This window comes from Sphaerisporangium sp. TRM90804 (assembly GCF_029846175.1).
GTDB lineage: Bacteria > Actinomycetota > Actinomycetes > Streptosporangiales > Streptosporangiaceae > Sphaerisporangium.
Map to the genome: position 1 here is coordinate 1 of NZ_JARWAC010000017.1, position 57,671 is coordinate 57,671.

The 57,671-nt window shown below is 72.2% G+C and carries 48 protein-coding genes, 1 tRNA gene and 1 pseudogene (1 of these 50 running past the window's edge); 36 read left to right on the top strand and 14 right to left on the bottom strand.

Going from position 1 to position 57,671, the window contains the following annotated elements:
- The first annotated feature begins 206 nt into the window (after positions 1–206).
- From PYR91_RS22040 to PYR91_RS22130, 19 genes are all read left to right on the top strand, one after another.
- Complete coding sequence (locus tag PYR91_RS22040; RefSeq protein ID WP_279782355.1) at positions 207–1,526, top strand: bifunctional folylpolyglutamate synthase/dihydrofolate synthase; 1,320 nt, start codon at positions 207–209, stop codon at positions 1,524–1,526.
- A gap of 91 nt (positions 1,527–1,617) precedes the next feature.
- On the top strand, positions 1,618–1,953 hold the full coding sequence (locus PYR91_RS22045) for a DUF4233 domain-containing protein (RefSeq protein WP_279782356.1): 336 nt from the start codon (positions 1,618–1,620) through the stop codon (positions 1,951–1,953).
- A 17-nt stretch (positions 1,954–1,970) separates the two neighbouring features.
- The gene (locus tag PYR91_RS22050; protein ID WP_279782358.1) at positions 1,971–3,815 is read left to right on the top strand and encodes a hypothetical protein; all 1,845 of its coding nucleotides are present in this window, start codon (positions 1,971–1,973) and stop codon (positions 3,813–3,815) included.
- A gap of 70 nt (positions 3,816–3,885) precedes the next feature.
- A complete protein-coding gene (gene ndk, locus PYR91_RS22055) occupies positions 3,886–4,296 on the top strand; it encodes a nucleoside-diphosphate kinase (RefSeq protein WP_279782360.1) in 411 nt (136 codons plus the stop codon).
- A gap of 261 nt (positions 4,297–4,557) precedes the next feature.
- Positions 4,558–5,577: a rod shape-determining protein gene (locus PYR91_RS22060; protein WP_347943389.1), complete on the top strand. Its 1,020-nt coding sequence runs from the start codon at positions 4,558–4,560 to the stop codon at positions 5,575–5,577.
- A gap of 16 nt (positions 5,578–5,593) precedes the next feature.
- Entirely contained in the window at positions 5,594–6,757 is a 1,164-nt protein-coding gene (mreC, locus tag PYR91_RS22065) for a rod shape-determining protein MreC (protein ID WP_279782363.1), read from the top strand.
- A gap of 4 nt (positions 6,758–6,761) precedes the next feature.
- On the top strand, positions 6,762–7,292 hold the full coding sequence (gene mreD / locus PYR91_RS22070) for a rod shape-determining protein MreD (RefSeq protein ID WP_279782365.1): 531 nt from the start codon (positions 6,762–6,764) through the stop codon (positions 7,290–7,292).
- Positions 7,289–9,337 carry a penicillin-binding protein 2 gene (mrdA, locus tag PYR91_RS22075; RefSeq protein WP_279782366.1) on the top strand — a complete coding sequence of 683 codons (2,049 nt, stop codon included), beginning with the start codon at positions 7,289–7,291 and terminating at the stop codon, positions 9,335–9,337. Before mreD ends, mrdA begins: the two co-directional genes overlap by 4 nt.
- Positions 9,334–10,497, top strand: a complete 1,164-nt coding sequence (gene rodA / locus PYR91_RS22080) for a rod shape-determining protein RodA (protein ID WP_279782367.1) — start codon at positions 9,334–9,336, stop codon at positions 10,495–10,497. The genes mrdA and rodA overlap by 4 nt, the downstream gene beginning before the upstream one ends.
- Positions 10,498–10,588: 91 nt before the next feature.
- A complete protein-coding gene (locus PYR91_RS22085) occupies positions 10,589–12,511 on the top strand; it encodes a TIGR03960 family B12-binding radical SAM protein (RefSeq protein WP_279782368.1) in 1,923 nt (640 codons plus the stop codon).
- Between the two features lie 195 nt (positions 12,512–12,706).
- Positions 12,707–13,480: a TIGR03936 family radical SAM-associated protein gene (locus PYR91_RS22090; RefSeq protein WP_279782371.1), complete on the top strand. Its 774-nt coding sequence runs from the start codon at positions 12,707–12,709 to the stop codon at positions 13,478–13,480.
- A 102-nt stretch (positions 13,481–13,582) separates the two neighbouring features.
- The gene (locus tag PYR91_RS22095) at positions 13,583–16,486 is read left to right on the top strand and encodes an Rne/Rng family ribonuclease (RefSeq protein WP_279782372.1); all 2,904 of its coding nucleotides are present in this window, start codon (positions 13,583–13,585) and stop codon (positions 16,484–16,486) included.
- A 185-nt stretch (positions 16,487–16,671) separates the two neighbouring features.
- Entirely contained in the window at positions 16,672–16,986 is a 315-nt protein-coding gene (gene rplU, locus PYR91_RS22100) for a 50S ribosomal protein L21 (protein ID WP_279782374.1), read from the top strand.
- A 12-nt stretch (positions 16,987–16,998) separates the two neighbouring features.
- Positions 16,999–17,256, top strand: a complete 258-nt coding sequence (gene rpmA / locus PYR91_RS22105) for a 50S ribosomal protein L27 (protein WP_279782376.1) — start codon at positions 16,999–17,001, stop codon at positions 17,254–17,256.
- 193 nt (positions 17,257–17,449) lie between these two features.
- Entirely contained in the window at positions 17,450–18,799 is a 1,350-nt protein-coding gene (gene obgE, locus PYR91_RS22110) for a GTPase ObgE (protein ID WP_279782377.1), read from the top strand.
- A 61-nt stretch (positions 18,800–18,860) separates the two neighbouring features.
- Positions 18,861–20,015: a glutamate 5-kinase gene (gene proB, locus PYR91_RS22115; RefSeq protein WP_279782379.1), complete on the top strand. Its 1,155-nt coding sequence runs from the start codon at positions 18,861–18,863 to the stop codon at positions 20,013–20,015.
- Positions 20,008–21,312 carry a glutamate-5-semialdehyde dehydrogenase gene (locus tag PYR91_RS22120; RefSeq protein WP_279782381.1) on the top strand — a complete coding sequence of 435 codons (1,305 nt, stop codon included), beginning with the start codon at positions 20,008–20,010 and terminating at the stop codon, positions 21,310–21,312. Before proB ends, PYR91_RS22120 begins: the two co-directional genes overlap by 8 nt.
- Before the next feature lie 110 nt (positions 21,313–21,422).
- Positions 21,423–21,599, top strand: a complete 177-nt coding sequence (locus PYR91_RS22125; RefSeq protein WP_279782382.1) for a hypothetical protein — start codon at positions 21,423–21,425, stop codon at positions 21,597–21,599.
- A 156-nt stretch (positions 21,600–21,755) separates the two neighbouring features.
- Entirely contained in the window at positions 21,756–23,639 is a 1,884-nt protein-coding gene (locus PYR91_RS22130; RefSeq protein WP_279782383.1) for a serine/threonine-protein kinase, read from the top strand.
- 111 nt (positions 23,640–23,750) lie between these two features.
- Here PYR91_RS22130 and PYR91_RS22135 read toward each other — a convergent pair whose 3' ends face one another.
- Positions 23,751–24,770, bottom strand: a complete 1,020-nt coding sequence (locus PYR91_RS22135) for a M48 family metallopeptidase (RefSeq protein ID WP_279782385.1) — start codon at positions 24,768–24,770, stop codon at positions 23,751–23,753.
- A gap of 129 nt (positions 24,771–24,899) precedes the next feature.
- Between PYR91_RS22135 and nadD the strand changes: the two genes are divergently transcribed.
- Genes nadD through PYR91_RS22150 form a run of 3 tightly spaced genes read left to right on the top strand, consistent with a single transcriptional unit; the run spans position 24,900 to position 26,612 of the window.
- The gene (nadD, locus tag PYR91_RS22140; RefSeq protein WP_279782387.1) at positions 24,900–25,505 is read left to right on the top strand and encodes a nicotinate-nucleotide adenylyltransferase; all 606 of its coding nucleotides are present in this window, start codon (positions 24,900–24,902) and stop codon (positions 25,503–25,505) included.
- A gap of 50 nt (positions 25,506–25,555) precedes the next feature.
- A complete protein-coding gene (rsfS, locus tag PYR91_RS22145; RefSeq protein ID WP_279782389.1) occupies positions 25,556–25,963 on the top strand; it encodes a ribosome silencing factor in 408 nt (135 codons plus the stop codon).
- On the top strand, positions 25,956–26,612 hold the full coding sequence (locus PYR91_RS22150) for a histidine phosphatase family protein (RefSeq protein ID WP_279782391.1): 657 nt from the start codon (positions 25,956–25,958) through the stop codon (positions 26,610–26,612). The genes rsfS and PYR91_RS22150 overlap by 8 nt, the downstream gene beginning before the upstream one ends.
- Positions 26,613–27,037: 425 nt before the next feature.
- On the opposite strand, the gene PYR91_RS22155 is transcribed toward PYR91_RS22150, so the two are convergent.
- Positions 27,038–28,066, bottom strand: a complete 1,029-nt coding sequence (locus PYR91_RS22155; RefSeq protein ID WP_279782393.1) for a helix-turn-helix domain-containing protein — start codon at positions 28,064–28,066, stop codon at positions 27,038–27,040.
- Between the two features lie 187 nt (positions 28,067–28,253).
- On the opposite strand from PYR91_RS22155, the gene PYR91_RS22160 reads away from it, so the two are divergent.
- A complete protein-coding gene (locus PYR91_RS22160; RefSeq protein WP_279782395.1) occupies positions 28,254–29,753 on the top strand; it encodes a phenylacetate--CoA ligase family protein in 1,500 nt (499 codons plus the stop codon).
- Positions 29,754–29,895: 142 nt separating this feature from the next.
- Here PYR91_RS22160 and PYR91_RS22165 read toward each other — a convergent pair whose 3' ends face one another.
- Positions 29,896–30,417, bottom strand: a complete 522-nt coding sequence (locus PYR91_RS22165) for an AAA family ATPase (RefSeq protein WP_347943385.1) — start codon at positions 30,415–30,417, stop codon at positions 29,896–29,898.
- 271 nt (positions 30,418–30,688) lie between these two features.
- Between PYR91_RS22165 and PYR91_RS22170 the strand changes: the two genes are divergently transcribed.
- The 3 genes from PYR91_RS22170 (at position 30,689) to PYR91_RS22180 (ending at position 33,207) form a co-directional block, all read left to right on the top strand.
- Positions 30,689–30,925 (top strand): Scr1 family TA system antitoxin-like transcriptional regulator, encoded by a 237-nt coding sequence (locus tag PYR91_RS22170; protein WP_279782855.1) that lies wholly within the window; start codon positions 30,689–30,691, stop codon positions 30,923–30,925.
- Between the two features lie 395 nt (positions 30,926–31,320).
- Positions 31,321–32,973, top strand: coding sequence for an alkaline phosphatase D family protein (locus PYR91_RS22175; protein WP_347943386.1), 1,653 nt, complete (start codon positions 31,321–31,323; stop codon positions 32,971–32,973).
- A gap of 161 nt (positions 32,974–33,134) precedes the next feature.
- Positions 33,135–33,207: transfer RNA gene (locus tag PYR91_RS22180), tRNA-Ala, on the top strand.
- Between the two features lie 108 nt (positions 33,208–33,315).
- Here the strand turns inward: PYR91_RS22180 and PYR91_RS22185 are convergent.
- Positions 33,316–34,143, bottom strand: coding sequence for an SDR family NAD(P)-dependent oxidoreductase (locus PYR91_RS22185; RefSeq protein WP_279782399.1), 828 nt, complete (start codon positions 34,141–34,143; stop codon positions 33,316–33,318).
- A gap of 95 nt (positions 34,144–34,238) precedes the next feature.
- Between PYR91_RS22185 and PYR91_RS22190 the strand changes: the two genes are divergently transcribed.
- The 4 genes from PYR91_RS22190 (at position 34,239) to PYR91_RS22205 (ending at position 37,716) form a co-directional block, all read left to right on the top strand.
- Positions 34,239–34,799, top strand: a complete 561-nt coding sequence (locus tag PYR91_RS22190) for a helix-turn-helix domain containing protein (RefSeq protein WP_279782401.1) — start codon at positions 34,239–34,241, stop codon at positions 34,797–34,799.
- A gap of 81 nt (positions 34,800–34,880) precedes the next feature.
- Positions 34,881–35,465: a DUF1707 domain-containing protein gene (locus tag PYR91_RS22195; protein ID WP_279782403.1), complete on the top strand. Its 585-nt coding sequence runs from the start codon at positions 34,881–34,883 to the stop codon at positions 35,463–35,465.
- 2 nt (positions 35,466–35,467) lie between these two features.
- Complete coding sequence (locus PYR91_RS22200) at positions 35,468–36,751, top strand: D-arabinono-1,4-lactone oxidase (protein WP_279782405.1); 1,284 nt, start codon at positions 35,468–35,470, stop codon at positions 36,749–36,751.
- A gap of 56 nt (positions 36,752–36,807) precedes the next feature.
- A complete protein-coding gene (locus PYR91_RS22205) occupies positions 36,808–37,716 on the top strand; it encodes an SDR family oxidoreductase (protein WP_279782407.1) in 909 nt (302 codons plus the stop codon).
- Positions 37,717–37,992: 276 nt separating this feature from the next.
- Here PYR91_RS22205 and PYR91_RS22210 read toward each other — a convergent pair whose 3' ends face one another.
- The 7 genes and pseudogenes from PYR91_RS22210 to PYR91_RS22240 all read right to left on the bottom strand — a co-directional run bounded on the left by PYR91_RS22210 (position 37,993) and on the right by PYR91_RS22240 (position 47,282).
- Entirely contained in the window at positions 37,993–39,267 is a 1,275-nt protein-coding gene (locus PYR91_RS22210) for an enolase C-terminal domain-like protein (protein WP_279782409.1), read from the bottom strand.
- Positions 39,264–40,160 (bottom strand): NAD(P)-dependent oxidoreductase, encoded by an 897-nt coding sequence (locus PYR91_RS22215; protein ID WP_279782411.1) that lies wholly within the window; start codon positions 40,158–40,160, stop codon positions 39,264–39,266. Before PYR91_RS22215 ends, PYR91_RS22210 begins: the two co-directional genes overlap by 4 nt.
- A 168-nt stretch (positions 40,161–40,328) precedes the next feature.
- Complete coding sequence (gene fdhD / locus PYR91_RS22220) at positions 40,329–41,174, bottom strand: formate dehydrogenase accessory sulfurtransferase FdhD (RefSeq protein WP_279782413.1); 846 nt, start codon at positions 41,172–41,174, stop codon at positions 40,329–40,331.
- A 200-nt stretch (positions 41,175–41,374) separates the two neighbouring features.
- A pseudogene (locus PYR91_RS22225) lies at positions 41,375–42,220 on the bottom strand (2Fe-2S iron-sulfur cluster-binding protein); the annotation flags it as partial.
- Positions 42,217–44,310: an NAD(P)H-dependent oxidoreductase subunit E gene (locus PYR91_RS22230; RefSeq protein ID WP_279782414.1), complete on the bottom strand. Its 2,094-nt coding sequence runs from the start codon at positions 44,308–44,310 to the stop codon at positions 42,217–42,219. The pseudogene PYR91_RS22225 and the gene PYR91_RS22230, both read right to left, overlap by 4 nt.
- A gap of 6 nt (positions 44,311–44,316) precedes the next feature.
- Positions 44,317–46,245: a molybdopterin-dependent oxidoreductase gene (locus tag PYR91_RS22235; RefSeq protein WP_279782415.1), complete on the bottom strand. Its 1,929-nt coding sequence runs from the start codon at positions 46,243–46,245 to the stop codon at positions 44,317–44,319.
- Between the two features lie 47 nt (positions 46,246–46,292).
- Positions 46,293–47,282: a 2-dehydropantoate 2-reductase gene (locus PYR91_RS22240; RefSeq protein ID WP_279782416.1), complete on the bottom strand. Its 990-nt coding sequence runs from the start codon at positions 47,280–47,282 to the stop codon at positions 46,293–46,295.
- Positions 47,283–47,537: 255 nt separating this feature from the next.
- On the opposite strand from PYR91_RS22240, the gene PYR91_RS22245 reads away from it, so the two are divergent.
- The 6 genes from PYR91_RS22245 (at position 47,538) to PYR91_RS22270 (ending at position 55,715) form a co-directional block, all read left to right on the top strand.
- Entirely contained in the window at positions 47,538–49,238 is a 1,701-nt protein-coding gene (locus PYR91_RS22245) for a thiamine pyrophosphate-binding protein (RefSeq protein ID WP_279782417.1), read from the top strand.
- Positions 49,239–49,249: 11 nt separating this feature from the next.
- Positions 49,250–50,476 carry a formyl-CoA transferase gene (gene frc, locus PYR91_RS22250; protein WP_279782419.1) on the top strand — a complete coding sequence of 409 codons (1,227 nt, stop codon included), beginning with the start codon at positions 49,250–49,252 and terminating at the stop codon, positions 50,474–50,476.
- Positions 50,476–52,611: an acetate--CoA ligase family protein gene (locus PYR91_RS22255; RefSeq protein ID WP_279782420.1), complete on the top strand. Its 2,136-nt coding sequence runs from the start codon at positions 50,476–50,478 to the stop codon at positions 52,609–52,611. Before frc ends, PYR91_RS22255 begins: the two co-directional genes overlap by 1 nt.
- A gap of 166 nt (positions 52,612–52,777) precedes the next feature.
- Complete coding sequence (locus PYR91_RS22260; protein WP_279782421.1) at positions 52,778–54,181, top strand: Nramp family divalent metal transporter; 1,404 nt, start codon at positions 52,778–52,780, stop codon at positions 54,179–54,181.
- The gene (locus PYR91_RS22265) at positions 54,181–54,717 is read left to right on the top strand and encodes a hypothetical protein (protein ID WP_279782422.1); all 537 of its coding nucleotides are present in this window, start codon (positions 54,181–54,183) and stop codon (positions 54,715–54,717) included. The genes PYR91_RS22260 and PYR91_RS22265 overlap by 1 nt, the downstream gene beginning before the upstream one ends.
- A complete protein-coding gene (locus PYR91_RS22270) occupies positions 54,717–55,715 on the top strand; it encodes a TerC family protein (RefSeq protein WP_279782423.1) in 999 nt (332 codons plus the stop codon). Before PYR91_RS22265 ends, PYR91_RS22270 begins: the two co-directional genes overlap by 1 nt.
- A gap of 54 nt (positions 55,716–55,769) precedes the next feature.
- Here the strand turns inward: PYR91_RS22270 and PYR91_RS22275 are convergent, their stop codons facing one another.
- The 3 genes from PYR91_RS22275 to PYR91_RS22285 form a co-directional block, all read right to left on the bottom strand.
- The gene (locus tag PYR91_RS22275) at positions 55,770–55,940 is read right to left on the bottom strand and encodes a hypothetical protein (RefSeq protein ID WP_279782425.1); all 171 of its coding nucleotides are present in this window, start codon (positions 55,938–55,940) and stop codon (positions 55,770–55,772) included.
- A gap of 231 nt (positions 55,941–56,171) precedes the next feature.
- Positions 56,172–56,915, bottom strand: a complete 744-nt coding sequence (locus tag PYR91_RS22280) for a GntR family transcriptional regulator (protein ID WP_279782426.1) — start codon at positions 56,913–56,915, stop codon at positions 56,172–56,174.
- A 119-nt stretch (positions 56,916–57,034) separates the two neighbouring features.
- Positions 57,035–57,671, bottom strand: the 3' portion of a protein-coding gene (locus tag PYR91_RS22285; protein ID WP_279782427.1) for an MFS transporter. Its footprint extends 566 nt past the window's final position; only the last 637 of its 1,203 coding nucleotides appear in the window; its start codon lies beyond the right edge, outside the window; its stop codon occupies positions 57,035–57,037.

Sequence of the window (57,671 nt, forward strand, 5' to 3'; positions counted from 1 at the left end):
ACAAAATTTTGAATGACAGGTGACGCGAGGGAGCCGTCCACGGATTGTGGGTGGCTCCCTCGCGTTGTTCCTGTTCGCTGGTCGTGTGTTGAGGGCCGTCCACGGTGTGGGCGGCCCTTTTCGCGTTCGACAGCCGTTCGACCGGGTTGTCCACAGGAGGCTTGGGCGCGGCGTGGGCCGGGGTGCCTGGTCAGTAGGCTGCAGGTGTGGAATACCAGGCCGTCGAAGAAGCGATCTTGCATCGGGGTGTGGAGTGGGACATCGATCCCACGCTCGACCGCATCAACATCCTCATGGATCTGCTGGGTCAGCCCCAGAGGGCCTATCCGGTCGTGCACATCACCGGCACGAATGGCAAGACCAGCACCGCTCGCATGATCGACACGCTGCTGCGGGAGCGCAACCTCCGTGTCGGCCGCTTCACCAGCCCGCACCTCACGTCCATACGAGAGCGCATCACGCTTGACGGCGAGCCGCTCAGCGAGGAACGGTTCGTCGAGGTCTACGAGGACGTCCGGCCCTACCTGGAACTCGTCGACCAGCAGCAGGGGCGACTGTCGTTCTTCGAGACCCTCACCGCCATGGCGTACGCCGCGTTCGCCGACGCGCCGGTCGACGTCGCCGTGATCGAGGTCGGCATGGGCGGCACCTGGGACTCCACCAGCGTGGCTCAGGGCGCCGTGGCCGTCGTCACGCCCGTCTCGCTCGACCACGTCGACTACCTCGGCTCCGACGTCGAGGCCATCGCCCGCGAGAAGGCCGGCATCATCAAGCCGGGCTCGATGGCGATCCTGGCCCAGCAATCGGTGAGCGTCGCCGAGATCCTCATGCGCCGCGCCGCGGAGACCGGCTCGACGGTCGCCCGGGAAGGGCTGGAGTTCGGCGTCGCCGGCCGCGAGCTGGCCATGGGCGGCCAGATGCTCCGGCTGCAGGGCCTCAAGAGCGTCTACGAGGACGTCTTTCTTCCCCTCTACGGGCAGCACCAGGCGAGCAACGCCGCCTGCGCCCTGGCCGCCGTCGAGGCGTTCACCGGCGGCGGCGACCCTCTGGACGCCGATCTCGTGCGTGCCGCGTTCGCGGCGGTCGCCTCGCCGGGGCGCCTGGAGGTCGTGCGGCGCAGCCCCACCGTGCTGGTGGACGCGGCGCACAACCCCGGCGCCATGATGTCTCTGGTCGAGGCGGTGGAGGAGTCGTTCGGGTTCAACAGGGTCGTCGCGGTCGTCGCGATGGCGGCCGACAAGGACGTCGCCGGCGTTCTCGAGCTCCTGGAGCCCATCGCGGAGGAGATCGTCGTCACCCGCAACTCCTCACCGCGCTCCATGAGCCCCGATGAGCTGGGAGCGCTCGCCGAGGACATCTTCGGCAGCGAGCGCGTCCACCAGGCGCCCCGCGTCGACGACGCCATCGACCTCGCGATCGGCCTGGCCGAGGCCGCCGGCGAGTTCAGCGGCACCGGGGTGCTCATCACCGGCTCCGTCGTCACCGCCGGAGACGCCCGCACACTGCTGAAGGCCGACCGCCGATGACGGCCCCGGCCACCGCGGCCGGCTCGGCGGCCGCTCCGGGCACAGGAGGAGGAAGGGTGACCATGGAGATCGGTGACACGGGGGCGGCGCGGTGAACTTCGTCGTCACCCCGGGCATGCGGCGGCTCGGGTCCAGCGTGCTGGGCATGGAGGCCATCGTGCTGGCGCTGGTCACGCCCGTGGCGATCATGATCAATGAGGTGGAGCCCGCCGTGGCGGTGTCCGTCGGCGTCGGCCTGGCGCTGGCGTGTGTCGTCGTGGCGGGCCTGCTGAAGCGGCCCTTCGCCTACATCGCCGGGAGCGTGCTCCAGGTGCTGGCCATCGCCACCGGTTTCCTCGTGCCGATCATGTTCTTCCTCGGCGTGATCTTCGCCGCGCTGTGGATCACGGCAATCTTCGTCGCTCGCCGTGTCGAGGGCGTGACTTAACGCTAAGGTCGGCCACTATGGCCGTCCCCCCTGCTCCCGTTGCCGGGCCCGCGAGCCTCGACCGGGCTCGTCGTCTGCCGTTCGCGCTCGACCTCGTCGTCGGGCTGCTGACGATTCTCGCGCTGCCGCTGGCGGCCGTCACCGTTCCCAACACCATCTCCGTGGTGGGGGCCCTGCTGCCTCCGCACGTGGCGGGCGTCGGCATGCTGCGGGCGCACGGGCTGGCGCTTCCGGCCATGCTGTGCGCGGTCCCGTTCGCCGCCGCGGCGCTGCGCCGGGTACGGCCCGCGCCCATCCTGGTCGCCGGGCTCGCCCTGCTCGCCGCCGCCGACGTCGCGGGCGGCTTCGCCGACTCGGCGCTCGCGGTCGCGGCCCTGAGGGTCGCGCACGGCGTCGGCGCGGGGATGCTCCTGCCGGCCACGCTCGCGGCCGGGTGGGAACGTTCCGGCCCCGCGCGGCGAGTGCTGGTGACGGTCTGGGCCGGGGCGCTGTCCGTCAGCCTGCTGGCCGCCCAGGCTCTGGCGCTCTGGCCGCTCGACGAGGCGACCTCGTGGCGCGTCACGCTGCAGCCCTATCCACTGGTGACCGGGGTGGCGCTGGCGCTCGCCGCCGTCCACCTGCTTCTGTCCCGCACCGCCGAGGCGTCGCCCGCGATCCCCGGCGCGGCGTCCGGCGCGGCGTCCGCGGGGTCGCAGGCCGGGCCTGATGGCCCGTTCCACACCGACGGCCGGCCCGCCAGGCGCGGGGAGCTGGCGCTCACGGCCGGGCCGTCCGCCGGCATCGCCCTGCTCGCCCTCGGCACCACCCTGGACTGGCCGCCGGGGCTGATCGTCGTCGCCGCGGCCGTCGCGGTCGCGGTGCTGCTCGCAACCGCCTCGGCGGCCGGAGCCGGGCCGGGCGACCGGCTGCTCGCGTTCACGATGGTCGCCGTCGGCCTCGCGGTGCTGCCCACGGCCGCCCAGGTGACGTACGTCGAGCTGCGGGGCCTGGGAGGTCCCGGGCTGTCGGGCATGTGGGCGCCGTTCGCCCTCGCCGCCGTGACGGCGTTCGCCGCGGCGTGGGGCGCCGGGCGGGTGAGCCAGGCTCTCGCGCCCAAGACCGTCTACGTCGGCCTGGTCACGCTGGTAGCCGGGCTGTGCGCGGTCCGCCTGTTCCTCCCGGCGGCCACCGGCGCCCCGCTCCTGGCCCCGTTCGTGCTGCTCGCCGCCGGCGCGGCGATCGCGGTCACCTCCGCCCTGCGGTCCACCGGCCCGGGGGCGGCGCTCTTCGGGCTCTGCCTGTGCTTCCCCGCGGTGCTGAGCGGCTTCCTGCTGGGCACCGGCATCCAGGTCGGCGCCCTGCGTGCCGCCAGCTCGTCGGGCCTGGTCACCTCCCAGGCGATGGTCGACGGCTTCGTCAGCGCCCTGCACGTCACGGCGCTGCTCGCCGGGGCGGTCGTGGTGCTTGTGCTGCTCTTCGGCGCGGCGCTGCGGCGGCGCGCCCCGGGCCGGCGACGCGAGACGCCGGCCACCGCCTCGCACGCTCCGGACCCCGGGCAGGCCTCGGGCGTGCGGCCCGAGGTTCCGGCCCTGTCGACCGACGATCCCGCCGGTCCGCTTCCCGGCACGTCGGCGCCCGCAACCCGGCCGATGCCCGCCGCGCCGTCCACGGCGCCAATGCCGGCCCTGCCGGCCGCTTCTGGGTCCGGGCGCTCCAAGCCGCCCGGGCCGGCCGGGCCCGGCCCGGTGCCCGGGCCTCGTGAGGCCGGCGACGAGGACACCGCGAAGCGGCGCGACGGGGCGAGGGCTCCGGCCGTGCCGGCCCCCACCCCGTCGCCCGAGAGCACCGACCGGGAGGACGGCGGCGGCGCCGCCGCCCGGTAAGCTGCGCACACGCTTCCCCTCTCTTGCCGGACGTCCACGCGACCCGGCGACCACAACGAAGGAGATTTCCGTGTCCGAGCGCACGCTTGTCCTGATCAAGCCCGACGGTGTCCGCCGCGGCCTCATCGGTGACGTGATCGCCCGGGTCGAGCGCAAGGGCCTCAAGGTCGTCGCCATGGACCTCCGCACGCTCGACGCCGAGACCGCCAAGGCGCACTACGCCGAGCACTCGGAGAAGCCCTTCTTCGGCGAGCTGGTCGAGTTCATCACCTCCGGCCCTCTGGTGGCCATGGTCCTGGAGGGCCCGCGCGCCATCGAGGCCTTCCGCGCCCTCGCCGGCGCCACCGACCCCGTCAAGTCGGCCCCCGGCACGATCCGCGGCGACAACGCCCTGGAGATCGGCGAGAACATCGTGCACGGCTCCGACTCGACCGACTCCGCCGCGCGCGAGGTCAAGATCTTCTTTCCCGACCGTTTCTGAGCACTGAGCCCCATGTGAAGGCCCTGGCGCGGCACCCGCGCCGGGGCCTTTCGCGTGCACCGCGCCGCCGCGGCGGGCGGGGATGCCGGGAGGGTATAAGAGCAGGTGGGGCAGGGTCGGAGCCGGAGAAGTCCGACAACTTTTTCCCCAGGCGCGCGGCTCGTTGCCAGCAGGAGTGGGTACGTCACGTTACGATTCGAATGCGAATCGTAATCTCTCGCATCAACCTGAAGGAAGGTTTCCTTCCCCATGGGCAGCAAGCTGGCGTTCCTCGGCCGTGACATGGCCGTCGACCTGGGCACGGCCAACACTCTGGTCTACGTGCGCGGGCGCGGCATCGTGCTCAACGAGCCGTCGGTGGTGGCCATCAACACCACCACCGGCAAGATCGTTGCGGTGGGCATCGAGGCCAAGAGAATGATTGGCCGCACGCCCGGCAACATCGTGGCGATCCGCCCCCTGAAAGACGGGGTGATCGCCGACTTCGACGTGACCGAACGCATGTTGCGGTACTTCATCCAGCGCGTGCACAAGCGCAGTCACTTCGCCAAGCCCCGCATCATCGTCGCGGTCCCCAGTGGCATCACGGGCGTGGAGCAGCGCGCGGTGAAGGAGGCCGGCTACCAGGCGGGCGCCCGGAGGGTCTACATCATCGAGGAGCCCATGGCCGCGGCCATCGGCGCGAGGCTGCCCGTGCACGAGCCCACCGGCAACATGGTGGTCGACATCGGCGGCGGCACGACCGAGGTGGCGATCATATCGATGGGCGGCATCGTCACCAGCCAGTCGATCCGCGTCGGCGGCGACGAGCTCGACCAGGCGATCATCGCGTTCGCCAAGAAGGAGTACTCCCTGATGCTGGGGGAGCGCACCGCCGAGGAGATCAAGATCGCCATCGGGTCGGCCTGCCCGAACAGCGACGAGTGCCACGCCGAGATCCGAGGCCGCGACCTGGTCACCGGCCTGCCGAAGACCATCGTCGTGTCGGCCGACGAGATACGCAAGGCCACCGAGGAGCCCCTCAAGAGCATCATCGACGCCGTGAAGTCGACGCTCGACAAGTGCCCTCCCGAGCTGTCCGGCGACCTCATGGACCGCGGCCTGGCGCTCACCGGCGGCGGCGCCCTGCTCAAGGGCATGGACGACCGGCTCCGCGACGAGACCGGCATGCCGATCCACCTGGTCGAGAACGCCCTCGACTCCGTGGCGCTGGGCTCGGGCAAGTGCGTCGAGGAGTTCGAGGTCCTGCAGCAGGTGCTGGTGCCGGAACCGAGACATTGATGGGGCAGAAACACTGATGAGGGATACCCGCCGTGGGCGGTTGATCCTTGGCGTCCTGCTGGCCGCGGCACTCGTCCTGATCACCATCGACCACCGGCAGCGCGGCGACTCCCTGCTAGGGCCGCTCCACACCGCGGGGTCGTCGGTCTTCGGCGTCGCCGAGCGCGCCGGCACGGCCGTGGTGAGCCCCGTGGGCGACTTCTTCCACACCTTCGCGTCCGCTCCGGAGGCCAAGCGGCGCATCGAGGCGCTGCGGGCCGAGAACGCCCGGCTGAGGAGCGACCTCGCCGCCCGCACGCTCGACCGTCAGAGGTCCGCCGAGTTGTCGCGCACGCTCGGGCTGTCCGGCCTCGGCGGTTACCGCGTGGTCCCCGCCCAGGTGATCGCCAGGCGCGGCGCGCCCGGCTTCGAGGACGCCGTCGAGATCGACGCCGGCTCCGGCGACGGCGTGCGGTCGGAGATGACCGTGCTCAACGGCGACGGCCTGGTGGGCCGGGTGGTGCGCGCCGGCCCGTCCAGCTCGACCGTCGTGCTGCTCACCGATCCGGCCTCCTCGGCCGGAGGGCGGGTGGAGGGCACGAACGAGATCGGCGTGGTCACCGGCCTCGGCGTGCCGGCGCAGGGGCGCTTCGTGCGGTTCCGGCTGCTCGACTCGACGGTGAGCCTCGCGGTCGGCCGCCGCCTCGTCAGTTTCGGGTCGCAGAACGGCATGCCGTACGCGCCGGGCCTGCCGATCGGCGTCGTCCAGCGGGTCGAGGCCACGCCCGGCGAGCTCACCCGCGTCGCGTACGCCAAGCCGTTCGTCGACTTCACGGCCCTCGACGTCGTCGGCGTGGTCGTACGGGCCCCGCAGCGCGACCCCCGAGACTCGATGCTTCCCCCGCCGCCTCCGGCCGCGGCGCGCGCGCGTGCCACCGCCCCGCCCGCTCCGCGGGCCGGCTCCCCGTCCCCGTCCCCCGGTGCCGCGTCCGACTCCGGCTCGCCGCCGCCCCGCCGCGGGCAGGGGCGGGCGCCGCGCGATGACGAGCGGCCGGGCACCCCGCCGGTGCGGCCGGCCCCGGCGCGCGGCCGTGACGACGGCGACGAGCCGGCCGGGGCACGCGACGGCGGGCGGGCCAGGGACGGCACGGGGGACGACCGGGACGAAAGGAAGCGTGACCAGGCCGGCGAGAGGACATGAGGACGTGATCCGAGCGATGGTGGCGGTGCTGCTGGTCGGCCTGGTCATGATCGTGCAGGTCACCGTCGTGAACCGGCTGCCGCTCCCGGGCGGCGGCGGCCCCGACCTCGTGCTGCTCGTGGTCGTGCTCTTCGCGCTGGCGCGCGGGGCGGTGGGCGGGGCGGTGATCGGCTTCGTCATCGGCCTGGCTGCCGACCTGCTGCCGCCCTCCGCCCACGTGATGGGGCAGTACGCCCTGGTGTTCTGCCTGGTCGGCTACGCCGTGGGGCGCGCCCGTGAACGCGCGCCCGGCTCCTCGGCGATCGTGGTGATCGCCGCGATCATGCTCGCGCCGCTGCTGTCGGCCGGGGTGGGGGCCTTGATGGGCGACCCCCGGGTCGGCACGCGCGCGCTCGCGGCGCTGTGGCCGTCCCTGGTCATGTACAACCTGGCCGTGGCGGCGGCGGCGTTCTGGGCGGTGTCGCGGTTCTCCCGCGAGCGTCCCCGGCGCAAGGCCGTGCCGACCGGCGCCTACCCGGTCAGGAGGCGCGTGTGATCCGGGTCCGCGCCAGGCTGGTGGTGCTCCAGTTCGTCGTACTCACGATGCTCGCGGCGCTCACCGTGCGGCTGTGGCAGGTGCAGGTCGTGCGGGGCGGCCAGTTCGTCGCGGCGGCCACCGAGACACGCACCCGCGACGTCATCGTGCCCGCGGTGCGCGGCCCGATTCTCGACGCCGCCGGGCGGCCCCTGGTCCGCAACCGCACCGCGCTGGTCGTGTCGATCGACCGCGCCGCGCTGGAGCGCATGGACGACGGCGGCGCGGCCGTGCTGAGACGCCTGGCGACCGTGCTCGGCCGTCCGGTCAGGGAACTGCGCGAGCGCATCCGGGCCTGCGGGCCGATGGTCAGCCGTCCCTGCTGGCCCGGTTCCCTGTACTCGCCGATCCCGCTCGACGACAAGGTCAGCACGCGCGAGGCGCTGCAGATCCTGGAGCGTCAGGAGGACTTCCCCGGCGTGTCCGCCGAGGTGCAGCCCGTGCGCGACTACCCCCTGGGCACGGGCGCGTCCCAGACCCTCGGCTACCTGCAGCCGGTGACCGAGGAGGAGCTGCGGAAGCGGTCCTCGCTCAAGGCGAACTTCTCCGGCGTCGACCTGGTCGGCAGGGACGGCCTGGAGTACGTCTACGACGAGGCCCTGCGCGGCAAGTCCGGCCTGCGCCGGGTGCAGGTCGACCGCATGGGCAAGGTGCTCGGCGTGGAACGCCAGACCTCCCCGGTCCCCGGCGACGTCCTGGTCACCCACATGGACGTCAACGTGCAGAGGGTCGTCGACGAGGCGCTGGCCGCCGCGATGAAGAACGCGCCGAGGGCCGACGGCGCCGCCGCGGTCGTCCTGGACGTGAAGACCGGCGGGGTGATCGCGCTCGGCAGCATGCCCACCTACAACCCGGGCGTCTGGGCGGGCGGCATCGCCGAGGCCGAGTACCAGCGGCTGCTGTCGGAGAAGGCCGGGCTTCCGCTGGTCTCCCGGGCGACGCACGGCATGTACGCCCCCGGCTCGACCTTCAAGGTGTCGTCGATGGCGGCGATGGTCAGGGACGGCTACCCGCTGAAGGGCAAGTACGACTGCCCGGGCTCTTTCAACGTCGCCGGCACGACCTTCAACAACTTCCACGGCATCGGCATGGGCACCATCGACCTGCACACGGCGCTGGTGAGGTCGTGCGACACGGTCTTCTACCGGGCGGCCTACGAGATGTGGCTGCGCGACGGCGGCCTGCGGCCGGTAAAGCGCCCCAAGGAGCCGATGACCCGCACCGCGGAGGCGTTCGGGTTCGGCAGGAAGACCGGCATCGACCTGCCCGGCGAGGTGGCCGGGCGCATCCCCGGCCGGGCGGCGAAGAAGGCGATGTGGGCGGCGACCAAGCACACGAGTTGCCTCCGCTCCAAGACCGGCTACCCGGAGGTGGCCAAGAAGGACCCCGGCCGGGCCGCGTACCTGAAGAGGCTGGCGAACGAGAACTGCCTGGAGGGGTTCGAGTGGAAGGCCGCCGAGGCCGCCAACCTGTCCATCGGGCAGGGCGACGTGCTGGTCACCCCGCTGCAGCTCGCGGTGGCCTACGCGGCGCTCGTCGGCGACGGCACGCTGCGCAGCCCGCGGATCGCCAAGGCGGTCATCCGCCCCGACGGCACGCACGTGGAGGAGATCAAGTCGCCGGTGGTGGGCCGGCTCCCGGTGGACGACAGGACACGCGACTACATCCGGGCCGCGCTCAGCGAGGTCACCTCCGACGGCACGGCGGCCGGGGCGTTCAGCGGGTTCCCCATGGACGTGGTGAAGATCGGCGGCAAGACGGGCACCGCGGAGGTCTACGGCAAGGAGGACACCTCGTGGTTCGCGTCGTTCGCTCCGGTCGGCGACCCGAGGTTCGTGGTCGTGGTCACCGTGTCCCAGGGCGGCCAGGGCGGCATGACCGCCGCCCCCGCGGCGCGGGCCATCTACGAGGGCATATACGGCATCAAGGGCAAGGCGGCGCTGCCCGGCGGTGAGCCGGTCAAACGGCTGCCGAAGATCAGGCCGGACGGGACGGTGGTGGAGTGAACCAGGCGGTGGCACCGCGCGGCCGCTCGCTCGTCCGCAGGGCCATGGGCGCGCAGTCGGCGGTGTGGCGGGTGGACGGCATCCTGCTGGTCGCCGTCATGGCCCTGTCGGTCATCGGCGCGCTGCTGGTGTGGTCCTCGACGCGCACATGGGCGGCGGGCGCGCCGACCGGCATGGTCAAGAAGCACGTGCTCAACCTGATGATCGGCTGGGTGCTGTGCGGCGTCGCCGCGCTGGCCAACCAGCGCATGCTCCGCCTCTACGCGCCCGCCGTGTACGGGGCGGCGCTGCTGGGGCTGTTCCTGGTGATCACGCCGGTCGGGTCGACGATCAACGGGTCGCACTCGTGGATCCTGCTGGGCGGAGGCTTCGCGGTCCAGCCGTCCGAGCTGGCCAAACCGGCGCTGGTGCTCATGCTGGGCGCCCTGCTCGCCGAGCCCGCCACCGGCACCGAGGGCCCGCGCCCGCTCGACCTGCTGCTCGGGCTCACCGCCGCCGCCATCCCGATCGGCCTGGTCATGCTGCAACCCGACTTCGGCACCACGGTCGTGCTCCTGGTCATCACCGGCGCGGTGGTGGTCTTCGCGGGGCTGCGCAAACGCTGGATCGTCCTGCTGGCCGTGCTGACCTCGGCCACGGCGCTCGCGGTGTGGTTCCTCGGGCTGCTCAAGCCGTACCAGGTGGCGCGGTTCACCGCGTTCGTCGACCCCGCCACCGACCCGCGCGGCGCCGGTTACAACAGCACCCAGTCGCTGATCGCGATCGGTTCGGGGGAGCTGTTCGGCAAGGGGCTGTTCCACGGCGGCCAGACCAGCGGGCGGTTCGTGCCCGAGCAGCACACCGACTTCATCTTCACCGTCGTCGGCGAGGAGTTCGGGTTCCTCGGCTCGATCACCGTGGTGGCACTGCTGGGCCTGGTGCTCATCCGGGGGCTGCGCATCGCCAGGAACTGCGACGAGCGGTTCGGTTCGCTGGTGGTCGGCGGCATCGTCTGCTGGTTCGCCTTCCAGATCTTCGTGAACATCGGCATGACCATCGGCATCATGCCCATCACCGGGGTGCCGCTGCCGTTCGTCTCCTACGGCGGCACCGCCACGTTCGCCAACATGATCGCCATCGGGATCCTGCAAGCCGTCCACATTCGAGATCGGCAGTTCTAGCCGCGGCGCCCCTCCGCGTGCCGGGTCGATGGCCCCAGGTGGCCGGGGGCGCTGGCGCGAGCCGCGGCGGGCAGGAACTACCCTTGGTCGCATGTCTGTCGAATCGGTGTTCCCCCGCCTGGAACCGCTCCTGCACGCCGTGCAGAAGCCGATCCAGTACGTGGGGGGTGAGCTGAACTCGACCGTCAAGGAATGGGACGAGGCCACCGTCCGCTGGGCGTTGATGTACCCCGACGCCTATGAGGTCGGCCTGCCCAACCAGGGCGTGCAGATCCTGTACGAGATCCTCAACGAGCTGCCCGGCACCCTGGCCGAGCGCACCTACGCGGTGTGGCCCGACCTGGAGGCGCTGATGCGCGAGCACGGCGTGCCGCAGTTCACCGTCGACGGTCACCGGCCGGTGCGGGCGTTCGACGTGCTCGGCGTGTCCTTCTCCACCGAGCTGGGTTACACCAACCTGCTGACCGCGCTCGACCTGGCCGGCATCCCGCTGTACGCCGCCGACCGCGGCGACGACGACCCGATCGTGCTGGCGGGCGGCCACGCCGCCTTCAACCCCGAGCCGATCGCCGACTTCCTGGACGCCGCGGTGCTGGGCGACGGCGAGCAGATCGCCATCGCCATCTCCGAGGTCGTCCGCGAGTGGAAGGCCGAGGGCGCCCCCGGCGGGCGCGATGAGGTGCTGATGCGCCTCGCCTCCACCGGCGGCGTCTACGTCCCCAAGTTCTACGACGTCGAGTACCACCCCGACGGGCGCATCAAGCGTGTCGCGCCCAACCGCTCGGGTGTGCCGTGGCGGGTGTCCAAGCACACCGTCATGGATCTCGACGAGTGGCCCTACCCGAAGAAGCCGCTGGTCCCGCTCGCCGAGACCGTGCACGAGCGTTTCAGCGTCGAGATCTTCCGCGGCTGCACTCGCGGGTGCCGCTTCTGCCAGGCCGGCATGATCACCCGCCCGGTGCGCGAGCGGTCGGTCACCACGATCGGCGACATGGTCGAGGCGGGCATCAAGGAGTCGGGGTTCAACGAGGTCGGCCTGCTGTCGCTCTCCAGCGCCGACCACTCCGAGATCGCCGAGGTCACCAAGGGCCTGGCCGACCGTTACGAGGGCGGCAACGTCAGCCTGTCGCTGCCGTCCACCCGCGTGGACGCCTTCAACATCGACCTGGCCAACGAGCTGTCGCGCAACGGCCGTCGCTCGGGCCTCACGTTCGCGCCCGAGGGCGGCTCCGAGCGCCTGCGCAAGGTGATCAACAAGATGGTCACCGAGGAAGACCTCATCCGCACCGTCACCGCGGCGTACGGCCAGGGCTGGCGGCAGGTGAAGCTCTACTTCATGTGCGGCCTGCCCACCGAGACCGACGAGGACGTGCTGGGCATCGCCGACCTCGCCAAGAAGGTCATCAAGGCCGGCCGCGAGGCCACCGGCTCGCGCGACGTCCGCTGCACCGTCTCCATCGGCGGGTTCGTGCCCAAGCCGCACACCCCGTTCCAGTGGGCCTCCCAGTGCGATCACCAGACCGTGGACGCCCGGCTGAAGAAGCTCAGGGACGCCCTGCGCTCCGACAAGGAGTTCGGCAAGGCGATCGGCTACCGCTACCACGACGGGCAGCCGTCGATCGTGGAGGGCCTGCTGTCCCGGGGCGACCGGCGGGTCGGCGGGGTGATCAAGGCCGTGTGGGAGAGCGGCGGCCGTTTCGACGGGTGGAGCGAGCACTTCTCCTACCAGCGCTGGATGTCCTGCGCCGAGCAGGCGCTGTCCGGGCTGCCCGTGGACGTCGACTGGTACACCGTCCGCGAGCGCGACGAGGTCGAGGTCCTGCCGTGGGACCACCTCGACGCCGGCCTCGACCGCGAGTGGCTCTGGCAGGACTGGCAGGACGCCGTCTCCGGCGGCGAGGTCGAGGACTGCCGGTGGACCCCCTGCTACGACTGCGGCGTCTGCCCCACCATGGGCACCGAGATCCAGATCGGCCCGACCGGAAGGAAACTTCTGCCGTTGACGGTCGTCTGACCGCCCGGAAGGAAGCAAACACGTCCCGTAGCCGTTGACCTGACAGGCCACCGGGACGGCGGCCCCCGGCCGGCCCGCCCGCGACGGGCGGGCGGCATTGCGGCGGCCCCTATTCTGGGAAGACGACCGACGCTCGACACAGGAAGGATGACGTAACTGAAGAACCCTGTTCCTGATGGGCCCCCGCCCGCGCCAGTGGTGCAGCGCCTTCGGGTGCGGTACGCCAAGCGTGGCCGCCTGCGGTTCACCAGCCATCGAGACATCTCGCGCGCCGTCGAACGAGCGGTGCGCCGGGCCGGAATCCCGGTCGGCTTCAGCGCGGGATTCAGCCCCCATCCGAAGATCTCCTACGCCGGAGCCGCCCCCACCGGGGTGGCCAGCGAGGCGGAGTACCTCGAGATCGGCGTCGTGACGACGTACGACCCCGAGCGGCTACGCGCCGACCTCGACTCGTCGCTGCCCCCCGGTCTCGACGTGCTGGACGTCGTCGAGGCACGCGTCGGCAGCCTGGCGGACAGGCTGGAGTCCTCGGTCTGGGAGCTTCGCCTCCCCGGAGCCGAGCCCGCCGACGTGACGCCGGCGGTCGAGCGGTTCCTGGCCGAAGACCGTGTCGAGGTCGAACGCCTCACCAAGAAGGGCCTGCGCCGTTTCGACGCGCGGGAGGCCGTCGTCGCCCTGACGGTCCATGAATCAGCCGATGCGGCGGCGGGCCGGGAGCCCGGCCGGCCATGTGCGATACTGCGTATGGTCGTCCGGCACGTCACGCCTGCCGTTCGACCCGACGACGTGCTCACGGGTCTGCGTCGTGTGGCCGAGTTCGCGCCGCCGTCACCCCCCGAGGTGACCAGGCTGGCGCAGGGGCCGCTCGACGTACGCACCGGTGCAACCGCCGACCCGCTCGACCTGGACCGCGACGTTCGCGGCGGCGAGCCGGGACCGGCTGTGCGGCTCGTCGATGACCACAAATAGGACTTGGCGTCGGGCCCCGCGAGGCGGCCCGGCGTACAGCGAGATACGAGAGCTCTCGCGCGGCGCGGTGACGCGCCCGGGAGCTGACGGGAGAACGCCCGCATGCTCGACAACGAGCCCATCGTCGGGGCCGACGGCCCTGATGGGGATACAACAGCACAGCCGCCGACCCGGCCGGCCACGCGGCGACGAGCCGCCAGCCGCCCGGCGGGGCCCCCGCCGGAGGACGCCGGCTCCGCGCTCCTGACCTCTCGGCCCGCGCCCGAGGCGCCCGCCGCGCCCGGTGAGGCCGCGCCCGTCGTCGAGACCGGTGCGGTCGCCGAGCCGGTCGAGGCGGAGGCGCCGGTGAAGCGCGCACCGCGACGCCGGGCGGCCGCCAAGGACCCCGACGCGCCCGCGGCGCCGCGGCGCACCCGTGCGAAGAAGGCCGCCGTCCAGCCGGAGGAGGTCGTCGAAGTCGTCGAGGCCGAGGCGGCCCCGGTGAAGCGGCGCCGCACCAGGAAGGCCGCCGAGGCTCCGCCGGCCGTGGCGGCCGAAACGCCCGAGACCGCGGTGATCCCGGAGGCCGCCCAGGTGGCGGGCCTGGCCGAGGCGGCCGCCGCCGCCCACACGGCCGGAGCGTCTCACGCCGGGACGCCCGGGGGCGCCACGTCCTCCGGGGAACGCTCCAGCGCCGGCAGCCTCGTGGAGGCCGCGGTGGCCGACGCCGTGGCCGAGGTGCTGCCCGAAGAGGAGCCGCTGGACGACGAGCCCGCCGGTGAGGACATCGTGGAGGAGCCGCAGGCCCCCACCACCCTGTTCGCCGACCCGTTCGGCCTGTCGGCGACGACCGCCGAGCGCGTGACCGCGCCTCCCGCCGTCACCTTCCAGTCCCCGGCCGCGGTGTTCCAGCCGATCTTCCAGGCGCCCGAGCCGCGCGCCGTGGTCCCGCCGGCGCCGCCCGCGCCCGTGCGGCCCGTCGAGGACGAGGCGCCGCCCGAGGAGATCGAGGACGCCGCCGACGAGGCGTCCGCGGACGACGATGACGACCAGGACGACGCGAGCGGCCGTCGCCGCCGCCGTCGCCGCGGTGGCCGCGGACGCGGCAAGGGCCGCGAGCACGACGAGGCCGAGGGCTCCGAGGACGCCGACGACGAGGCCGCCGAGAGCGACCAGCCCGAGCAGGGGTCCCGCGACGACGAGGCCGAGCGCCGCTCCGACCGCCGCGCGGAGCCGCAGGCCGAGGAGGAAGAAGAAGAGGACGGCGGTTCGGGCTCGCGCCGCCGCCGCAGGCGCCGGCGCAGGGGCGGCGAGGACTCCGAGGTGATCGCGGACGACCCGCCGAACACCGTCGTGCGCATCCGCGCGCCGCGCGCCGGGCGTCCCACCTCGGTCGACGAGGTGCAGGGCTTCCGCGGCTCCACCCGCCTGGAGGCCAAGAAGCAGCGCCGCCGCGAGGGCCGCGAGCAGGGCCGGCGCCGTCCCCCGGTGATCACCGAGTCGGAGTTCCTGGCCCGCCGCGAGTCGGTCGAGCGGGTCATGGTGGTGCGCCGCCAGGGCGGCCGCACGCAGATCGCGGTCATGGAGGACGGCGTGCTCGTCGAGCACTACGTCGACCGCGAGGCCAGCCAGTCCTACGTCGGCAACGTCTACCTCGGCAAGGTGCAGAACGTCCTGCCGTCGATGGAGGCCGCGTTCATCGACGTCGGCAAGGGCCGCAACGCCGTCCTGTACGCCGGCGAGGTCAACTTCGACACCGCCGGGCTGGAGGGCCAGCCCAAGCGCATCGAGGTCGCGCTGAAGTCGGGCCAGTCGGTGCTGGTGCAGGTCACCAAGGACCCCATGGGCCACAAGGGCGCCCGGCTGACCAGCCAGATCAGCCTGCCCGGCCGTTACCTGGTCTACGTGCCCGACGGGTCCATGACCGGCATCAGTCGCAAGCTGCCCGACAAGGAGCGCAGCCGGCTCAAGAGCATCCTGAAGAAGGTCATGCCCGAGAACGCCGGCGTGATCGTGCGCACCGCCGCCGAGGGCGCCTCCGAGGAGGAGCTCAGCCGCGACGTCGCCCGGCTGTCGGCGCAGTGGGAGGCCATCAACCGCAAGGCCAAGTCGGCCAGCCCGCCCGAGCTGCTGTACTCCGAGCCCGACCTGACCATCCGCGTGGTGCGCGACGTCTTCAACGAGGACTTCGCGTCGCTGGTGGTCGCGGGGGACGACGTGTGGGGCACCCTCGACGAGTACGTCCGGTACGTCGCGCCGCACCTGGCCGACCGCCTCACCAAGTGGGAGGACGGCGACGTCTTCGCGGCGTACCGCATCGACGAGCAGATCGCCAAGGCGATGGAGCGCAAGGTGTGGCTGCCGAGCGGCGGCTCCCTGGTGATCGACCGCACCGAGGCGATGACCGTCGTCGACGTCAACACCGGCAAGTTCACCGGCCAGGGCGGCAACCTGGAGGAGACGGTCACCAAGAACAACCTGGAGGCCGCGGAGGAGATCGTCCGCCAGCTCCGGTTGCGCGACATCGGTGGCATCATCGTCGTCGACTTCATCGACATGGTCCTGGAGAGCAACCGCGACCTGGTGCTGCGGCGCATGCTGGAATGCCTGGCGCGCGACCGCACCAAGCACCAGGTCGCCGAGGTCACCTCCCTCGGGCTGGTCCAGATGACGCGCAAGCGCGTCGGTCAGGGCCTGCTGGAGGCGTTCTCCACCCCGTGTGACTGCTGCAACGGGCGCGGGCTGATCGTCTCGGCCGAGCCGGTCGAGGCGAAGCCCGAGCCGCGTGGCACGCAGGGCAAGATGGCGGTGGAGAAGGCGGTGGCCGAGAAGCTCGAGAAGGCCGCCGAGCGCATCCTCAAGGACAGCGTCGCGGTGGCGGCGAACGGCGAGGCGAACGGGGGGCGCGAGAGCGTCACCGGCGCTCTCGGCGGCTCGCCGGACGACGACGCCAGCACGACTTCGCCGCCCGCGCGCGGGCGGCGGCGTACCCGGAAGGCCACCAGACCTGCGGGGCCGGCCGAGTAGGCCGGCGACCCGGCGCGCCTTCCGGTTCGACCAGGGCACCGAAGTTCCGGTATCCTAGTCAATCGGTGCGTCCGGAGGCGCGCCTGGCTTCGCGCGCCTACCCGGTTCGCCTGTCGTGTATCGACGGGAGCTGGATGCGAGAGGCGCAGCATCCAGAGCAATCAAGCCAGAAGAAGGGTTCCGCGGTGTACGCGATCGTTCGTTGCGGCGGCAGGCAGCAGAAGGTCTCCGTCGGTGACGTCCTCGAGGTGGACAAGGTCGCCGGTGAGGTAGGCGCCACGGTGTCGCTGGCGCCGGTGCTCGTCGTCAACGACGGCGACGTCACCACTGACGCTGCCACGCTTGGCAAGTACCAGGTGACCGCCGAGATCCTCGGCGAGACCAAGGGTCCCAAGATCCACATCCTCAAGTACAAGAACAAGACCGGTTACAAGAAGCGCCAGGGGCACCGCCAGCGGTACACCCAGGTGAAGGTCACCGGCATCAACCCCGGGAAGTAGTGGGAGCGGAAAATGGCACACAAGAAGGGCGCCTCATCCACTCGGAACGGCCGTGACTCCAATGCCCAGCGGCTCGGGGTCAAGCGTTTCGGCGGCCAGCTCGTGAACGCCGGCGAGATCATCCTTCGCCAGCGCGGCACCCACTTCCACCCGGGTGACAACGTCGGCCGTGGCGGCGACGACACGCTGTTCGCGCTGGTCGCGGGCCACGTGCAGTTCGGCAACAAGCGCGGCCGCCGCGCCGTGAGCATCGTTCCCGCCGCGGAGTAGATCCGCCGGCGCGAGAACAGGGCCGTCGGCCCGCGTGGGGAACCGCGCGGGCGCGGCCCGGCCAGAACGTTGATGAGGCGGATCGACCTGTCGATCCGCCTCATCGTCGTGCAGGGGCGCCGCCCGTCCGGCCAAGGACGCGGCGGTGATGTGGCGGGGGCGCAAGGCCCGCGCCGGTGAGAGGGAGTCGACCGTGGCCGAGTTCGTGGACCGCGTGGTCCTGTATATCAAGGCGGGCAACGGGGGCAACGGCTGCGCGTCCGTCCATCGCGAGAAGTTCAAGCCGCTCGGCGGCCCGGACGGCGGCAACGGCGGGCGCGGGGGCGACGTCCTGCTGGAGGTCGACCCCAACACCTCCACCCTGCTCGACTACCACCACCGGCCGCACCGCAAGGCGGCCAACGGCAAGCAGGGCATGGGCTCCAACCGCGACGGCGCCACCGGCGAGGACATCCTGCTCAAGGTGCCCAACGGCACCGTGGTGAAGGACGCCAAGACCGGCGAGGTCCTCGTCGACCTGGTGGGCGCCGGCACGCGGTACGTCGCGGCCCAGGGCGGCCACGGCGGGCTGGGCAACGCCGCGCTGGCCTCGGCCAAGCGCAAGGCGCCCGGCTTCGCGCTGCTCGGCGAGGAGGGCGACGAGCTGGAGGTCGTGCTCGAGCTGAAGACGGTCGCGGACGTCGCGCTCGTGGGCTTCCCGAACGCCGGCAAGTCGTCGCTGATCGCCGCGCTCAGCGCCGCCCGGCCCAAGATCGCCGACTACCCGTTCACCACGCTGGTGCCCAACCTCGGGGTGGTCACGGCAGGTGAGACGGTGTTCACCGTCGCCGACGTGCCGGGCCTGATCCCGGGGGCCTCCCAGGGGCGGGGGCTCGGTCACGAGTTCCTGCGCCACGTCGAGCGCTGCACCACGATCGTGCACGTGGTCGACTGCGCCACGATCGAGCCCGGCCGCGACCCGCTGACCGACTTCTCGGTGATCGAATCCGAGCTCGCCGCCTACGGCGAGCTGGACGACCGCCCGCGCCTCGCCGTGCTCAACAAGGCCGACGTCCCCGAGGCGCGCGAGCTGGCCGAGATGGTCACGCCGATGCTGGAAGAGCACGGCATGCGGGTCTTCACGATCTCCGCCGCCACCCACGAGGGCCTGCGTGAGCTGTCCTTCGCGATGGCCGAGATGGTGTCGGCCGCCCGCGCGGCCAAGCCGGTCGAGGAGCCGACCCGCCTGGTCATCCGCCCCCGGGCGATCGGCGAGGCCGACTTCCAGGTGCGGCGCGTGCAGGAGAACACCTACCAGGTGACCGGTGAGAAGCCCGAGCGCTGGATCAGGCAGACCGACTTCACCAACGACGAGGCCGTCGGCTACCTCGCCGACCGCCTGGAGCGGATCGGCATCGAGAAGGCGCTCACCGAGGCGGGCGCCACCGACGGCGCCGAGGTCGTCATCGGCTCCATGCAGGGCGGCTACGTCTTCGACTGGCGCCCGACGTTGAACGCCGAGGCCACCCAGGGCCCGCGCGGCCAGGACGACCGCCTGATGTAGCGGGCCGGCCGGTACGCGGGGCGACAGCAGGGACCAGCAACGCCGAGCGAGAGGTGTGGACGTGGACAACCCCGGCCGGGAGCGGGTGACCGCCGCTTCACGCCTGGTCGTGAAGGTGGGCTCGTCATCGCTCACCACCCCCGCGGGAGTGATCGACGTCGACCGGGTGGACGCCCTGGTCGACGTGCTGGCGGCCCGGCGCGGCACCGGCACGCAGATCGTGCTGGTCTCCTCCGGGGCGATCGCCGCAGGCCTGGGCCCGCTCGGGCTCGCCGCGCGTCCGCGTGATCTCGCCACCCAGCAGGCCGCCGCGTCGGTGGGCCAGGGAGTGCTGGTCGCCCGCTACACCTCCTCCTTCGCCCGGTACGGGCTGCGCGTCGGCCAGGTGCTGCTGACCGCCGACGACATGATGCGCCGCTCCCACCACCGCAACGCCCAGCGCACGCTGGCGCGGCTGCTGGAGCTCGGCATCGTCCCGGTCGTCAACGAGAACGACACCGTCGCCACCGACGAGATCCGGTTCGGCGACAACGACCGCCTGGCGGCCCTGGTCGCCCACCTGATCCACGCGGACGCGCTGGTGCTGCTGTCCGACGTCGACGCCCTGTACGACGGCGACCCGCGCCAGCCCGGCGCCAGCCGCATCCCGGTCGTCACCGGGCCGGGCGACCTGGACGGCGTCGAGCTGGGCAGGTCGTCCGGGCGCGTCGGCACCGGCGGAATGATCACCAAGGTGGAGGCCGCGCGCATCGCCACCGGCGCCGGGGTGCCGGTCGTGCTCACCGCCGCCGCGCACGCCGCGCAGGCGCTCGCCGGCGCCGACGTCGGCACCTACTTCCAGCCGGACGGCCGCCACCCGGGCACCCGCCTGCTGTGGCTGGCCCACGCCACCACCGGCAGGGGGCGCCTGCACCTGGACGCCGGGGCGGTCGAGGCCGTCGTGGGCCGCCGCAAGTCGCTGCTGCCCGCGGGGGTGACGCGGGTGGAGGGCGACTTCACCGCCGGCGACCCCGTCGACCTGTGCGGCCCGCTCGGCACGGCCGTGGCGCGAGGGCTGGTGAACTACGACGCGACCGAGATCCCCGGGCTGCTCGGCCGCTCCACCAGGGAGCTGGCCACCGCCCTCGGCCCGGAGTACGAGCGCGAGCTGATCCACCGCGACGACATCGTCATACTGGAGCCCACCACCGAGAGCAGGAGCATGAGGCATGTCTGAGGCCGATGACTTCTTGAAGGTCGCCCGCGCCGCCAAGGACGCGGCCGCCGAACTGGCGCCCCTGCCGCGCGCCGCCAAGGACACCGCGCTGCACGCCGTGGCCGACGCCCTGGTGGAACGCGCCGCCGAGATCGTCGAGGCCAACGCCCTCGACGTCGAGGCCGCGCGCCGGGTCGGCACGGCCGAGACGATGGTCGACCGCCTGCGCCTGGACGAGGCGCGGGTCGCGGCCGTCGCCGCCGCGGTCCGCCAGGTCGCCGGCCTGCCCGACCCCGTCGGGGAGGTCGTCCGGGGCGGCACGCTGCCCAACGGCCTCGAACTGCGCCAGATCCGGGTGCCGCTGGGCGTGGCCGGCATCATCTACGAGGGCCGTCCCAACGTCACGGTCGACGCCGCCGCGCTGTGCCTCAAGAGCGGCAACGCCGTGCTGCTGCGCGGCTCCTCCAGCGCCTACCGGTCCAACACCGCGCTGGTGCGCGTCATGCAGGACGCCCTGGCCGGCACCGAGGTCCCCGCCGACGCCGTGCAGCTCGTGCCAGGCACCACCCGTGAGTCGGTCAAGCACCTGATGCGGGCCCGCGGGCTGGTCGACGTCCTGATCCCGCGCGGCGGCGCCTCCTTGATCAACTCGGTCGTGGAGGAGTCGACGGTCCCGGTGATCGAGACGGGCGTCGGCAACTGCCACGTGTACGTGGACGCCGACGCCGACCTCGACCTGGCCATGGAGATCCTGGTCAACGCCAAGGTCCAGCGGCCCTCGGTGTGCAACGCGGCCGAGACGCTGCTGGTCCACGCCGACGTCGCCGACACGTTCGTGCCCGCGGCGCTGGCCCGGCTCGCCCGCGAGGGCGTCACCGTGCACGGCGACGAGCGGGTGGCCTCCTACGCCGAGGGCGCGGGCGTCTCCGTGCTTCCCGCCACCGACGCCGACTTCGGCGAGGAGTACCTGTCGCTGGACATCGCGGCCGCCGTCGTCGGCTCGCTGGAGGACGCGGTCGCGCACATCCGGCGGTACGGCTCGGCGCACACCGAGGCGATCGTCACGAGGTCGGTGGTCGCGGCCCGGCGGTTCGTGGCGCTGGTCGACTCGGCGGCCGTCGCCGTGAACGCCTCCACCCGGTTCACCGACGGCGGCGAGTTCGGCTTCGGCGCCGAGATCGGCATCTCCACGCAGAAGCTGCACGCCCGCGGGCCCATGGGGCTGCCCGAGCTGACCTCCACCAAGTGGGTGTACACCGGGGAGGGCCACCTGCGCACCTCCACCGGCACCGTGATCGCCCAGGGTTCGGCGCGCTGACCCGCCTTGGCGACGCGCCCGCCCCCCTCCTGTGAGCGGGCCCGCGTGACGCGCCGTGTCCGGCGTGTCGCTCCGTGTGCGTGGCGGGCCGAGGCGATTCACTGGTGTCCATGCAGCTGCTCTTCGCCTTCGGTTACGTGATCGCCCTCCTCGTCGCGACCGACCGGCTGATGCTCTGGCTGGAGGCCCGCGGCCACCTCAACTGGCGGCGCACCGGCAGGAAGGTCATCCCGGCCGGTCCCGGTGTGGGGCTCGACGTGCTCGGGGAAGGCCCCGGCCCCACCTAGGCGCCGCCGTGCCGCCGTGCCGGCCGCCGTCCCGGCAAGAACCCTGCCAAAGTGTCCCGGCGCGCCGTCGCCCCTCCTGGGCGGTTCGCCGCTATGGTGGCGTCTCCTATGGGTGGACGGCGAGCGGGCGGGCTTGGGAGAGTCGGCCCCTACACCATGGCGGAGCGCCTCGGCCGGGGTGGTATGGGCGAGGTGTACCTCGGCGTCAGCCGGCGCGGGGAGCAGGTCGCCGTCAAGATGCTCCGCGACGCCATCGGGGACGACCCCGAGGCGCGATTACGGCTGGAGCGCGAGGTACGGGCGCTGCGCCGGGTCGAGAGCCCCTATGTCGCCCGCGTGCTGGACGCCGATCTCTCCGGCGACCGCCCCTACCTCGTCATGGAGTACATCGAGGGCGAGACGCTCCTGGACGCCGTGCGGCGCGGCGGGCCGCTGCCCAACCCCGCGTTGATCGACCTCGCCCGTGGGCTCGCCACCGCGGTGGCGATCATCCACGCGGCCGGGGTGGTGCACCGTGACGTCAAACCGGCCAACGTGGTGCTGGGCCCGGACGGCCCCGTCCTCATCGACTTCGGCATCGCGCAGGTCGCCGACGCCACCCGTCTGACGATGACCGGCACCTTCCTCGGCACGCCCGGCTACTCGGCGCCCGAGGTGTTCGCCGACGAGGTCGTCGGCGAGCCGTCGGACGTCCACTCGTGGGCGGCCACGGTCGCGTTCGCGGCCACCGGGCGCCCGACGTTCGGCCGGGGCACGGCCGAGGCGCAGATGTACGCGGTCCTCAACGGGCGGGCGGACCTCAAGGGGGTTCCCGGGGCGCTGCTCCCGCTGATCAGGGCCGCCCTGAACCGGGAGCCGTCCAAGCGCCCGACCGCCGCCCTGCTGGCCGACCGCCTGTCCCGCCTGGCCAGGGCCACCGCGCCGGGGACGGGCTCCGCCGGGGGCGCCGTTCAGGCGACCGCCGCCGGTCGCCGGCCCCGCGCCGGCAAGCCCGCGGACGAGCCCTCGCCGGGCCGCGGCCGAGGCGAGGAGACGCCGGGGGAGGCCGCGCGGGCGCGGGCGGGCGAGCCGCCGGCGCCCGAGGCCGACTCCACCCCACCGGGCGGGCGCAAGCCGGGCGCGGACTCCGCGCCACCGGGCGGGCGCAGACCCGGGGCGGACTCCACCCCACCGGGCGGGCGCAAAGCGGGCGCGGACTCCCTGCCCCCGGGCGCGCGCAAACCGGGAGCCGACTCCACGCCCCCGGGCGCGCGTAGATCCGGTGCCGACTCCGTGCCCCCGGGGACGCGCAAGCCGGTGGCGGCGTCGCCGGTGGCCCGCAAGGCGGTGGACCCGCCCGGCGGCCGGGCTCCCCGGGCGGCGGCGACCGCCGCCGCCGAGCGCGTGCGGACCCGCCGGGGGAGCGCCGAGCCGGCGGGCCGCGCCACGGGCCCGGACGACCGGCAGAGGCGTCCCCGGACGGCCGAGAAGGAGGCCGTGCCGGCCGCCGAGGCGGCGCAGGGCTCCGGCCACGTGCCGCCGGGAAGCGCGGTGCTGATCGTGCTGGCCATGGTCGCGGTGCCCTGCGTCGTGGCGTCGGTGATCTGGCCGCTCGCCACGTTCGGGATCACCGCGGCGTTCTGCGTGCTGGCCCGTGCCTGGTGGAGCGGGCACTGGCTGGTCAGGAACCGCCGGTCGGCCCGGGTGCGCGGGGTCGTGCGCGTGGCGTCGTTCCCGCTGGTGCTCGCCGGCTCCGCCCTCAGCGCGGCGGCGTGGCCGGGGGTGCCGGCGGCCGCCGTCGCCGCCTCGGCGTTCTGGGCGGCGGCCGGAGGGCGGATCGACGACGGCTGGTGGGCCCAGGCCGGCCCCATGACGGTGGCCGGGGTGGCGTTCGGCGTCATCTGCGGCGCCATCGTCGGCAGGGAGATCGAACGCGTCGGCGGCCACGTTCCCGACCTTCGACGGGAAGGCCTGCGCGCCCTGTCGGTGCTCGGCGGCTTCGTGGCGCTGTGCGCCGCCGCCGTCCGTGTCCTGGCCTGGGTGATCCCGCACGCCCTGTGATCGCGGACGACGTCCGTGAGACCGCGTCGCCGAACGCTCACCGGCCCCGGACGTCGCCTCCCGGCCGCCGGCCGCGGCGGCGGGTCGGGCGGAGCGTGGCCGGTGCGGGCGTCAGTTGCCGTCTCTGCGGGCGAACCGGTTGAAGATGCGCTCCCCGGCGTTGACGGCTCCCTCGGCGACGTCACGCAGCACGCCGATGAAGGGGTCCTGCGACTGGGCCCACGACTCGCGGTACGAACGCGCGGCGGCCTTGACCTCCTCGGAGATCTTGGCGTCGGCGTCGTCCTCGCGGCGGGGGTAGTTGCCGGCCAGGATCGCCTGGTACTCGCCGTTGCGCCGCCACCTGTCGAGCTCGGCCACCCGGATCACCGCGAACGGGTGGGTGCTGCCGAGGAGGTTGAGCACCTTCAGCAGGCCGTCGCGGACGTCGCCGGCGGTGTCGTACTCGCGGGCCTGGTCGAGGAACGCCTCGATGTTCATCTCGTGCAGGCGCGACCCGCCGGCCAGCTTCATCAGCGCGCGCATCGCCGCGTCGGGGTCCTGGCCGCAGAGCATGCCGCCGCGGTCGGCGGACAGCTCGGCCTTGCGGTGCCACTCCTCCAGCGCCGTGACGATGATCCGCAGGCCGATGTAGCCCAGCGGGATCCACGCCACCCTGGTGGCGAGGCGGGTGAGGATCGCCAGCATCGTGCCGTACACCGCGTGCCCGGACAGGATGTGCGACGTCTCGTGCCCGACGACGAACCGCAGCTCCTCCTCGTCCATGAGGTCGAGCAGCCCGGTGTTGATCACGATGAACGGGTCGTCGAAGCCGACCGCCATGGCGTTGGGCCGTGGGTCCTGCTGGACGTAGATCTCCGGGATGCGGTGCAGGTCGAGAAGGTAGGCGCTGTCGCGGCCCATGTCGTACAGGGCGCGGAACTGGGTCTCGCTGGCGCGCACGGCGGAGCCGAGGAACATCAGCCGCAGGCGGCGCTCGCTGAAGAGGCCCGACATCTGCTTGAGAACCGAGTCGAAGCCCGACAGGGAACGCATCGCGACCAGGGCCGTCCGGTCGGCCGGATGTTCGTAGGCGCGCGAGCTGATGCCGGGGAGCTGGACACGGTTGCGGTCCGGAGTGGTGGTGGTCATGGTCGGCATGCTACGTCGGGGCGGATGCCCGCGCGCGTCCCTTGCGGACGTCGGAGAGGAATGGATTTCACCCGCTTGACGAGGGGGTGGTTCGGCGCTGTGCGGGCGGCGCGCGTTAGTGTCCCTCGCATGAGCAATGGGTCCCGAACCAGGCGGCTCGGCATCATGGGCGGCACCTTCGACCCGATCCACCACGGCCACCTCGTGGCGGCGAGCGAGGTCGCGCACCACTTCGCCCTCGACGAGGTCCTCTTCGTGCCCACCGGGCACCCGTGGCAGAAGGCCGACAAGGTCGTGTCGGCGGTGGAGGACCGCTATCTGATGACGGTCATCGCCACCGCGTCCAACCCGCGGTTCTCGGTGAGCCGGGTCGACGTGGACCGCCCGGGGCCGACGTTCACGATCGACACGCTCAGGGAGATCGCGGGGCTCTACGAGCAGGAGGTCGAGCTCTACTTCATCACCGGAGCCGACGCCTTGGCCCAGATATTGAGCTGGCGTGACGTCGACGAGTTGTTCACCATGGCGCATTTCGTAGGCTGTACCCGTCCCGGTCACACACTGCGCGACCCCGGGCTCCCGGAGGGAAAGGTCAGCCTCATCGAGATTCCGGCGCTTGCCATCTCCTCCTCCGAGTGCCGCGACCGCGTGGCCGCCGGGGAGCCCATCTGGTATCTCGTCCCCGACGGGATTGTCCAGTACATCAACAAGCGAGGTCTTTACCGGGCACCCTGATAATGGGAAGAGCCGGCCTCGTACCCCTCACAGGAGGAACAAGTCCCATCGTGACCGCATCGGAGAGATCGCTCCAGCTCGTGCAGGTCGCCGCAGAGGCGGCCGCCGACAAGCTGGCCGACGACATCATCGCCTACGACGTGAGCGAGCAGCTCGTCATCACCGACGCCTTCCTGCTCTGCTCCGCCTCCAACGACCGTCAGGTCCGCGCCATCGTCGACGAGATCGAGGAGAGGGTGCGCGTCGAGACCGACGCCAAGCCGGTCCGCCGCGAGGGGGAGCGCGAAGGCCGCTGGGTGCTGCTCGACTACATGGACATCGTCGTCCACGTCCAGCACGAGGAGGACCGCACGTTCTACGCCCTCGAACGGCTGTGGAAGGACTGTCCCGCCATCTCGCTTCCGGACAGCGTCACGCACGTCCGAGCCCAGCGGGCCCGCGGGACGGCAGGTGAGTGAGGCGCAGCGCGGCGGCCGTCGCGTCGTCTTCTGGCGCCACGGCCAGACACTCTGGAACGTCGAGCAGCGTTTCCAGGGGCACACCGACATCCCGCTGGACGAGACCGGGGTGGCGCAGGCCGCCCGGGCCGCCTCGCTGCTGGCGTCGCTGCGCCCGTCCTTGATCGTCTCCTCGCACCTGCGCCGGGCCAACGACACCGCCAGGGCGCTGGCCGACCTCGTCGGCCTGGACGTGCGGGTCGACAAGGATCTGCGCGAGCGCGGCGGCGGCGAGTGGGAGGGGCTGACCCGCGCGGAGATCGCCGCCGGGTGGCCGGTCCAGTACGCCGAGTGGGAGGCCCCGGGCGGGGAGGCCGTGACCGACGTCGCCGACCGGGTCGCGGTGGCCACGCGTCGCTGGGTCGACCAGGTGGAGGACAACGGCCTGCTGGTCATCGCCTCGCACGGCGCGGCGAGCCGGCTGGGCATCGCCCGCCTGCTGGGTCTTCCCGTGGAGCTGTGGTCCTCGCTGGGCGGGCTCGGCAACTGCTCGTGGTCGGTGCTGCACGAGGGCCGCAAGGGCTGGCGGCTGGTGGAGCACAACGCGGGCACGCTGCCCGAGCCGGTCAACAGCGACGACCGGCCCGAGTCGGCCCCGGCCGCCACCTGACATCGTGGGCGAGGTCCGGCGCAGACGCCGCTGACCTGCGACTTCCGTAGAAGCCGCAGGTCAGCGGGTGCAGACCCGGTTGTCGTGCTCGAGCCGGTGCTCCGAAGAGCCGGCCGCCACCGCCCCCGTGGTGCGTCAAGGCCCAGCGGCGCGGCACCACTGGCCCTTCCTGGCGGCGGACGACGGAGTCCGGACTTCGAGCACGGTGGCCGCGGGAATGGGCTCCCGATCGCCGGACGCGCGATGACCTGATGCCCCCCGGCATCCTCATCACTTCCCATCCCTGATGCGGCACCCCTCGGCGAGCCGTGGGGGCCGTCCCCTCCCGAATACTCCGGTGGTGGTGCGTGGCCGGTAAAGCAGTTTCGGCGGTGCCCGAAACACGCATGTGAGCCGTTTTCCCGGCTTCTCCGCGGCGGCCGGGCTCAGACGTCTTCGCCCGGGACGCTCGAGCGCCGGCCGATGAGGCCCTCGCCCAGCTCCGTCACCTGGTGGAGCATCTGGTTGGCCTGCCGGGTGCTGGCGACCAGCCCCGCCTGGCGCAGCACCCGGGTGTGCTCGCTCGCCGTCGCCAGCGGGACCTCCGCCAGCCGGGCCAGCTCGCTGGTGGTGCATCCGGAGGTCGCCGCGATGCGGTGCAGGATCTCCGCGCGGGTGCGGCCCACCAGGGCCGCCAGCGGGTCGCCCGCGGCGACCGCCGGCGAGACGTGGTGGGCGGCCGGGTAGACCAGCACGGGCGGCAGCCGCTGGTCGACCAGCGCGACCGGCGTCATCCGGCAGAAGTAGGAGGGGATGAGCGTCAGCCCCCGCCCGCGCAGGCTGAGCTCGTGGCGTCCCGCGACGTAGTCGACCTCCAGCACGGGGGGCCGCCAGCGCATCACCGGCTCCAGGTGCGAGAGCATGCGCTCGATGCCGCCCGTGGCGAGGTGACGCAGCAGGAGGCCGCGCTCCTGGGCGAGCACGCGGTCGACCTCGGGCCAGTGCGGGGACAGCACCGTCTGGCAGTAGCCGGCCGCGACGCGCTCCAGCCGCCGTATCGACCGCTCGTCGCCTCGCGCGAGGTCCTCCAGCGAGGAGGTCGGCAGGCCGGCTCTGGCGCGCAGCAGCTCCATCTCGTGGCGCACCCGCACGCGCGGGGTGTGCGACAGCGCCTGGAGGGCCTGCTCGTGGCCCGCCTGGGCCTCGATGGGGGTCAGGAAGTCGGGGAAGTACGGCCCTCGTGGCGCGAGCGGGATCAGCGTCGACCGTACGTCGTTCAGCAGGCCGGCCGCGGCGAGGTCGGCGCGGGCCCGTCGCCGCCAGCGGGTCATGACCGCGCCGCCGTCGCGGATCTGAAGACGGTGCAGGCTTCCCACCATCTCCCACGTCAGGTCGGCTCTGGCCGCGACGCGGGTACGGGCGAGATCTTGCGCGGTGAAGACGATCCTCAACGTGCCTTTGTCGCCAGAGGTCATGTGCGCTCCGTCTTTCCGGTGAACGACAACAGGTTTTCACGTTCCGGCGCCCGCGTTCCGGTCCTCCGCCGCCGGCGGAACCGCCGGGACGGCTTCTCAGCAGTTCTTCGAACGGTGGACGCGACGGGACGCCACGACGGGCGACGGCGTCCGCGGATGGCGATAATGGGGTGTGGACACCGCGCGGATGGATCACGTTCTGGCCGGCTTGACCGCGTACTTCAAGCGGTCCGCGACCCCGCCTCCGGTCGGCCCCGGGGCGGCCGAGCAGGCGGTGCTGGAGCTGTTCCACAGCACCGCCGCGTCGGTCCCCGCCTATCAGGACTTCCTGCGCCGTCACGGCGTCGACCCCGGCAAGGTCGCGACCATCGCCGACTTCCGGCGGCTGCCTTTGATGACCAAGGAGGACTACCACGGGCCGTACCCGCTGGCCGACCGGTGCCGCGGCGGCCGGGTGGACTTCTCCGACATGATCGCCGTCTCGTCGGGCTCCACCGGGCGCCCGTCCTACTGGCCGCGCTCGGTGCTCGACGAGCTGCGGCTCACCGCGCGGTTCGAGCAGATCTTCCACGACAGCTTCGGCGCCGACCGGCGCAGCACGCTGGCCGTCGTGTGCTTCCCGCTCGGCACGTGGGTGGGCGGCCTGTACACGGCCGCCTGCTGCCGCAACGTGGCCGCCAAGGGCTACCCGCTCACCGTCGTGGCGCCGGGCAACGACAAGGAGGAGATCCTGCGGGTGGTGCCGGAGCTGGCGCCGTCGTTCGAGCAGACGGTGCTGCTGGGCTACCCGCCGTTCCTCAAGGACGTCGTGGACACCGGCATGGCGCGCGGCGTCGACTGGCCGTCCATGGACGTGAAGATGGTGATGGCGGGGGAGGTCTTCAGCGAGGACTGGCGCGATCTGGTGGCGGCCCGCACGGGCATGCGGCGGCCCGCCTACGACACCGCGTCGCTGTACGGCACGGCCGACGCCGGGGTGCTGGGCAACGAGACCCCGCTGAGCATCGGCGTCCGCCGCTTCCTGGCCGGCGCCCCGGCCGCCGCGCAGGAGCTGTTCGGCGAGTCACGACTGCCCACGCTGGTGCAGTACGACCCCCGCAGCCGGTTCTTCGAGACCCGCGACGGCACGCTGCTGTTCTCCGGCGACGGCGCGGTGCCGCTGGTGCGCTACCACATCGCCGACCAGGGCGGCGTGATCGGGTACCGGGAGATGCTCGACTTCTGCGCGGCCCGCGGCTTCGACCCGCTGGCGGAGACCGGCGACGCCCCGGAGCTTCCCTTCGTGTACGTCTTCGGCCGGTCGCACTTCACCGTCTCGTTCTTCGGCGCCAACGTCTTCCCCGAGAACGTCACCGTGGGGCTGGAGCAGCCCGAGGTCAGCGGCTGGACGACCGGGAAGTTCGTCCTGGAGGTGGTCGAGGACGACGACCGGAACCGCCGCCTGCGGGTGACGGTCGAACTGGCCCCCGGCGAGAGCCCCGGCCCCACCCGCGAGCGCCGCGCCGCCGACTCCATCCGCACCCAGCTCCGCCGCCTCAACAGCGAGTTCGCCCACTACGTCCCCGAGGAGCACCAGACCCCGCAGATCGTCCTCCTCCCGACCGGCGACCCCGCCTACTTCCCCCGAGGGGTGAAACACCGCTACACCCGGGCGAGCCCCCCACCTGAACCCCCCGTCCCGAGCTGACCTGGTCCCGTGGGCGTGGAAGTCGTCCTGAAATGGTGCTCGCCTCGCTCGGGCCGTGGCTGTCGAAGCTTCGCCCGCCTGGCGGCGCGGAGTCGCCGGCGGGCGTCACGACGTCCTCGCGGGTGGTTCTCAGGCGGCCGTCTCACATGGCGCGCAGCCAGTCGTCCGCCTCCTGCGGAGAGGTGAGGCGTACGACGTCGAGCGGGGCGAAGCGAGGGTCGTGGACGCGCCGGCCGATCTCGGTGCGGCGGGCGCCGTGCTCTGTCCAGGCCCACCGGGCCGGGTGGTCCTTGCGGAGCCAGTCGGACAACGTCTCGACGTTGCCGCCGAAGATCCGCTCGCGTCTCAGCGTCCGGCGCAGCGACCGCCGCAGGATGCGCGGCATGATCACGCTTTTGGAGTAGTCGAGCCAGACCACGGTGTCGGCGTGCGTCCACAGCACGTCCCGCACTTCGGGGTACCCGAGCGAGTCGAAGATCCACCCGGGAGTGGCCGCGATCTCCGTCACCTGCCGCCGCAGATCAGGGTTGGTCGCCCACTCCGGCCCGATGAAGTGAAGCGCATCCATTTCATAAAAGGGCAGCTCAAGCCGCCCCGAGAGAGCCCGGCCCATGGTCGTCTTCCCGGCCCCGCTGATCCCCACGACAAGAATGCGCCTCACCACCGAAGGCTACTGACTCACCCCCCCACCCCACCCGCCCGCCCCCGGCCGCTCGTCCGTCCTCACGACGCCGGACCCCACCCGGCAAACCGCCCACCGGCCCACACGGTCTTCACAGATCACCGGCGTGCTCCACAACGGGAGCCGAATCGGAGGCGTCCCGTGCGAGATCGCGTTGCCGAGAAGCTCGCCGACCACGAGCACCGGGCGGTCATCAAAAGGGGTGTGGCCGGAGGCTGATCGAGACGAGGTGGACAGCCGTGTTCAAGCACGCATGGAACGCCGACGACTTCTCTCATCTGATCAGCCGCTCAGGCTCTGGGCGATCATGGATGAAGCCGCCGTACGTCGTCAGGTGGGAGGCGCGGCGGGTGATGGGCCAGCAGCTTCGGTAGCTGATCGATACGGCCGACCTGCGCAAGCTTCAGCCTGGGGAAGTGGCGGTCATTCGTCGCCGGGATCAAGAGCGGGCGCCTGCGCTGAGCCTGCGCAGGTGGGCCGCCGCGAGTGAATAGGGTCCTTTCGGCCATCCGCAGGGGTGAAGCGGCTACCGGTTGACTAGGCACAGTCCGAGCGGAGCGAGGGCCATTCAAGGGCGGTTGCGCGTTTATCCCGCCCGGGGAGGGTTGGTCACGGATCCGGGGGCCGGGAGACGTTACGGTGATCTTTTAGGGTCCGCGACGAGGGGCGGTGTCCCTTCGGGGAGCCTTATGTGGCCCTGCGGGGGCTTTGGGGGAAGTGGGGAGAAAAGTTTCGGGGTGGGGGGTGAAGGTGGTGGATGTCGCCTTTTGGGGGATGGGTGGAGTTCACCGGGGAGTCATGATCGTGGGTCAGGCTACCGGGCGTCCCTCACCCTTGATCGCCTAGGGAGCTGTCGTGCCCCACCTCGATCGACGATCATTCCTCGTGACCGGCCTGGCCGCGGGCGCCGTCGCCGCCACCTCGGGTACCGCCCTCGCCGCGCCCGCGCCCGACCCCGCCGCCGAGACCGCGCAGACGCTCGCCTCCCGCGGCCTGCGCACCGACCCGTTCACACTCGGCGTCGCCTCGGGCGACCCCGACCACACCGGCTTCGTCATCTGGACCCGCCTGGCCCAGCAGCCGCTCGCCGAGGACGGCATGGGCGGCATGCCGGCCCGCCCCTTCCCCGTGCTCTGGCAGGTGTACGCCGACGAGCGGGGCCGCCGTCTGGTGCGCGCGGGTGTGGCCGTCGCCGCGCCCGAGTGGGGGCACAGCGTCCACGTCGAGGTGAACGGCCTGTCCGCGGACCGCGAGTACTGGTACCGCTTCCGCGTCGGCCCCTACGTCTCGCCCCTGGGCCGTGGCCGCACCGCGCCGCACCCGCTGAACTACGGCGGGGCGCTGGCCATGGCGTTCGTCTCCTGCGCCCAGTACGAGCACGGCTACTTCACCTCCTACCGGCGCCTGGCCGAGGAGAACGCCGACCTGGTGCTGCACCTTGGCGACTACCAGTACGAGTACACCAAGGACACCTACACCATCCCCGGCGGCAACATCCGCGACCACGAGGGCCCGGAGACCGAGACGCTGGCCAACTACCGGCAGCGGCACGCGCAGTACAAGGCCGACCCCGACCTGCAGGCCGCGCACGCCGCCTCGCCGTGGCTGGTCGTCTGGGACGACCACGAGCTGGACAACAACTGGGCGGACGAGGTGCCCGAGAAGCCGGAGGTGCCCCAGCCGAACTTCCTGACGCGCCGCGAGGCCGCGTTCCGCGCCTACTACGAGAACATGCCGCTGCGCCGCACCTCGATCCCGCGCGGCATCGACATGCAGCTCTACCGGCGCATCAAGTGGGGACGCATGGCCACCTTCCACATGCTCGACACCCGGCAGTACCGCGACGACCAGGGCTGCGGGGACGGCTACGACGACTGCCCGGAGGCCGTCGACCCGGCGCGCTCGATCACCGGCGACGCGCAGGAGAAGTGGCTGCTGCACGGCTTCCGTGACTCGCGCGCGCAGTGGGACATCCTGGGTCAGCAGGTCTTCTTCGCCCAGCGCGACAACAACGCCGGCCCGGCCAAGGTGACCTCCCAGGACGCCTGGGACGGCTACGTCGCCTCCCGCCGGCGCATCACCGAGGGGTGGCTGGACGCCAAGGTGCGCAACCCCGTCGTGCTCACCGGCGACGTGCACGCGCACTGGGCGAGCGACCTCAAGCTCGACTACGACGACCCGACCGGCCCGTCGGTCGGCTCGGAGCTGGTCGCCACCTCGATCAGCACCGGCGGCGACGGCTCCGACTCCGACCCGGCCGCCCACCCGTACCTGGCGATCAACCCGCACCTGCGGTTCTACAACAACCAGCGCGGCTACGTGCTCACCAAGATCGAGCGCGACCAGATGACCGCCGACTTCAAGGTGGTGCCGCAGGTGACGCAGCCCGGCTCCGAGGTGTACACCCGGGCCACCTTCGTCATCGAGGACCGGGTCCCGGGCTTGCAGCAGACCTACCTGCGCCCGCTCGACCCCGCTCTGCGCGCCCGCGGCGTCACCGTCGAGGAGACCGTGGAACTGGAGACCAAGCGCCCCTGACCCGGTCGCCCCACCGGGAAGCGGCGCGCGCGACGCCGCTTCCCGGCCCCTGGCCGCCCGATCCCCGGCCGGGGGGAAGCGCCGGCGTCGATTAGGTGAACGACGGGATGTCGCTATATGCTCTCCGAGCGCCGCGACGGGAGTACCCCGAGCGGTGACTAGGGGCTATAGCGCAGTTGGTAGCGCGCCTCCATGGCATGGAGGAGGTCTGGGGTTCGAATCCCCATAGCTCCACAACAGTTACGAAATCCCGTCTGATCGCTTCGATCGGGCGGGATTCGTCATTTCCGGGCCGGTGAGGCCGTCGGATCGATATTCATCCGTCCGCCCGTCATGGGCCCGCTACTCGACTCCTAAGGTCGCCATGGCGCGGGCGAGGCGGTGGGCGTCGGTGGGGTCGTCGGGGCCGTTGATGAGGGGCACGGGGTTGGGGCCGCGGTAGGCGGTGCGGCCCGGGGGTGGGGTGGCGATGAGGGTGACTATCGGGCGGACGGCGGTGTCGGCGGGCTGGCCCAGCAACGGGGTCAGGACGACGCTGCCCAGCTTCATCAGGCCGTGGACGTCGCCGGCGAAGCTGGTTTTGACGAGGGTCTTCGGGCCCCAGGTGAGGTAGCTGACGGGGGAGTGCTCCGTCGCGAGGATGCCGAGGAGTTCGTTGGCTCGGCGCTGTTGCCGGTTCGACCTGGAGAAGGTGAAACCCGCGCTGAGTTCGAGGTCGTCCCAGTTGATGGCGCCGGGCTTGGCGCCGGGGACGGAGGTGTTGACGACCACGGGGCGGGGGGCCTTCTCCAGCAGGGGGCGCAGGCCGGTGACGAGGACGTACTTGGAGACGAAGAACAGCACCCACGAGGCTTCGTGGCCCTCGGGGGTGAGGTGGCGCTTCTGGCGGATGTAGGAGGCGGCCAGGATCAGGGCGTCCACCTGTTCGTGCCGTGCGGTGATCTCCTTCACCACTCGCCTGGCTTCGGCGATCAGCGACAGGTCGGCCTGGACGAAGCGGGCTCGCTCGGCGGCGTCCGGGACGCCGTCCTTGGTGAGCGCGGCTACCAGCGCCTCGAACTTCGGCCTGCTGCGGCCGACGGCCGCCACCGTGTCGCCCTGCCGTAAGTAGTGCCGTACCAGGGCCGCGCCCATGCCGTCCGTGCCCCCGGTCACCACGATCGTGCCCATTACTGGTCCTTTCATCTGTAACGGAACCAATGTTCCGGTTCGTCTCGCACCCATCATAACCGGATCGTGTGTTCCGTTATCGGTAGGATCGCGGCATGGAGGATGCGCGGGCCCGGCGCCGGGACGCCGTGGCCAATCGGGCGAAGATCGTCGAAGCGGCCGCGGCGGCGTTCGCGGAGCACGGCCTGAGCGTCGACATGCGCGGCGTCGCCGAGCGGGCGGGCGTGGGCGTCGGCACGCTCTACCGGCACTTCCCCACGAAGGAGCTGCTTCTCCAAGAGATCATCGGCGCCGATCCGAGCGGCCTGGCCGTGTCGGAGCTGCCGCCCGGGCTGCCGGCCGCGAGTGCGCTTCGGGAGTTCTTCGGCTCCGCGGTACGGCGGCTCGCCCGCAACCCCGGGATGCTCGACCTGCTCGCGCGCACCGCTCCGTCCGACGCGGAGCTGGCGCGGTGCCTGGCCCACATGACCGGCCTGGGGGAGCAGGCCGTCGAGCGTTCGCGGGCCGACCGCACGCTCGCCGCTGACGTCACCCCGGCCGACGTCGCCTACCAGTTCCTCGCGCTCGTCAGGGTCGTCCAGCTGCTGCCCGGCCCGGCCGCCGCCGACCTGGAGCGTCAGGTGGACATCGCCGTGCGCGGGCTGGAGCGCCGCTGAGACCGCCTTGCCGCGAGGGCCGTTCGCGGACCGCCAGGGTCGATATGTCGCGAAACCGGCAAGCACCATTAGAGTTGCGGCGTGAGCGGAGAGTTGATGCCGAGGTCTCCGCAAACGCGGATGTCCGACGCCGACCGTGAGATGGTCGCCGGCAGGCTGCGTGCGGCGCACGGCGAGGGCCGGTTGACGCTGGAGGAGTTCGAGCAACGGCTGAGCGGGGCGCTGGCCGCGCGCACGTTCGGCGAGGTCGAGCCGTTCCTCGCCGACCTGCCCGGCAACCCTGTGACGGTCGCGGTGCCCGAGCACGCCGTGCTGCGCACCACGGCGGCCACGCTGAAGCGGCAGGGGACGTGGGTGGTGGCCCGGCGGCTGATGGTGGTGGGCAAGGGAGGCGGGGTGAAGCTCGACTTCACCGACGCCCTCATCTCCGACCGCGTCGTGGAGATCGACCTGGACGTTTTCCTGGGCTCCACCCGCCTGGTGCTGCCGCCCGGGGCCTCCGTGGACATCGACGACGTCGAGTTCGTCGCGGGCAGCCCGCACGTGCGCAGGGTTCCCACCTCGCCGATTCCCGGGCCGGGGCTGCACTTCAAGGTCCGCGGCAAGCAGCGGGGCGGCAGCCTGGTCGTCCGGTACCGGCGCCGCTTCGGGAAGTGGAAATGGTGAGCGTGTCCACACCCGATCGCCGATCGCCGTCCACGATCGAGAACTGGGCCCGCAACGTCACCTTCAGCGCCGGGCATCTCGACCGGCCGTCGTCGCTGGAGGAGCTGCGCGGGCTGGTGGCCCGTAGCGACAAGGCGCGCGTGCTGGGCAGCGGGCACTCCTTCAGCGACGTCGCCGACTCGCCCGGCGCGCTGATCTCGCTCGACGGCCTGCCGTCGAGCGTGGAGATCGACGGCGCGTCGGCGTCGGTGCGGGTCACAGGAAGCGTGCGGTACGCCGAGCTGGGCCGCCGGTTGCACGAGGCGGGGTACGCGGTGCACAACCTGGCGTCGCTGCCGCACATCTCGGTGGCGGGGTCCTGCGCGACCGCGACGCACGGCTCGGGCGTGGGCAACGGCAGCCTGGCGACGGCCGTGTCGGCGATCGAGATGGTCACCGCGGACGGCGACCTCGTGAGCCTCGCGCGGGGCGACGAGGGGTTCGCCGGGGCGGTCGTGGGGCTCGGGGCGCTCGGGGTGGTCGTCGGCCTGACGCTGGACGTCGAGCCCGCGTTCACGATGCGGCAGCAGGTGTACGAGGGGCTGCCGCTGGAGGCGCTGGACGAGCACTTCGGCGACGTCGTGTCCGCCGCTTACAGCGTGAGCCTGTTCACCGGGTGGCGCTCCCCGCACATCGAACAGGTGTGGGTGAAGGAGCGGCTCGACGGCGACGCCGGCCCCGCGGCGACGAGCCTGTTCGGCGCCACAGCGGCGGGCGGCCCCCTGCACCCCGTTCCCGGGGTGTCCCCGGTGCACTGCACCGAGCAGCTGGGCGTGCCCGGCCCCTGGTTCGAGCGCCTGCCGCACTTCCGGCCCGACTTCACCCCCAGCAGCGGGGAGGAGCTGCAGTCGGAGTTCATGGTGGCCCGCACGCACGCCGTGGAGGCGCTGCGCGCGCTCGCGGAGCTTCAGGAGCACGTCGCGCCGGTACTGCAGATCTCCGAGATCCGCACGATCGCCGCCGACGAGCTGTGGCTGAGCCCGTTCTACCGGCGGGACAGCGTGGCCTTCCACTTCACCTGGGTGAAGGACACGGCCGCGGTGCTGCCGGTGGTCGGGCTCGTCGAGCGGTGCCTGGCGCCGTTCGGCCCCCGGCCGCACTGGGGCAAGCTGTTCACCCTGCCGCCGGAGACGGTGCGCGCGAGCTACGAGCGCCTGCCCGACTTCCAGGCGCTGGCACGCCGCTACGACCCCTCGGGCAAGTTCACCAACGCCTTCGTCGCCCGGTACGCGCTCGACGCCGGCTGAGGTCCCGCCGTCGCTCGCGATCTGCTCACGCGCTACCGGTGTGACAAGGTGGAACGGTGACCGACAGACCATTGGCCGGGCAGGTGGCCCTCGTCAGCGGGGCCACCCGCGGCGGGGGGCGGGGCATCGCCGTCCAGCTCGGCGCGGCCGGCGCGACGGTGTACGTGACCGGGCGCAGCACGGCGGCGGCCCGGTCTCCCATGAACCGGCCCGAGACGATCGAGCAGACCGCCGAGCTGGTCACCGCCGCCGGGGGGCGCGGCATCGCCGTCGCCGTCGACCACACCGATTCCGCCCAGGTGCGCGACCTGGTGGAACGCCTGGCGCGGGAGCAGGACGGCAGGCTCGACGTGCTGGTGAACAACGTGTGGGGCGGCGACCCGCTGACGGTGTGGGACAAGCCGCTGTGGGAGCAGCCGCTGGAGGAAGGCCTTCAGCTGCAGCGTCAGGCGGTGCACTCGCACATCATCACGAGCTGGCACGCGCTGCCCCTGATGGTGGCGCGCCGCCAAGGCCTGGTCGTGGAGGTCACCGACGGCACCGCCGACATGGGCTACCGGGGCACCTTCTTCTACGACCTGGCGAAGGCGAGCGTCATCCGCGCCGCCCTGGCGCAGGCCGGCGACCTGCGCCCGCACGGCGTCACGGCCCTCGCGCTCACGCCGGGGTTCCTGCGGTCGGAGGCGATGCTCGACCACTTCGGCGTCACCGAACCCACCTGGCGGGACGGCATCGCCAAGGACCCGTACTTCGCGATGTCCGAGACCCCCGCCTACGTCGGCCGCGCGGTGGCCGCCCTGGCCGCCGACCCCGAGGTGAGCCGCTGGACCGGCGAGTCCCTGTCGAGCTGGCGCCTGGCCAAGGAGTACGGCTTCGCCGACGCCGACGGCTCCCGCCCCGACTGGGGCGCCTACTACGCCGCCACCCGCGACGGCACCCCCGCCGACCCGGCCGACTACCGCTGACCCTGCCCGCCCGGGATGGCTGAGCGCCGCCGACGGCGCGGCCTTCGCCGTACCGCGACTCGCCGTCGCGGGCTGGGAAGGGCAGCGGGGCGGTGGGGTACCGTTCAGCCCTCGGAGTCGGGCTCTGCCGGGTGTGCCCGCCCCCGAGGCGGCTCGGCGTCGTCCGGTTATCGGATCCTTCGCTTGCGCGGCGGTGGGGTGGGGGTGGGGTCGCCCATCAGAAAGCGCGCCGGAGGCACCGTTTCGAAGGCGACCGGGTCGTGCCGTGTCCCGTTGCTAAGGGGCCTCGATGCCGCCGTCGGGGCGGCGGACCGTGGCGGCCCAGCGTTCGAACAGGTGGGTGGCCGGGGGGTGCTCGGCCGCGGCGGTCTCGTCGAGGTCGACGCCCCAGCCTGGGGCGTCGTGCGGGTAGAGGTAGCCGTCACGCGGTGCCAGGGTGCCGGGGAAGACCTCGTGGGTGGCGTCGTTGTACACGTGGCCCTCCTGGATGGCGAAGGCCGGGGTGGTGACGTCCAGCGCCACGTTGGCGGCGGCGCCGACCGGGGAGACGTCGGCCGGTGCGTGCCAGGCGGTGCCGACGCCGGTCAGCTCGCACAGGGCGACCAGCTTGCGCGCGGGGGTGAGCCCGCCGATCGCCGACACGTGCAGGCGCAGGATGTCCACGCCGCCCCGGCTGACCAGCCGGGCCGCGTCGGCCACCGAGCCGGCCTGCTCGCCGACGGCGATCGGCATCGGGGCCGCCTCGCGCAGCTCCGGCAGCCGGTCGTACAGCTCCAGCGGGATGGGGTCCTCCAGGAAGAACAGGCGGAACGGCTCCAGCCGCCGCGCCAGGCCGATCGCCTGCTTGACGGTCAGCCGGTGGTGCACGTCGTGCAGCAGGCGCACCTCCTCGCCCAGCTCGGCGCGGGCGCGGGCGAACAGCTCGGGGGTCGTGCGCAGGTAGTGCTGCACGTCCCAGCCGTCCGGATGGGGGTGTCCGGGGTAGGCGCCGCCGACGCCGGGCGCGCCGTAGCTGCCGAGGCCGGGCTGGCCCACCTGCACCCGCACGTGCGTGACGCCGGTGGCCATGATCTGCCGGGCCCGCTCCAGCGTCTCCTCGATCGAGGCGCCGCTCGCGTGCAGGTAGAGGGCGGCGGCGGCCCGCACCCGGCCGCCCAGCAGCTCGTACACCGGCATGCCCGCCCGCTTGCCCGCGATGTCCCACAGGGCCTGGTCGACCCCGGACAGCGCGTTGTTCAGCACCGGGCCGCCCCGCCAGTACGAGGACAGGTGCACCATGCGGGTGATGTCCTCGATGTCGGCGGGGTGCCGGCCGATCAGCATCGGCGCCACGTGCTTCTCGACGGTCTCGGCCACCGAGTGGAAGCGCTGGGTGAAGGTGGCGCACCCCAGGCCGTACAGGCCGGGCTCGCTGGTGTCGACCCGCACCACGACGAGCGGGACGCCCTCGGGCGCGGTCACGATGGGCCGCACGCGGGTGATGCGCAGGCCGTCACGCGACGGCCACGGCGCTTGGGTCTCGGGGATCACGCCGTCGAAGAGCTGGTTCATGACACCGCCACGTCTGGGTCGGGAAGGTCGTCCACGGGCGTCACCGGGTGCGCGTGCTCGGCGCGGAAGCCGAGCAGCCGCTCGGCCGCGCCGACGTCGATCGGGGTGACGCGGTCGGGCATGGTCGCGCGGCGCACGACCCCCGGCAGGTACAGGTCGAGCAGTCGCGCGGTGGGGTACGGGGCCAGGGTGGTCGCGGCGGCCAGGCCCAGCACGTGGTAGCCGGTGACCGGCCGGGTGACCGCGAGCAGGTTGGCCCGCGCGGCGTCCCTGGTGTCGAGGTGGCTCCACAGCTCGCGGACGCCCGCGCCTGGGTCGGCGGCGTAGGCGGCGGCGCGCTTGGGGAACTGGTCGTCCGGGCCGCCGAGCAGCGGGAACCGCAGGGCGACCACGGCCATGTCGTAGCGGCGGGCCATCATCGCGGCCGTCGCCTCGTCGGCCTGCTTGGACAGCGCGTACGGATCGGCCACCTGCAGCGGCAGCGCCTCGTCCACCGGGAGGTACGCCGGGCGCAGCAGCCGCGGCGCCCAGGGCAGGCCGAGGACCGAGAAGCTGCTGGCGATCGCGGCGCGCCGGACGCCGGCCCGCGCGGCCTCCTCCAGCACGACGAAGGTCGCCCGGACGTTGCCGACGAACACCTCCTCGGGCGTGCCCAGGCTGGGCGCGGGGATGGCGGCGCAGTGGATCACGGTGTCGGCCCCGCGCACGGCTTCGCGTACGGCCCGGGCGTCACCGGCGCCGCCGGCCACCACGCGGTCGGCCGGCAGGTCGCCGGGGTCGTGGAGGTCGAGCGCGGTGGCGGGGATGCCGTGGCCGGCGAGCAGCCCGAGCGTGGCGCGCCCGAGCCTGCCCGCGGCGCCGGTCACCAGGACGCGACGAGGGTCGCGGGTCAATCGGTTCACCACCTGAGGGCCGGGGACGGGTCGGCTCGGCCCCCACCGCCGGGCGGATCGCGCCGCGGCGAGCGGCTGGCTTCCGGCCCGGCGACGGCGAACGGCCGCAGCCGATTCTTCCACGCGCCCCCGGCCCGGCCCGCCACCGCGGCGGCCGGGCGGGGGCGGTCAGCGGCCGTTCACGGTGGCGGGGAAGGCGATGCGGTGCTCCCCGGTGTAGACGTTCATGGAGCCGCCGCGCAGGAACCCGATGAGGGTGAGGCCGCACTCCGCGGCCAGCTCCGCGGCCAGGGACGAGGGCGCCGAGACGGCGGCCAGGGCCGGGATCCCCGCCATGACCGCCTTCTGCACCAGCTCGAACGAGGCCCGCCCGGAGACCATCAGGACGGTGGACGCCAGCGGGAGCTCGTCCCCGCGCACCGCCCAGCCGAGGATCTTGTCGACGGCGTTGTGCCGGCCCACGTCCTCCCGGACGCACAGGGCCTCGCCCTCGGGTGTGAACAGGCCGGCGGCGTGCAGGCCGCCGGTGCGGTCGAAGACGCGCTGGGCCGAGCGCAGGCGGTCCGGGAGCGCGCCGATCACCTCCGAGTCCAGGCGCAAGGGGTCGCCGGCCACCTCCCAGCGGGCGACCGTGCGCACCGCCTCCAGCGACGCCTTGCCGCACACGCCGCAGGAGGAGGTGGTGTAGAAGTTGCGCTCCAGCGAGGCCGCCGGCGCGGTCACGCCCGGACCGAGGCGGACGTCCAGCACGTTGTAGGTGTTGAGGCCGTCGGCGGTGGCGCCCGCGCAGTAGCGGATCGACCCGATGTCGGCGGCCGAGCCGACGGCACCCTCGCTGACGAGGAAGCCGGCGGCCAGGTCGAAGTCGTCGCCCGGCGTGCGCATGGTGACGGTCAGCGGGCGGCCGTCGAGGCGGATCTCCAGCGGCTCCTCGGCGGCCAGGACGTCGACCCGCCGCGACAGCGCGGCGTCGCGCAGCCGCAGGATCGGGCGCCGGACGGTGACCCGGCTCACGTGCCCGGCTCCCCGCGCGCCGGGTCGCCCGGCGGCGGCCCGGTGTCCCGGGCGGTGCCGGGACCGGACGGCGCGCGGCCCGGGGCGGCCGGGATGGTGGCGGTGACGCCCGAGGACGGCCCGGAGCCGGAGGAGGCGGCCGGGACCGAGGGTGAGCCGGCGGCCGAGCCGGCCCCGGCGGGTTCGGGCAGGGCCACGTTCTGGACGTGCTGGTAGCCGAAGCGGCCCTTGATGCACAGGTTCCCGTGCGTCACCGGGTTGTCGTGCGGGGAGCCGACCTTGACGATCCGGTTGTCCTGCACGTGCAGGGTCAGGTTGCAGCCGACCCCGCAGTAGCTGCAGATCGTGGTCGTCTGGGTCTGCCGCAACTCGTCCCAGGAGCCCGCGGCGCGCATGTCGTACTCGGTCTTGAACGACAGCGCCCCGGTGGGGCACACCTCGACGCAGTTGCCGCAGTAGACGCACGCCGAGTCGGTCAGCGGGGCGTCGAACTCGGTGGAGATCACCGAGTCGAACCCGCGGCCCGCCACGGCGATGGCGAAGCTGTTCTGCCACTGCTCGCCGCAGGCGTCCACGCACTTGTAGCACAGGATGCACTTGTCGTAGTCGCGCACGTAGAGGTCGTTGTCCACCTTCACCGGCTGGTCGACGCGGGCCGCGTCCTCGCCGAAGCGGCCGGGGCGGGCGTCGTACTCCTCCAGCCACGCGGCGGCGCCCGGGGTGGTGGACAGGTCGACCGACGAGGCGAGCAGCTCCAGCACGACCTTGCGGCTGTGCCGGGCCCGCTCGGTGGCGGTGCCGACGACCATGCCGGCCTCCGCCTTGCGCGAGCAGGCCGGGACGAGCGTCCGCGAGCCCTCGACCTCCACCACGCACACCCGGCAGGCGTTCTTGGGGGTGAGCGTGTCGCCGTAGCACAGGGTGGGGATGTCCTGGCCGGCGCCGCCGCAGGCGTCCAGGATGGTGGCCCCCTCGGGCACCCGGACGGGCTCGCCGTCCACGGTCAGCTCGATCAGGCGCCGGGGCGGTGACAGGGGAACGGTCATGGCGTCTCCTGGGTGAGGGTGCCGGCGGCCGGGAAGACGCTCAGGCGGTCGATGGCCGACTCGACCGCGTTCCACGCGGTCTGGCCGAGCCCGCAGATCGACGCGTCGCGCATGGCCTGGCCCACCTCGCGCAGCAGCACGAGGTCGTCGGCCCGGGGCCTGGTCGACAGACGGTGCAGCGCCTCCTCCTGGCGCACGGTGCCGACCCGGCAGGGCACGCACTGGCCGCAGGACTCGTCGCGGAAGAACTCGGCGATGCGCAGCAGGATGCGGGCCATGTCGACGCCGTCGTCCAGGACGAGCACGACGCCCGAGCCGAGGGTCGTGCCGGCCGCGCGGGTGCCCTCGAAGGTGAGCGGGACGTCCAGCTCGTCGGGGCGGACGAACGCCCCGGCGGCGCCGCCGAGCAGCACGGCGCGCAGGTTCCCCGGGACGCCGCCGGCCAGCGTGAGCAGCTCGCGCAGCGTCGCGCCGAACGGCACCTCGTACACGCCGGGCGCGGCCACGTTGCCCGAGACGCAGAACAGCTTGGTGCCGGTGGACACCTCCGTGCCCACCTGTGCGTAGGCGGCGCCGCCGTGCAGCAGGATGGGCGGCACGTTGACCAGCGTCTCGACGTTGTTCACCAGCGTCGGCTTGCCGAACAGCCCCTTCTCGACCGGGTAGGGGGGCTTGCTGCGCGGCTCGCCCCGGTAGCCCTCGATCGAGTTGAAGATCGCCGTCTCCTCGCCGCAGATGTACGCGCCGGCGCCCCTGCGGATCTCGATGTCGAAGGCGAGCCCCTGGCCGAGGATGTCCTCGCCGAGCAGCCCCCGCGCGCGGGCGGTGGCGATCGCGTTCTCCAGCAGCCCGATGGCGCGCGGGTACTCGCCGCGGATGTACAGGTAGCCGTGGGTGCAGCCGGTGGCGTAGGCCGCGATGGTCATGGCCTCGATGACCGCGTACGGGTCGCCCTCCATGAGCACCCGGTCCTTGAAGGTGCCCGGCTCGCTCTCGTCGGCGTTGCACACCAGGTAGTGCGGGCGGTCGGGCTGGCCGGCGACCGCCGCCCACTTGCGCCCGGCCGGGAACGCCGCGCCGCCGCGGCCGACCAGGCCGGCCTCGGTGACCTCCTGGATGACGCCGAGCGGGCCGAGCTGGAAGGCGCGGCGCAGCGCGGAGTAGCCGCCGGTGGCCCGGTAGTCGTCCAGGCTCTCGGGGTCGACCGCGCCCACCCGCCGCAGCAGGACGAGGGACGGGTCGCCCGCCTGGGGCACGGCGGCCCGGACGGGGGGCTCGGGCAGCTCGGCCAGGCCGTCGTTGCCGCGCTCGCCGAGCGCGGGCCCGTGTGCGCCGGCGCCGAAGACCGGGCCGTGCGCCTCGCGGACGCCGTCGGGCGTGCGGACGCCGTTGGCGGTGCGCAGCTCGCTGGTCGTGTCGGCCTGGAGCGTGCCGCCGGGGCCCGCGTCCCTGGTCGAGGCGCTGGGCATCGGGGGCAGCGGCGGGGCGGGCGCGAGCGGGCCGCCGGCCGCCGGGGACGCCGGCGGGGGGGCCGGCGAGACGGGGGAGGCGGGGTCGAGCTCGGCTTCGTCCGCCCGCACCGGCGCGTAGACGACGGCACGGGGATGCTCCCCGGCCTCCAGCGCGACGGCGGCCGGGGCCCGCTCGCACAGGCCCAGGCACGGGCTCGGCGACCAGGACGCCCCGGGCGGGCCGAGCCGCTCCTGGACGCGGCGCCGCACGTCCTCGGCGCCGTTGGCGTGGCAGGCCAGGTCGGTGCAGACGTGCAGCACCCGCGTGGGGCGGGGCTTGAGGGAGAACAGCGCGTAGAAGCCGGCCACGCCGTACGCCTCGGCGGGCGGGATCGTGAGGCGGCGGCAGATGTAGTCGAGCGCACCCTCGCTGATCCACCCGACGCGGTCGTTGACGGCGTGCAGGGCCGGGAGCAGCAGGTCGCGCTGCTCCCGGGCCTGGTGGCCGCCGGCGGCGAACCGCAGGTCCTCGTCGGTGCGCTGCCCGCCGGCCCAGGAGGAGGGCGGGGGGCCGAGCAGCGCGTCGACGGCGGCGCGCTCCTCGGCCAGGGGTTCGGCGTCGCGGAACCTCAGGTCCACGGCGGGTCACCCGGCCTTCGCGGCGACGAGCTTGTCCACACGCACGGCCGCCGCCTTGAACTCGGCGGTGCCGGCGATGGGGCAGGTGGCCTCGATGGTGAGGGAGTTGGTGTCCACCTCGTCGGGGAAGTGCATGCTCATGAACACCAGCCCCGGCCGCAGCCCGGGGTCGACGTGCACGGGGGCGACGACCGAGCCGCGCCGGGAGCTGATCCGCACCTCCTCGCCCTGGGCGAGGCCGAGCCGGGCGGCGTCCTCGGGGGACAGCTCGATGTGCTCGCCCCTGCGCAGCGGCGAGGAGAAGCCGGACGACTGGACGCCGGTGTTGTAGGAGTCCAGCGTGCGGCCGGTGGTGAGGCGCAGCGGGTACTCCTCGTCCAGCAGGTCGACCGGCGGGGAGTGGCGCAGGAGGGCGAACGGCGCGGGGGCGCCGCGCCGGGCGGGGTCGGTCTCCCAGAGCCTGCCGTGCAGGTAGGGCGGTTCGAGGTCGTCCTCGGACGGGCACGGCCACTGGATGCCCTGCAGGTCGGTCAGGCGCTGGTAGCTCATGCCGGTGTGGGCGGGGGAGAGCAGGCGCACCTCCTCCCACACCTCCTCGGAGCTGGTGTAGTCCCAGTCGTGGCCGAGCCGGCGGGCCAGCTCGCACATGATCCAGATGTCGTCGCGGGCCTCGCCGGGCGGGGTGATCGCGGCCCGGACGCGCTGCACGCGGCGCTCGCTGTTGGTGAAGGTGCCCTCGGCCTCGCACCAGGCGGCGCTGGCGGGCAGCACGACGTCGGCCATCTGGGCGGTCTTGGTGAGGAAGATGTCCTGCACGACCAGGTGGTCGAGCATGCTGAGCCGCTTGACGCAGTGCAGGGAGTCGGCCTCGGACTGCACGGGGTTCTCGCCGATGAGGTAGCAGGTGGTGACCTTGCCCTCGCCCATGGCCTCCAGCATGTCGGTGAGGTTGAGGCCGTACCTGGGCTGGATCGGCGCCTGCCAGGCCTGTTCGAACTTGGCGCGGATCGCGGGGTCGAGGATGTCCTGGAAGCCGGGCAGGCGGTTGGGGATAGCTCCCATGTCGCCGCCGCCCTGCACGTTGTTCTGCCCGCGCAGCGGCGACAGCCCGGAGCCGTACCTGCCGACGTGCCCGGTGAGCAGCGACAGGTTGATCAGCGCCCGGACGTTGTCGGTGGCGTTGTGGTGCTCGGTGATGCCGAGCGTCCAGCAGAGCTGGGCCCGGTCGGCGCGGGCGTAGGCGTGGGCCATCTCCCTGATCGCCTCGGCCGGGACGCCGGTGACCTGCTCGGCGGCCGTGAGCGTCCACGGCTCGACCGAGGCCTTGAACTCCTCGAAGCCCACGGTGGCGCGCTCGATGAAGGCGGTGTTGTGCAGCCCGGCGTCGATGATCTCGCGCGCGACCGCGTGGGCCAGTGGGATGTCGGTGCCTACGTTGAGCCCCAGCCAGCGGTCGGCCCACTGGGCGGTGCCGGTGCGGCGCGGGTCGACGGCGAACATGCGCGCGCCCTTGCGGATGCCCTTGAGCACGTGGTGGAAGAAGATCGGGTGGGCGTTGCGCGCCGCCGACCCCCACATGACGATGACGTCGGTGTCCTCGACCTCCTGGTAGGAGGAGGTGCCGCCGCCGCTGCCGAAGGCGGCGGCCAGGCCCGCGACGCTCGGCGCGTGGCAGGTGCGGTTGCAGGAGTCGACGTTGTTGGTGCCGACCACGACCCGGGAGAACTTCTGGGCGACGTAGTTCATCTCGTTGGTCGAGCGGGCGCACGACAGCATCGCGAACGCGTCGGGACCGTGCCGGCCGATGTTGCGGCGAAATCCCTCGGCGGCCCGTTCCAGGGCCTCGTCCCAGGTGGCCCGCCGCAGCACACCGTTCTCGCGTACAAGCGGATGGGTCAACCGGTCGTAGTGCTGCTCGACTCGGTTCTTCGTCATATCCAGCCTTTCACACGAATTCTGTATGCAGTCTACGGTATGTGTTATTAGCCGGCGGGAACAAGGCCGAGGCGCGTCTGCTCGTCCAGCAGGTCGGTCACCGCGTGGATCGACCGCAGCGTGGGCACGTCCGTCCCGGTGAGGCCGGCCAGCTCGACGACGGCCGCGAGCAGCACGTCCAGCTCCAGCGGCTTGCCCTTCTCCAGGTCCTGGAGGGTGGAGGTCTTGTGCTCGCCGGCCTTCTCGGCGCCGGCCATCCGGCGCTCGATGGAGATCCGGGGCTCGCATCCGACCCGGCGGGCCACCTCCACGGTCTCGCGCATCATCTCGACGACGAGGGCCCGCGCGCGTTCGTGGCGGCAGATGCCCGCCATCGTCGCGCGGGCGAGTGCGCTGATGGGGTTGAAGGCGATGTTGCCCATCAGCTTGATCCAGATGTCGTGCCGCAGGTCGGCCTCGACGGGGCACTTGAGGCCGCCCTGGGCCATGGCCTCGCCGAAGGCGGTGCAGCGGGCGGAGATCGAGCCGTCGGGCTCCCCGATCGAGAACCGGGTGCCCTCCAGGTGGCGGACCACCCCGGGGGCCTCCAGCTCGGTGGCGGCGTAGACGACGCAGCCGATGGCGCGCTCCAGGGGCAGGGCCGCGGTGACGCTGCCGCCGGGGTCGACGCTCTCGATGCGGTATCCCTCGTAGGGGCCGGGCAGGCGGTGGAAGTACCACCAGGGGATGCCGTTCTGGGCGGCGATCACCGCGGTGGTCTCGTGCAGCAGGGGACGGATCATCGGCCCCGCCGCGGCGTACGAGTTGGCCTTGAGGCCGAGGAACACGTAGTCCACCGGCCCGACACTGCCGGGGTCGTCGGTGGCGTGAGGGTGACCGGTGAAGTCCCCTCGGGGGCTCAGCACGCGCACACCGGACTGACGCATCGCGGCGAGGTGCTCCCCGCGGGCGATGAGATGCACCTCGACGCCGGCCCTGTACAGGGCGGCGCCCACATACGCGCCGATGGCGCCGGCGCCAAGAACAGCGACCTTCACGAAGCAGCTCCGTTCTCGCGTCGACAGTGCATTCGGTATACAGTATGGAAAAATTACGGTCAAGAAGGCCGGCCTCGGTCTTCGCGCGGCACGGGGGAGAAGGCCGCCCCTGGCGCGCATCGCGGGAGATGTTCGCGGTGCCTGCGTGAAACATCGGCGTAACTGGGGTCTGGACAAGGGGCGACGGCAACGATAAGCATGGGTTTCATACGGTATGCAGTATGGAGAAGACACTTTTTGAAGGGACGACGCCAGATGGCCGAATCACCGTCTCAGCCCGCTGAATCGCCGGAGACCATTTCGGGCGGCCACCTCGTGGCCAAGGCCCTGAAGGCGGAGGGCGTGGATGTGATCTTCACCCTCTGCGGCGGCCACATCATCGACATCTACGACGGATGCGTCGACGAGGGCATCGACGTCATCGACGTACGGCACGAACAGGTGGCCGCGCACGCCGCCGACGGCTACGCGCGGATCACCGGCAAGCCCGGATGCGCCGTGGTGACGGCGGGCCCGGGAACCACCGACGCGGTCACGGGCGTGGCCAACGCGTTCAGGGCCGAGAGCCCCATGCTGCTCATCGGCGGCCAGGGAGCCCTGAGCCAGCACAAGATGGGCTCGCTGCAGGACCTGCCGCACGTCGACATGATGACGCCGATCACCAAGTTCGCGGCCACGGTGCCCTCCACCGAGCGGGTGGCCGACATCGTGTCCATGGCCTTCCGCGAGTGCTACCACGGCGCGCCGGGGCCGTCCTTCCTGGAGATCCCGCGCGACGTCCTGGACGCCCGGGTGCCGCTCGCCAAGGCCCGCATCCCCGAGGCGGGACGCTACCGCGCCTCCACGCGCCAGGCCGGCGACCCGGAGGCGATCGAGCGCCTGGGCGACCTGATCGCCCACTCGGAGAAGCCGTGCATCCTGCTCGGCAGCCAGGTCTGGACCTGCAGGGCCACCGACGACGCGATCGACTTCGTCCGCGCGCTCAACGTGCCCGCCTACATGAACGGCTCCGGGCGCGGCACGCTCGCCCCCGGCGACCCGCACCACTACCAGCTCTCGCGCCGGTACGCGTTCTCCAACGCCGACCTGATCATCATCGTCGGCACGCCGTTCGACTTCCGCATGGGCTACGGCAAGCGGCTCTCGCAGGACGCGACCGTGGTGCAGATCGACCTGGACTACCGCACCGTCGGCAAGAACCGCGACATCGACCTCGGCATCGTCGGCGACGCGGGCCTGGTGCTGGCCGCGGCCGCCGCCGCGGCGACCGGCCGGGAGGACAACGGCTTCGCCAAGCGCAAGCGGTGGATGGAGGAGCTGCGCGAGGTCGAGACCAAGGCGTACGAGAAGCGCCTGCCCCGCCAGCTCTCGCAGTCCCAGCCGATCGACCCCTACCGCCTGGTGCACGAGATCAACGAGTTCCTCACCGAGGACACCATCTACATCGGCGACGGCGGCGACATCGTCACCTTCTCCGGCCAGGTGGTGCAGCCCAAGTCGCCCGGCCACTGGATGGACCCCGGGCCGCTCGGCACGCTCGGCGTCGGCGTCGCGTTCGCGATGGCGGCCAAGAACGCCCGCAGGGACAAGGAGGTCCTCTGTCTGTTCGGCGACGGCGCCTTCAGCCTCACCGGCTGGGACTTCGAGACCATGGTGCGGTTCGACCTGCCGTTCATCGGGGTCATCGGCAACAACTCCTCGATGAACCAGATCCGCTACGGCCAGGCCGCCAAGTACGGCCAGGACCGGGGACGGATCGGCAACACCCTGGGCGACGTCAGGTACGACGAGTTCGCCCGCCTGCTGGGCGGCCACGGCGAAGAGGTGCGCGACCCCGCCGGCATCCGGCCCGCCCTGGAGCGCGCCCGCGAGTCCGGGAAACCCGCGTTGATCAACGTCTGGATAGATCCGGACGTCTACGCGCCCGGGACCATGAACCAGACCATGTACAAGTAGGGGTTCCCGCGATGAGCAGAGCACTCGACGGTGTCCGCGTCCTCGACATGACCCACGTGCAGTCCGGCCCTTCCTGCACGCAGATCCTCGGCTGGCTCGGCGCCGACGTCGTGAAGCTGGAGTCCCCCACCGGCGACATCACCCGCCAGCAGCTCCGCGACCTGCCCGATGTCGACAGCCTGTACTTCACGATGCTGAACGCCAACAAGCGCAGCATCACCCTCAACATGAAGAGCACCGAGGGCAAGGAGATCTTCACCGAGCTGGTGCGCCGCTCCGACGTGCTGGTGGAGAACTTCGGCCCCGGCGCGGTCGACCGCATGGGCTTCACCTGGGAGCGCCTGCGGGAGATCAACCCCCGGCTGGTCTACGCCTCGATCAAGGGCTTCGGCCCCGGCAGGTACGCCGACTACAAGGCCTACGAGGTGGTCGCCCAGGCGATGGGCGGCTCCATGACCACCACCGGCTTCGAGGACGGCCCGCCGCTGGCGACCGGCGCGCAGATCGGCGACTCCGGCACCGGCATCCACACCGTCGCCGGCATCCTGGCCGCGCTCTACCAGCGCCACGAGACCGGGCAGGGCCAGCGGGTGCAGGTGGCCATGCAGCACGCCGTGCTGAACCTGTGCCGCGTCAAGCTCCGCGACCAGCAGCGGCTGGCGCACGGCCCGCTGGCGGAGTACCCCAACCGGACCTTCGGCGACGAGGTGCCGCGCTCGGGCAACGCCTCGGGCGGCGGGCAGCCCGGCTGGGCGGTCAAGTGCGCCCCCGGCGGCCCCAACGACTACATCTACGTGATCGTGCAGCCCCCCGGCTGGGCGCCGCTGGCCCGCGTCATCGGCCGTCCCGAGCTGGCCGAGGACCCCGAGTGGGCCACGCCGGCGGCCCGCCTGCCCAAGCTGGACAAGATGTTCCAGCTCATCGAGGAGTGGACGAGCCTGCACGGCAAGTGGGCGGTGCTCGACGCGCTCAACGCGCAGAACATCCCCTGCGGGCCGATCCTGTCGACCAAGGAGCTGATCGAGGACCAGACGCTCCGCGACCAGGGCATGATCGTCGACGTCGACCACCCCGAGCGCGGCAGCTTCGTGACCGTCGGCAGCCCCATCCAGATGTCGGACTCCCCGGTGACGATCACCACGCCGCCCCTGCTGGGCGAGCACAACGAGGAAATCTACTCAGACCTCGGGTTCTCCGCCGACAGGCTGGCGGACCTGCGGCGGAACGGAGTGATCTGATGGCATCCGGTGGCGACGGCGTACGCGAGGTGCTGGAGAAGGCGCGTGCGGAGGGCCGCACGGCGCTGACTGCGCCGGAGGGCAGGAAAGTCTGCGAGGCGTACGGCATCGCGACCCCCGGCGAGGGCCTGGCCGCCTCCGCCGACGAGGCGGTGCGGCTCGCCGAGGAGATCGGCTTCCCGGTGGTGCTGAAGATCGTGTCCCCCGACATCCTGCACAAGACCGAGGCAGGGGGCGTCGTCGTCGGGCCGCGCACGGCGCAGGACGTGCGCGCCGCCTACGAGCAGATCATGACCTCGGCCCGGGCGTACGACGCCGAGGCGTCCATCGACGGCGTCCAGGTGCAGAAGATGGTCGGCGGCGGCCACGAGGTGATCATCGGCGCGGTGACCGACCCCACCTTCGGCAAGGTGGTGGCCTTCGGGCTCGGCGGCGTGCTGGTGGAGGTGCTGAAGGACGTCACCTTCCGCCTGGCGCCCCTGACCGGCGAGGAGGCGCTGGGCATGCTGGACGACGTGCGCTCGGCCGAGCTGCTGCGCGGCGTGCGCGGCGCCGAGGGCGTGCACCGCGAGGCGCTCGCCGGCATGATCGAACGGGTCGGCGCGCTGGTGTCGGACTTCCCGGAGATCGCCGAGATCGACCTCAACCCGGTGTTCGCCGACGCGTCCGGGGCGACCGCCGCCGACGTGCGCATCCTGCTCGACCTGGACCCGGCGCCGCCCAGGCGGCGGATCCCGCCAGAGGAGATCCTCTCCTCGATGAACCGCGTCTTCAAGCCGCGCGCGGTCGCGGTGATCGGCGCCTCGGCCGAGACCGGCAAGATCGGCAACTCGGTCATGCGCAACCTCATCGACGGCGGCTACCGGGGGCGGGTGTTCCCGATCAACCCCAAGGCCACCGAGATCATGGGGCTGCCCGCCTACCCCTCGATCAGCGCGGTGCCCTACGACGTCGACGTCGCGGTGTTCGCCATCCCGGCCAAGTTCGTGGCCGCGGCGCTGGAGGAGGTCGGCGCGGCGGGCGTCGCGGGGGCCGTCATGATCCCGTCGGGCTTCGCCGAGACCGGCAACGTGGCGGGCCAGGACGAGATCCTGGAGATCGCCCGCAGGCACGGAGTCCGCATCCTCGGACCCAACATCTACGGCTACTACTACACGCCGGAGAACCTCTGCGCGACCTTCTGCACGCCGTACGACGTGAAGGGCAGCGTGGCGCTGACCTCCCAGAGCGGCGGCATCGGCATGGCCATCCTGGGGTTCAGCCGCACCACCAAGATGGGCGTCTCGGCGATCGTCGGCGTCGGCAACAAGGCCGACATCGACGAGGACGACCTGCTCACCTTCTTCGAGCAGGACGACAACACCCGCTGCGTCGCCATGCACATGGAGGACCTCAAGGACGGCCGCGGCTTCGTCGAGGTGGCCAGGCGCGTGAGCCGGACCAAGCCGGTGATCGTGCTGAAGGCCGGGCGCACCGCCATGGGCGCCCGGGCCGCGGGCTCGCACACCGGGGCGCTGGCCGGCGACGACAAGGTGTACGACGACATCCTGCGCCAGGCGGGCGTCGTGCGCGCCCCCGGGCTGAACGACATGCTGGAGTACGCCCGCTCACTGCCCATGATGCCCACCCCCAAGGGCGAGAACGTGGTCATCATCACCGGGGCCGGCGGCTCGGGCGTCCTGCTCTCCGACGCCTGCGTCGACAACGGCCTGTCGCTCATGGAGATCCCCCCCGACCTGGACGAGGCGTTCCGCGCCTTCATCCCGCCCTTCGGGGCGGCGGGCAACCCGATCGACATCACCGGCGGCGAGCCGCCGAGCACCTACGCCAACACCGTCAGGCTGGGCCTGACGGACGAGCGCATCCACGCGCTGGTCCTCGGCTACTGGCACACCATCGTGACCCCCCCGATGGTGTTCGCCGAGCTGATCGCCCGCGTGGTGGCCGAGGAGCGGGCCAAGGGCAACGACAAGCCCGTGGTCGCGTCGCTGGCCGGTGACACCGAGGTCGAGGACGCCTGCGACTACCTGTTCGAGCACGGGGTGGTGGCTTACCCGTACACGACGGAGAAGCCGGTGGCCGTGCTCGGCGCCAAGTACCGCTGGGCCAGAGCGGCGGGCCTTCTCCAGGGCTGACGGCCGCCGTCCGCGCGAGTGAGGGGGCGTTCGCGGCAGCACAACCGGATTCACCCACTCCCCAGGAGGTTTGCAGGTGGAGAGTTCAAGACAGCCGGCGACACCGACCGGCGTCGCCGTCCCGACGACCGACGAGCAAGTCTGGAAAGCCGGAAAACTGGAGCCGATGCCGATCCGGCGGCTTCCGGACGCGCCGCCCTCGGTGCACATCCTCGGCCCGACCGTGTTCCTCGTCGCGCTCGGCGTGGGCATGGGCGAGTCGTACATGTGGCCTCGCCTCGTGCTGCTGTTCGGGCCGGAGATCCGCTGGCTGTTCCTGATCGGCGTCACCCTGCAGGCCGTGGTGATGCTGGAGATGGCCAGGTACGCCATGGCGACCGGGGAGAGCATCTTCTTCGGCGCCGCGCGGGTCTTCAAGCCCCTCATGTGGTTCTTCTTCGTGGCGGCGATCCTGGTCTACATCTGGCCGGGACACCTGTCGGCGGGCGCGGCGGCCTTCGAGAAGATCACCGGAATACCGTGGGTGATCACGGCCTGTACGGGCCTGGTCCTGGTGGGCATCGTGTTCAGCCTGGCCAAGGTGATCTACAGCCTGCTGGAGAACGTGCTGTCCATCCTCATCGGCACGCTCGTGATCGGCACGGCCGTCGTCGCCGCCATGGTCGGAAGCTGGGCCGACCTGTCCAGCACGATCAGCGGCATGTTCGCCTTCGGCTACCTGCCCTCGGAGGCCCTGTCGCCGACGTGGTTCCCGGTGATCGTCGGCTCCATCGCCTTCGCCGGCCCCTCGGGCATGCAGCAGATGTGGTACACGCTGCACCTGCGCGACTCCGGCGCCGGCATGGGCGCGCACATCCCGAAGATCAGGGGCCTGCGGCACGCCGGCGACGAGGAGGACATGCCCGCGCGCGGGTTCATGTTCGACACCTCCGACGCCGAGGAGATGCGCAAGTGGAAGGGCTGGCGGCGGTGGGTGACCTTCGACGCGTTCCTGCTCTTCTGGGGCATCACGATGCTGGTGACGGTCTCGTTCACCGTGCTCGCCCAGGCGGCGGCCCGCAACAGCCCCGACGTCCGGGATCTGATCCTCGCCGGTGACCGCGAGGCCTCGCTCAACGCGATGTCCGAATCCTTCGCGTCGGCCGGCAGCGCCGTGCTCGGCGGGGTGTTCCTCGGCTTCATCGCGCTCATCGGCCTCAACGCGACGCTCGGCCTGTTCGACTCCTTCTCCCGGGGCCAGGCGGACATGAGCTACCACTTCGTCCGCGGCGCCAAGAAGTTCGGGATGTCCAAGCTGTACGCGGGCTTCCTGTGGGGCGTCATCGTCTTCGGCATCCTGATCCTGCTGTTCGGGCCCGCGGACGGCCCGGCGGCGATCCTCGACACCCTGGCGTTCCTGTCGACGTTCGCGATGGGCGCCTACTGCGTCACCCTGCTGCTGGTCAACAACCGCATGCTGCCCAAACCCATCCGCCCGAAGATCTGGACCAATCTGATCATCGGGTTCGGGGCCGTCTTCTACCTCGGGATGCTGCTGTACAGCCTCCTGGCCTATGGCGTGGTGCTGTGATGCGAGGCGTGCGCGGGCAGGCGGAGGTCGCCCTCCCCGGGCTGCTGGTCGGCGTCGTCGCGGGAGCGATGGCGGGCGGGCTGACGCTCGCGGCGGGGCAGCCGGCCCGGTGGGCGGCGATCTCCGCGCTCACCCTGGCCGTCCCGCTGGGCCTGCTCGGCCTGGGCTACGGCCTGCTGCTGGCCAGGGGGGTGTTCCAGCCGGGGCTGTTCGCCCCGGCCGGGCTCTACTGGCTCGCCGGCTTCCCGGTCGCCCGGCTCGTGCAGGAGACGGCGACGAGCACGCTGATCTTCGGCAGCGCGTCGCTGCGGGAGGACGTGCTCGGCTTCGTCGCCTACCAGGCCATCGTCAGCCTGGGCTTCGCCATCGGGTTCGTCTGGACCCATGAGCGGGTGGCCCCGTACTGGTTCGTGCGCGCGGCCCGCCACAACCCCCTGGCCGCACAGGTGCTCGACCGTTATGTCGCACACGCCGAGGTTCTGTCGCGCTCGCGCCGGCGGCGGCGGACGCTCAGGCAGGGAGAGAGAGGAGCCTGATGAACCTGCCCACCTGGGTCTGGCTGGTGACCGTCGGAGCGTTCGCGCTCATGCTCGGACTGGACTTCTACCTCGTCGCCCGCAACCCCCGGCGTCCCGGATTCCGCGAGTGCGTGCGCTGGGTGAGCTTCTACGTCGCGCTGGCGGCGGCCTTCGGCATCGGCGTGCTGGTGCTGGCCGGGCCCAAGTACGGCGGTGAGTTCTTCGCCGGATGGATCACCGAGTACTCGCTCAGCGTCGACAACCTGTTCGTCTTCCTGATCATCATGAGCCGCTTCCAGGTGCCGGACCGGTACCGCCAGAAGGTGCTCATGACCGGCATCGTGCTGGCGATCCTGATGAGAGGCGTGTTCATCGCCGTGGGAGCCGAGGCGGTGTCGCGCTTCGACTGGCTGTTCTACATCTTCGGCGCCTTCCTCGTGTACACCGCGTGGAAGTTCGTCACCGAGAAGGAGGAGGAAGCCGACTTCTCGGAGAACCTGGCCCTTCGCACGGTGCGGCGGATCCTGCCGTCGACGAAGGAGTACCACGGTGCGTCGATGACGGTGCGGGTCGCCGGCCGCCGGCTGGTGACCCCCATGCTGATCGTGATGGTGGCGATCGGCACCTCCGACCTGCTGTTCGCCGTGGACTCCATTCCGGCCATCTTCGGCCTGACCAAGGAGCCCTACATCGTCTTCACGGCGAACGTCTTCGCCCTGATGGGGCTTCGCCAGCTCTTCTTCCTGGTGGGAGGGCTGCTGGACCGTCTCGTCTACCTCAACAAGGGCCTGGCGCTGGTTTTGGCCTTCATCGGCGTGAAGCTGGTGCTGGAGGCCCTGAACCACGACGGGTTCACGTGGGCGCCCACGGTGCCCATCGTGGTCTCACTCGGGATCATTATTGGAACGCTGGCGATCACCACCGTGATCAGCCTGCTGAAGTCGCGCGGCGACCGCGGGAAGGACGCGGCGGACGCCGATGCCGACAGGGACGAGGTGCCCGCGGAGAACCGGTGATCCCGGCGGTGGCCGCGGGCGGGAGGCTGATGTTCCAGGGCCTCCCGTCCGCGGTCAGCGGGAGACGTCGACCTTGCGGTCGGCGGACCAGTTGCCCACGAAGTGCTCGACGCCTTCGGCCGAGACCTGCTCACGCTGGGCGAGGGCCAGGCCGAGGCCGAAGACCCGTCCGTCGGCCCGATAGCCGGCGGGCTCGTCGAGCAGCGCCTTGAGGAACGCCTTCATCGCAATGCTCCTTCTTGATGGGGGTTTCTACGGCCGGGAGGGGAACCCGGCCGGTCTTCCGCTACGGCCGCCGAGACGGCCGTGACCGTGGGGGCCGGGCGAACTCGGCCGTGACCAGGGGAGGCGCCGGCCTCCTTCGTCGTCTCGGAGGATTACGCCGGCGCCTTCGCGCCTGTGCTCGATTGTTCGTCGGGGGTGTTTCCGCGGGAGGGAGCGGCCGTGAACTCGGTGTCAATTCGCGGCGGCGGAGCGCGGCCTGCGGCGCCTGGTCGGCTGGGGGACCGACTCGACCGGCTCGGCCGCCCGCTGCTCCAGGTAGGAACGGCGGGTGTGCTCGGTGTGGTCGCGCATGATCTGGGCGGCGCGGTCCTCGTCGCGGGCGGCGATCGCCTCGATCAGGGCCTTGTGCTCCTCCCACGACGCGTGGCCGCGCCTGCGGGCGACCGGCGTGTGGTACCACCGGACGCGCCGGGACACCTGGGCGGCGAGCTCGGCCAGCACCTTGTTGCCGGAGAGCGCGGTCACCAGGGCGTGCAGTTCGGAGTTGGCGGCGACGGCCCCGTCGACGTCGTCGGCCTCCACGGCGGCGTGACCCTCGTCGCACAGCGCACGCAACCGCTTGACGCCTTCGTCGTCGCGGTGCCGGGCCGCCAGGCGGGCCGACTCGGTCTCCAGGAGGGCGCGTACGGCGAGGAGCTGGTCGGCCTCCTCCACGGTCGGGGCGTGCACGAACGCGCCCTGCCCGGGGTAGAGGTCGACCCAGCCCTCGCCGCTGAGGAGTTGGAGCGCCTCCCTGATCGGCTGGCGCGACACCCCGAGGAGTTCGGCGAGCTCGCTCTCGGCCAGGTGCTGGCCGGGACGCAGGTGACCGGTGACGATCAGCTCCAGGAGCGCCTCGAACACGCTCTCCCGCAGGGGCACCGGCCGTGCGATCTTGGGGGCCGCCCCCTGACTTGCCAGTTCCGATCGCAGCATGCTCTTTCAACTCCATATAGAGACGACAGGATTACTGTACTGGTCCCGCTGCCCCCAGTGTTTGTGGTCGACTGCCTACAGCATACAGTCTGTCGTCTGGGTCATCGCGGTGAGGTTGATCACACGGGCAGGGTGACCGGACGCCCCGGCACGCGCAGGGCGTGGCTCACGGCGGCCGACAGCAGGGCGAGCAGGGCCATGACCAGGAAGGATCCCGCATGGCTCGATGCCGTCATGGCCGCTATGGCCAGCCCCACCCCTAGGACCCCGGCCACGGCCTTGGTGCTGTAGACCACGCCGTGGATCTCGCTGGTGCGCTCCTCGCCGAAGTACTCGCGGACGAGGCCCGCGATGAGCGGGTAGAACGCGCCGCCGCCCAGGCCGGCCACGGCGCCGGCCGCCACCAGCAGGCCGGGCGAGCGCGTGGACGCGCCGGCGGCCAGCAGGAGCTGTCCCACGGCCAGCAGGGCCAGTGTGGTGCTGAGCACCCGGCGGCGGCCGAAGACCTCCGAGGCGAGCATCGCGCACGCGCGCCCGGCGCCGTTCAGCACGACCAGCAGGGCCAGGGCCGCCCAGGGCGCGGTGCCGCCGAGGGTGGCCAGAGCCACGACGTCGAAGACGGAGACCGCTCCGGCGCAGACCAGGATGGCGGCCATCCCCGCGAGCGCGCCCGTGCGCAGCGCCTGGCCGGTGGAGAACTGCCGCACGGCGGGCGGCGTCCTGCGCAGGATCAGCCGGTCGAGGGCGTGCGTCCGT

Coding starts and splice junctions, on each gene's coding strand:
- PYR91_RS22130 (WP_279782383.1), top strand. CDS start 21,756: ATGGCGGAGCGCCTCGGCCGGGGTGGTATGGGCGAGGTGTACCTCGGC.
- rpmA (WP_279782376.1), top strand. CDS start 16,999: ATGGCACACAAGAAGGGCGCCTCATCCACTCGGAACGGCCGTGACTCC.
- PYR91_RS22125 (WP_279782382.1), top strand. CDS start 21,423: ATGCAGCTGCTCTTCGCCTTCGGTTACGTGATCGCCCTCCTCGTCGCG.
- PYR91_RS22275 (WP_279782425.1), bottom strand. CDS start 55,940: ATGAAGGCGTTCCTCAAGGCGCTGCTCGACGAGCCCGCCGGCTATCGG.
- PYR91_RS22190 (WP_279782401.1), top strand. CDS start 34,239: ATGGAGGATGCGCGGGCCCGGCGCCGGGACGCCGTGGCCAATCGGGCG.
- PYR91_RS22260 (WP_279782421.1), top strand. CDS start 52,778: ATGCCGATCCGGCGGCTTCCGGACGCGCCGCCCTCGGTGCACATCCTC.
- PYR91_RS22185 (WP_279782399.1), bottom strand. CDS start 34,143: ATGGGCACGATCGTGGTGACCGGGGGCACGGACGGCATGGGCGCGGCC.
- PYR91_RS22085 (WP_279782368.1), top strand. CDS start 10,589: ATGTCTGTCGAATCGGTGTTCCCCCGCCTGGAACCGCTCCTGCACGCC.
- PYR91_RS22255 (WP_279782420.1), top strand. CDS start 50,476: ATGGCATCCGGTGGCGACGGCGTACGCGAGGTGCTGGAGAAGGCGCGT.
- frc (WP_279782419.1), top strand. CDS start 49,250: ATGAGCAGAGCACTCGACGGTGTCCGCGTCCTCGACATGACCCACGTG.
- PYR91_RS22050 (WP_279782358.1), top strand. CDS start 1,971: ATGGCCGTCCCCCCTGCTCCCGTTGCCGGGCCCGCGAGCCTCGACCGG.
- PYR91_RS22120 (WP_279782381.1), top strand. CDS start 20,008: ATGTCTGAGGCCGATGACTTCTTGAAGGTCGCCCGCGCCGCCAAGGAC.
- PYR91_RS22245 (WP_279782417.1), top strand. CDS start 47,538: ATGGCCGAATCACCGTCTCAGCCCGCTGAATCGCCGGAGACCATTTCG.
- PYR91_RS22160 (WP_279782395.1), top strand. CDS start 28,254: ATGGATCACGTTCTGGCCGGCTTGACCGCGTACTTCAAGCGGTCCGCG.
- PYR91_RS22170 (WP_279782855.1), top strand. CDS start 30,689: ATGGAACGCCGACGACTTCTCTCATCTGATCAGCCGCTCAGGCTCTGG.
- PYR91_RS22210 (WP_279782409.1), bottom strand. CDS start 39,267: ATGAACCAGCTCTTCGACGGCGTGATCCCCGAGACCCAAGCGCCGTGG.
- PYR91_RS22270 (WP_279782423.1), top strand. CDS start 54,717: ATGAACCTGCCCACCTGGGTCTGGCTGGTGACCGTCGGAGCGTTCGCG.
- PYR91_RS22280 (WP_279782426.1), bottom strand. CDS start 56,915: ATGCTGCGATCGGAACTGGCAAGTCAGGGGGCGGCCCCCAAGATCGCA.
- PYR91_RS22155 (WP_279782393.1), bottom strand. CDS start 28,066: ATGACCTCTGGCGACAAAGGCACGTTGAGGATCGTCTTCACCGCGCAA.
- PYR91_RS22235 (WP_279782415.1), bottom strand. CDS start 46,245: ATGACGAAGAACCGAGTCGAGCAGCACTACGACCGGTTGACCCATCCG.
- PYR91_RS22095 (WP_279782372.1), top strand. CDS start 13,583: ATGCTCGACAACGAGCCCATCGTCGGGGCCGACGGCCCTGATGGGGAT.
- PYR91_RS22135 (WP_279782385.1), bottom strand. CDS start 24,770: ATGACCACCACCACTCCGGACCGCAACCGTGTCCAGCTCCCCGGCATC.
- nadD (WP_279782387.1), top strand. CDS start 24,900: ATGAGCAATGGGTCCCGAACCAGGCGGCTCGGCATCATGGGCGGCACC.
- mreC (WP_279782363.1), top strand. CDS start 5,594: ATGAGGGATACCCGCCGTGGGCGGTTGATCCTTGGCGTCCTGCTGGCC.
- PYR91_RS22265 (WP_279782422.1), top strand. CDS start 54,181: ATGCGAGGCGTGCGCGGGCAGGCGGAGGTCGCCCTCCCCGGGCTGCTG.